At 68.7% G+C, this 56,328-nt stretch carries 52 protein-coding genes and 1 other RNA gene (1 of these 53 only partly in view); 30 read left to right on the top strand and 23 right to left on the bottom strand.

The genetic code is table 11. The features are described from left to right. The 12 genes from C447_RS04745 to C447_RS04690 all read left to right on the top strand — a co-directional run. A protein-coding gene (locus C447_RS04745; protein WP_007691434.1) for an argininosuccinate synthase crosses the window boundary here: on the top strand, positions 1 to 989 show its 3' portion. Its footprint begins 289 nt before the window's first position; only the last 989 of its 1,278 coding nucleotides appear in the window; the start codon falls outside the window, past its left edge; its stop codon occupies positions 987 to 989. Position 990: 1 nt separating this feature from the next. Further along, positions 991 to 2,448: an argininosuccinate lyase gene (gene argH, locus C447_RS04740; RefSeq protein WP_007691432.1), complete on the top strand. Its 1,458-nt coding sequence runs from the start codon at positions 991 to 993 to the stop codon at positions 2,446 to 2,448. A gap of 157 nt (positions 2,449 to 2,605) precedes the next feature. Then, entirely contained in the window at positions 2,606 to 2,770 is a 165-nt protein-coding gene (gene lysW / locus C447_RS04735; protein WP_007691430.1) for a lysine biosynthesis protein LysW, read from the top strand. A 1-nt stretch (position 2,771) separates the two neighbouring features. After that, positions 2,772 to 3,644, top strand: a complete 873-nt coding sequence (lysX, locus tag C447_RS04730; protein WP_007691428.1) for a lysine biosynthesis protein LysX — start codon at positions 2,772 to 2,774, stop codon at positions 3,642 to 3,644. Positions 3,645 to 3,663: 19 nt separating this feature from the next. Next, on the top strand, positions 3,664 to 4,701 hold the full coding sequence (gene argC, locus C447_RS04725; protein ID WP_007691426.1) for an N-acetyl-gamma-glutamyl-phosphate reductase: 1,038 nt from the start codon (positions 3,664 to 3,666) through the stop codon (positions 4,699 to 4,701). Beyond that, a complete protein-coding gene (locus tag C447_RS04720) occupies positions 4,698 to 5,534 on the top strand; it encodes an acetylglutamate/acetylaminoadipate kinase (protein WP_007691425.1) in 837 nt (278 codons plus the stop codon). The genes argC and C447_RS04720 overlap by 4 nt, the downstream gene beginning before the upstream one ends. Continuing rightward, positions 5,531 to 6,667, top strand: a complete 1,137-nt coding sequence (locus C447_RS04715; RefSeq protein ID WP_007691423.1) for an aspartate aminotransferase family protein — start codon at positions 5,531 to 5,533, stop codon at positions 6,665 to 6,667. The genes C447_RS04720 and C447_RS04715 overlap by 4 nt, the downstream gene beginning before the upstream one ends. Further along, positions 6,664 to 7,731, top strand: a complete 1,068-nt coding sequence (locus C447_RS04710; RefSeq protein WP_007691421.1) for a [LysW]-lysine hydrolase — start codon at positions 6,664 to 6,666, stop codon at positions 7,729 to 7,731. The genes C447_RS04715 and C447_RS04710 overlap by 4 nt, the downstream gene beginning before the upstream one ends. After that, on the top strand, positions 7,728 to 8,654 hold the full coding sequence (argF, locus tag C447_RS04705; protein ID WP_007691419.1) for an ornithine carbamoyltransferase: 927 nt from the start codon (positions 7,728 to 7,730) through the stop codon (positions 8,652 to 8,654). Before C447_RS04710 ends, argF begins: the two co-directional genes overlap by 4 nt. A gap of 63 nt (positions 8,655 to 8,717) precedes the next feature. Continuing rightward, complete coding sequence (thrC, locus tag C447_RS04700) at positions 8,718 to 9,971, top strand: threonine synthase (RefSeq protein WP_007691417.1); 1,254 nt, start codon at positions 8,718 to 8,720, stop codon at positions 9,969 to 9,971. A gap of 133 nt (positions 9,972 to 10,104) precedes the next feature. Continuing rightward, complete coding sequence (locus C447_RS04695) at positions 10,105 to 10,614, top strand: TspO/MBR family protein (protein WP_007691416.1); 510 nt, start codon at positions 10,105 to 10,107, stop codon at positions 10,612 to 10,614. An 84-nt stretch (positions 10,615 to 10,698) separates the two neighbouring features. After that, entirely contained in the window at positions 10,699 to 12,129 is a 1,431-nt protein-coding gene (locus tag C447_RS04690; protein ID WP_007691414.1) for a S8 family peptidase, read from the top strand. Positions 12,130 to 12,210: 81 nt separating this feature from the next. On the opposite strand, the gene C447_RS04685 is transcribed toward C447_RS04690, so the two are convergent. The 3 genes from C447_RS04685 to serA are packed head-to-tail and all read right to left on the bottom strand — an operon-like array spanning position 12,211 to position 15,669. Further along, positions 12,211 to 12,465, bottom strand: a complete 255-nt coding sequence (locus C447_RS04685; protein ID WP_007691411.1) for a DUF7513 family protein — start codon at positions 12,463 to 12,465, stop codon at positions 12,211 to 12,213. Next, on the bottom strand, positions 12,462 to 14,036 hold the full coding sequence (locus tag C447_RS04680; RefSeq protein WP_007691409.1) for a Na+/H+ antiporter NhaC family protein: 1,575 nt from the start codon (positions 14,034 to 14,036) through the stop codon (positions 12,462 to 12,464). The genes C447_RS04685 and C447_RS04680 overlap by 4 nt, the downstream gene beginning before the upstream one ends. Before the next feature lie 46 nt (positions 14,037 to 14,082). Next, positions 14,083 to 15,669 carry a phosphoglycerate dehydrogenase gene (serA, locus tag C447_RS04675; RefSeq protein WP_007691407.1) on the bottom strand — a complete coding sequence of 529 codons (1,587 nt, stop codon included), beginning with the start codon at positions 15,667 to 15,669 and terminating at the stop codon, positions 14,083 to 14,085. Between the two features lie 130 nt (positions 15,670 to 15,799). On the opposite strand from serA, the gene C447_RS04670 reads away from it, so the two are divergent. Further along, the gene (locus C447_RS04670) at positions 15,800 to 17,806 is read left to right on the top strand and encodes a hypothetical protein (RefSeq protein ID WP_007691405.1); all 2,007 of its coding nucleotides are present in this window, start codon (positions 15,800 to 15,802) and stop codon (positions 17,804 to 17,806) included. Positions 17,807 to 17,865: 59 nt separating this feature from the next. Further along, positions 17,866 to 18,501 carry a phosphoserine phosphatase SerB gene (gene serB / locus C447_RS04665; protein WP_007691404.1) on the top strand — a complete coding sequence of 212 codons (636 nt, stop codon included), beginning with the start codon at positions 17,866 to 17,868 and terminating at the stop codon, positions 18,499 to 18,501. Between the two features lie 99 nt (positions 18,502 to 18,600). On the opposite strand, the gene metX is transcribed toward serB, so the two are convergent. Beyond that, entirely contained in the window at positions 18,601 to 19,833 is a 1,233-nt protein-coding gene (metX, locus tag C447_RS04660) for a homoserine O-acetyltransferase MetX (protein ID WP_007691402.1), read from the bottom strand. Beyond that, positions 19,830 to 21,113 carry an O-acetylhomoserine aminocarboxypropyltransferase/cysteine synthase family protein gene (locus C447_RS04655; RefSeq protein WP_007691400.1) on the bottom strand — a complete coding sequence of 428 codons (1,284 nt, stop codon included), beginning with the start codon at positions 21,111 to 21,113 and terminating at the stop codon, positions 19,830 to 19,832. The genes metX and C447_RS04655 overlap by 4 nt, the downstream gene beginning before the upstream one ends. Before the next feature lie 724 nt (positions 21,114 to 21,837). On the opposite strand from C447_RS04655, the gene C447_RS04650 reads away from it, so the two are divergent. Then, positions 21,838 to 22,299, top strand: coding sequence for a hypothetical protein (locus C447_RS04650; RefSeq protein WP_007691399.1), 462 nt, complete (start codon positions 21,838 to 21,840; stop codon positions 22,297 to 22,299). A 6-nt stretch (positions 22,300 to 22,305) separates the two neighbouring features. Here C447_RS04650 and C447_RS04645 read toward each other — a convergent pair whose 3' ends face one another. Next, positions 22,306 to 23,475, bottom strand: a complete 1,170-nt coding sequence (locus C447_RS04645) for a pyridoxal-phosphate-dependent aminotransferase family protein (RefSeq protein ID WP_007691397.1) — start codon at positions 23,473 to 23,475, stop codon at positions 22,306 to 22,308. Positions 23,476 to 23,628: 153 nt separating this feature from the next. Between C447_RS04645 and ligA the strand changes: the two genes are divergently transcribed. After that, positions 23,629 to 25,776, top strand: a complete 2,148-nt coding sequence (gene ligA, locus C447_RS04640; protein WP_007691395.1) for an NAD-dependent DNA ligase LigA — start codon at positions 23,629 to 23,631, stop codon at positions 25,774 to 25,776. A 9-nt stretch (positions 25,777 to 25,785) separates the two neighbouring features. On the opposite strand, the gene C447_RS04635 is transcribed toward ligA, so the two are convergent. Beyond that, complete coding sequence (locus tag C447_RS04635) at positions 25,786 to 26,631, bottom strand: ABC transporter permease subunit (protein WP_007691393.1); 846 nt, start codon at positions 26,629 to 26,631, stop codon at positions 25,786 to 25,788. Then, positions 26,628 to 27,608: an ABC transporter ATP-binding protein gene (locus C447_RS04630; RefSeq protein WP_010612662.1), complete on the bottom strand. Its 981-nt coding sequence runs from the start codon at positions 27,606 to 27,608 to the stop codon at positions 26,628 to 26,630. The genes C447_RS04635 and C447_RS04630 overlap by 4 nt, the downstream gene beginning before the upstream one ends. Positions 27,609 to 27,887: 279 nt before the next feature. Between C447_RS04630 and C447_RS04625 the strand changes: the two genes are divergently transcribed. From C447_RS04625 to C447_RS04610, 4 genes are all read left to right on the top strand, one after another. Beyond that, entirely contained in the window at positions 27,888 to 28,283 is a 396-nt protein-coding gene (locus C447_RS04625) for a hypothetical protein (RefSeq protein WP_007691387.1), read from the top strand. A gap of 208 nt (positions 28,284 to 28,491) precedes the next feature. After that, positions 28,492 to 29,679, top strand: a complete 1,188-nt coding sequence (locus tag C447_RS04620; RefSeq protein WP_007691385.1) for a helix-turn-helix transcriptional regulator — start codon at positions 28,492 to 28,494, stop codon at positions 29,677 to 29,679. A 27-nt stretch (positions 29,680 to 29,706) separates the two neighbouring features. Next, the gene (locus tag C447_RS04615; RefSeq protein ID WP_007691383.1) at positions 29,707 to 31,458 is read left to right on the top strand and encodes an excinuclease ABC subunit C; all 1,752 of its coding nucleotides are present in this window, start codon (positions 29,707 to 29,709) and stop codon (positions 31,456 to 31,458) included. A gap of 61 nt (positions 31,459 to 31,519) precedes the next feature. Further along, the gene (locus C447_RS04610) at positions 31,520 to 31,984 is read left to right on the top strand and encodes a hypothetical protein (RefSeq protein ID WP_007691381.1); all 465 of its coding nucleotides are present in this window, start codon (positions 31,520 to 31,522) and stop codon (positions 31,982 to 31,984) included. 365 nt (positions 31,985 to 32,349) lie between these two features. On the opposite strand, the gene uvrB is transcribed toward C447_RS04610, so the two are convergent. Next, the gene (gene uvrB, locus C447_RS04605; RefSeq protein WP_007691379.1) at positions 32,350 to 34,419 is read right to left on the bottom strand and encodes an excinuclease ABC subunit UvrB; all 2,070 of its coding nucleotides are present in this window, start codon (positions 34,417 to 34,419) and stop codon (positions 32,350 to 32,352) included. Between the two features lie 398 nt (positions 34,420 to 34,817). Here uvrB and glmM point away from each other — a divergent pair, with 398 nt between their 5' ends. After that, on the top strand, positions 34,818 to 36,182 hold the full coding sequence (glmM, locus tag C447_RS04600) for a phosphoglucosamine mutase (RefSeq protein ID WP_007691377.1): 1,365 nt from the start codon (positions 34,818 to 34,820) through the stop codon (positions 36,180 to 36,182). Between the two features lies 1 nt (position 36,183). Here the strand turns inward: glmM and C447_RS04595 are convergent, their stop codons facing one another. Continuing rightward, positions 36,184 to 37,311: a DUF7118 family protein gene (locus tag C447_RS04595; protein WP_007691375.1), complete on the bottom strand. Its 1,128-nt coding sequence runs from the start codon at positions 37,309 to 37,311 to the stop codon at positions 36,184 to 36,186. Next, entirely contained in the window at positions 37,304 to 37,687 is a 384-nt protein-coding gene (gene hisI / locus C447_RS04590) for a phosphoribosyl-AMP cyclohydrolase (RefSeq protein WP_007691373.1), read from the bottom strand. Before hisI ends, C447_RS04595 begins: the two co-directional genes overlap by 8 nt. Positions 37,688 to 37,866: 179 nt before the next feature. Between hisI and C447_RS04585 the strand changes: the two genes are divergently transcribed. The 4 genes from C447_RS04585 (at position 37,867) to C447_RS04570 (ending at position 40,816) form a co-directional block, all read left to right on the top strand. Then, the gene (locus tag C447_RS04585) at positions 37,867 to 39,087 is read left to right on the top strand and encodes an inorganic phosphate transporter (RefSeq protein WP_044956123.1); all 1,221 of its coding nucleotides are present in this window, start codon (positions 37,867 to 37,869) and stop codon (positions 39,085 to 39,087) included. Between the two features lie 113 nt (positions 39,088 to 39,200). Next, positions 39,201 to 39,380 (top strand): hypothetical protein, encoded by a 180-nt coding sequence (locus C447_RS04580; RefSeq protein ID WP_007691368.1) that lies wholly within the window; start codon positions 39,201 to 39,203, stop codon positions 39,378 to 39,380. 60 nt (positions 39,381 to 39,440) lie between these two features. Further along, positions 39,441 to 40,115: a uracil phosphoribosyltransferase gene (gene upp, locus C447_RS04575; protein WP_007691367.1), complete on the top strand. Its 675-nt coding sequence runs from the start codon at positions 39,441 to 39,443 to the stop codon at positions 40,113 to 40,115. A gap of 362 nt (positions 40,116 to 40,477) precedes the next feature. Beyond that, entirely contained in the window at positions 40,478 to 40,816 is a 339-nt protein-coding gene (locus C447_RS04570) for a DsrE family protein (protein WP_007691366.1), read from the top strand. Between the two features lies 1 nt (position 40,817). Here C447_RS04570 and C447_RS04565 read toward each other — a convergent pair whose 3' ends face one another. After that, the gene (locus tag C447_RS04565) at positions 40,818 to 41,738 is read right to left on the bottom strand and encodes a TSUP family transporter (protein ID WP_007691365.1); all 921 of its coding nucleotides are present in this window, start codon (positions 41,736 to 41,738) and stop codon (positions 40,818 to 40,820) included. Positions 41,739 to 41,980: 242 nt separating this feature from the next. Next, an RNA gene (gene rnpB / locus C447_RS04765) (RNase P RNA component) lies at positions 41,981 to 42,392 on the bottom strand. Positions 42,393 to 42,500: 108 nt separating this feature from the next. Between rnpB and C447_RS04560 the strand changes: the two genes are divergently transcribed. After that, entirely contained in the window at positions 42,501 to 42,782 is a 282-nt protein-coding gene (locus C447_RS04560) for a hypothetical protein (RefSeq protein ID WP_007691363.1), read from the top strand. A 40-nt stretch (positions 42,783 to 42,822) separates the two neighbouring features. Here the strand turns inward: C447_RS04560 and C447_RS04555 are convergent, their stop codons facing one another. The 3 genes from C447_RS04555 to C447_RS04545 all read right to left on the bottom strand — a co-directional run bounded on the left by C447_RS04555 (position 42,823) and on the right by C447_RS04545 (position 46,261). Further along, a complete protein-coding gene (locus C447_RS04555) occupies positions 42,823 to 43,452 on the bottom strand; it encodes a Yip1 family protein (RefSeq protein ID WP_007691361.1) in 630 nt (209 codons plus the stop codon). Between the two features lie 80 nt (positions 43,453 to 43,532). Beyond that, complete coding sequence (locus tag C447_RS04550) at positions 43,533 to 44,684, bottom strand: nicotinate phosphoribosyltransferase (protein WP_007691359.1); 1,152 nt, start codon at positions 44,682 to 44,684, stop codon at positions 43,533 to 43,535. Between the two features lie 35 nt (positions 44,685 to 44,719). After that, the gene (locus C447_RS04545; RefSeq protein ID WP_007691357.1) at positions 44,720 to 46,261 is read right to left on the bottom strand and encodes an Hvo_1808 family surface protein; all 1,542 of its coding nucleotides are present in this window, start codon (positions 46,259 to 46,261) and stop codon (positions 44,720 to 44,722) included. 109 nt (positions 46,262 to 46,370) lie between these two features. Between C447_RS04545 and C447_RS04540 the strand changes: the two genes are divergently transcribed. Beyond that, positions 46,371 to 46,940: a cysteine hydrolase family protein gene (locus C447_RS04540; protein WP_007691349.1), complete on the top strand. Its 570-nt coding sequence runs from the start codon at positions 46,371 to 46,373 to the stop codon at positions 46,938 to 46,940. Between the two features lie 39 nt (positions 46,941 to 46,979). Here C447_RS04540 and C447_RS04535 read toward each other — a convergent pair whose 3' ends face one another. Then, positions 46,980 to 47,441 carry a PaaI family thioesterase gene (locus tag C447_RS04535; protein ID WP_007691348.1) on the bottom strand — a complete coding sequence of 154 codons (462 nt, stop codon included), beginning with the start codon at positions 47,439 to 47,441 and terminating at the stop codon, positions 46,980 to 46,982. A gap of 83 nt (positions 47,442 to 47,524) precedes the next feature. On the opposite strand from C447_RS04535, the gene C447_RS04530 reads away from it, so the two are divergent. Beyond that, the gene (locus C447_RS04530) at positions 47,525 to 47,956 is read left to right on the top strand and encodes a DUF4385 family protein (protein ID WP_007691347.1); all 432 of its coding nucleotides are present in this window, start codon (positions 47,525 to 47,527) and stop codon (positions 47,954 to 47,956) included. Positions 47,957 to 48,237: 281 nt separating this feature from the next. On the opposite strand, the gene C447_RS04525 is transcribed toward C447_RS04530, so the two are convergent. Then, entirely contained in the window at positions 48,238 to 49,104 is an 867-nt protein-coding gene (locus tag C447_RS04525; protein WP_007691346.1) for a hypothetical protein, read from the bottom strand. A 51-nt stretch (positions 49,105 to 49,155) separates the two neighbouring features. Between C447_RS04525 and C447_RS04520 the strand changes: the two genes are divergently transcribed. Then, the gene (locus C447_RS04520) at positions 49,156 to 49,827 is read left to right on the top strand and encodes a lipoate--protein ligase family protein (protein WP_007691345.1); all 672 of its coding nucleotides are present in this window, start codon (positions 49,156 to 49,158) and stop codon (positions 49,825 to 49,827) included. A 24-nt stretch (positions 49,828 to 49,851) separates the two neighbouring features. After that, complete coding sequence (locus C447_RS04515; RefSeq protein WP_007691343.1) at positions 49,852 to 51,138, top strand: dihydroorotase; 1,287 nt, start codon at positions 49,852 to 49,854, stop codon at positions 51,136 to 51,138. Between the two features lie 127 nt (positions 51,139 to 51,265). On the opposite strand, the gene C447_RS04510 is transcribed toward C447_RS04515, so the two are convergent. The 5 genes from C447_RS04510 to C447_RS18735 form a co-directional block, all read right to left on the bottom strand. Then, positions 51,266 to 51,610, bottom strand: a complete 345-nt coding sequence (locus C447_RS04510) for a DUF7268 family protein (RefSeq protein WP_007691342.1) — start codon at positions 51,608 to 51,610, stop codon at positions 51,266 to 51,268. A gap of 3 nt (positions 51,611 to 51,613) precedes the next feature. After that, the gene (locus C447_RS04505; RefSeq protein ID WP_007691341.1) at positions 51,614 to 52,588 is read right to left on the bottom strand and encodes an ABC transporter permease; all 975 of its coding nucleotides are present in this window, start codon (positions 52,586 to 52,588) and stop codon (positions 51,614 to 51,616) included. Between the two features lie 28 nt (positions 52,589 to 52,616). Continuing rightward, positions 52,617 to 53,669, bottom strand: a complete 1,053-nt coding sequence (locus tag C447_RS04500; RefSeq protein ID WP_007691340.1) for an ABC transporter permease — start codon at positions 53,667 to 53,669, stop codon at positions 52,617 to 52,619. A 39-nt stretch (positions 53,670 to 53,708) separates the two neighbouring features. Beyond that, positions 53,709 to 55,442, bottom strand: coding sequence for an ABC transporter substrate-binding protein (locus C447_RS04495; RefSeq protein WP_007691339.1), 1,734 nt, complete (start codon positions 55,440 to 55,442; stop codon positions 53,709 to 53,711). Between the two features lie 73 nt (positions 55,443 to 55,515). Next, positions 55,516 to 56,328: oligopeptide/dipeptide ABC transporter ATP-binding protein (locus C447_RS18735; RefSeq protein WP_007691338.1), on the bottom strand; the 813-nt coding region annotated here is incomplete at its 5' end.

The following is a 56,328-nucleotide window of genomic DNA, read 5'->3' as shown; positions in this document are numbered from 1 at the left end:
CGGCGCTCGCGAGACCGGTTATCGCCGAGGCCATCCTCGACGTGGCGCTCGAAAACGACTGTTCCGCGCTCGCGCACGGCTGTACCGGCAAGGGCAACGACCAGTTGCGCTTCGAGGCCGTCTGGCGCGACTCCGAGCTCGACGTGATCGCGCCGGTCCGCGAGCTCGGCCTCACCCGCGAGGTCGAACAGGAGTACGCCGACGAACGCGACCTGCCCGTGGAGGGCGGCAACGCGGGCGCGTGGAGCATCGACACCAACCTCTGGAGCCGCTCGGTCGAGGGCTCGGAGCTCGAGGAGCCGAACTACGTCCCGCCCGAGGACATCTACGACTGGACCCAGTCCCCCAGCGGCGAGACCGAACTCCTCGAACTCGAGTTCGAGGACGGCTACCCGGTCGCGCTCGACGGCGAGGCGATGGACCCGATCGAACTCATCGAGGAACTCAACGAGGTCGCCGGGAGCCACGGGGTCGGCAGGACCGACCTGATGGAAGACCGCATGCTCGGGCTCAAAGTCAGGGAGAACTACGAACACCCCGCCGCGACAGTCCTGTTGAACGCCCACGAGGCGCTCGAATCGCTCGTGCTCACGAAGGAGGAACGGAGCTTCAAGAAGGGGATCGACCACGAGTGGGCCGAGAAGGCCTACGAGGGCCTGCTCGCCGCGCCGCTGGTCGACGCCCTCGACGGCTTCATCGACTCGACCCAGGAACGCGTCACCGGGTCGGTGACGATGAAACTCGACGGCGGCCAGGCGCGGGCGGTTGGCCGCGAGAGCGAGTACGGGGTCTACTCCGCCGCCGCGGCCTCGTTCAACACCGCCGACGTGGGCGGCGGGATCGAACAGGCCGATGCGACCGGCGTCGCGAAGTACCACGGCTTCCAGTCCCGGCTCGCGAGTCGCGTGATGGAGTCCGCCGAATCCGCGAAACCCCTCGCCGACGGCGGGAACGAGAGCGACGGGACCGACGAGAGCGGGGAGAACTGAGATGACCGAGGGGAGCGACGTCGTCCGGGGCGAGCGGTTCAGCGGCGGCCCCGCCCGCGGCTTCCTCTCCTCGATGGACGCGGACGAGCGGATCTTCGAAGCCGACCTCGCGGTCGACCGCGCGCACGTCGTGATGCTCGCCGAACGGGGTATCGTTGAGGAGTCGAGCGCGGGGTCGGTCCTCGACGGCCTCGCCGCGGTCGAGGAAGCGGGATACGACCGGCTCTCGGGCGAGGACGTCCACGCCGCCATCGAGTCGGCGGTCATCGACCGGGTCGGCCCCGACGGCGGTCGGATGCACACCGCGCGGAGTAGAAATGATGAAGTGGCGACCTGTCTCAGATACCGGTTCCGCGAGGACCTCTTGGACACCATCGACGCGACCCTCGCGCTCCGGGCGGCGCTCCTCGAAAGCGCGCGCGAGCACGTGGACACACTGATGCCCGGCTACACTCACCGTCAGCCCGCCCAACCGACGACGGTGGGTCACTTCCTCGCCTCCTACGAGGAGGCGTTCGCGCGGGATACCGAGAGGCTGGTGGCGGCCTACGACCGGACGAACCGCTCGCCGCTCGGCGCGGCGGCCTTCGCTGGGACCCCGTTCGACGTCGACCGCGAGCGCACGGCCGAACTGTTGGGCTTCGATGGGCTCGTCGAGAACTCGATGGACGCGGTCTCGACGCGGGACTTCCTGGTCGAGGGCGCGAGCGCGCTCGCCTCCCTCTCGGTCTCGCTCTCGGGGCTCGCGACCGACCTCGTGGAGTTCGCCTCGGACGGCTACCTCGACGTCGACGACGACTACGCCTCGACCTCCTCGATCATGCCCCAGAAGAAGAACCCCGACTCGCTCGAACTCGTTCGGGCGGCTGCGGGCGACGCGACCGCGGGCCTCAACGGGCTGTTGACGACGCTCAAGGGACTGCCGCGAGCGTACAACCGCGACCTCCAGACCGCGACGCCTCACGCCTGGGCCGCCGTCGACGCCGTCGTTCCCGCGACCGAGGTGGCCGCCGGCGCGGTGGCGACCGCGACGTGGGAGGAGGAAGCGCTCGCCGACGCCGCGAGCGGGGGGTTCTCGACCGCGACCGGGGTCGCGGACCTGCTCGCGATGGCGGGGCTCCCGTTCAGAACCGCCCACGAGATACTCGCCCGGGCGGCCCACGAGATCGAGGACGGCGCGGCCGTCGAGTACGCGACGGTCGCGGCGGCGGCCGAGGAGGTGCTCGACGACTCCCTCGACAGCTACGTCGAGCGCGAGTCGGTCGAGCGCGCGCTCGATCCCGAGGCCAGCGTGGCGAGCCGCGACTCGTTCGGCGGTCCAGCGCCCGCGTCGGTCGAAGCCGCGCTCGACCGGCGCGAGGCGACGTTCGAGGACGACGAGGGCGCGCTCGCCGACCGGCGGGCGCGGCTCGATAGCGCCGCCGACGCGTTGGATACGGAGGTGGCTCGATATGGCTGAGCGACCGCCCCCGCGAGGGGGAACATTCATCTCGTCGTCACCGACGAACCGCGCGAACTGACCGCTCTTTCGACACGGAGCGACGGCCACGATTTCCTGTAAACTATCGTACAAGTTCGAAGCGTTTAAGCCGATAGACGGGCGAGAGGAGGGTACAATGGCAACCTGTCCGGAATGCGGCGGCGACGTGACGTTGTACGACGACGCCGAAGTCGGCGAGATCCTCGACTGTGGGACCTGCGGGAGCGAGCTCGAAGTGGTCGAGACCGACCCTGCAACGCTCGAAACCGCCCCCGAGCTCGAAGAGGACTGGGGGGAGTGACGTGAACATCGGCGTGCTCTACTCGCGCATCCGGCGCGACGAGAAGCTCCTGCTCTCGGAGCTCAGGGAGCGCGGCCACGAGGTCACGAAGGTCGACGTCCGGAAGCTCCGCTTCGACCTCAACGAACCGCCGGCGGCCTTCGAGGGCGTGGACCTGGTGGTCGACCGGTGTCTCGCGACCAGCCGGAGCACGTACGCGACGCGGTTCCTCGACGCCTACGGCATCCCCGTGGTCAACAGCGCCGCGACCGCCGAGGTCTGCGCCGACAAGGTGAAGAACAGCCTCGCGCTCGCGGGTGCGGGCGTGCCGACGCCCCGCACCGAGGTCGCGTTCACGAAGGACGCGGCGCTCGAAACCATCGAGGCGTTCGGCTATCCCTGTGTCCTCAAACCCGTCATCGGATCGTGGGGCCGACTGATGGCGAAGATCGACTCGCGCGACGCCGCCGAGGCGATCCTCGAACACAAGGCCACGCTGGGTCACTACGAGCACAAGGTGTTCTACATTCAGGAGTTCGTCGAGAAACCCGGTCGCGACATCCGGGTGCTGAGCACCGACGGCGAACCCGTCGCCGCGGAGGCGCGTTCCTCCGACCACTGGCTCACCAACGCCTCGAAAGGGGCCGACGCCACGGCGTTCGAACTCGACGACGAGGCCCGCGACCTCGTGGCCCGCGCGAGCGACGCCGTCGGCGGCGGCCTGCTCGGCGTGGACCTGATGGAGACCGGCGATTCGTATACGGTGCACGAAGTGAATCACACGGTGGAGTTCAAGGCGCTCACCGAGGCCACCGACGTCGACGTGCCCGCCCGCGTGGTCGACTGGCTCGAAACCAAGGTCGAGGCCGATTCCGCGACGGTGACCACGCCGTGACCCTCGTGAGGGAAGACGAATGACGAAGACCGCGTCGGTGGTCGGCGCGAGCGGGTTCACCGGCGGCGAACTCCTTCGCCTCATCGACTCACACCCCGAGTTCGAACTCGAAGCGGCCACCAGCCGCGAGTACACCAACAAGACCCTCGGATCCGTCCACCCGAACCTCCGGGGGATCGAACAGCGCTTCAGCGACCCCACGGAACTCGCGAGCGTCGACGTCCTGTTCGCCGCGACGCCACACGGCGTGTCGATGGAGCAGATCGACGCGTTTCGGGAGGTCGCCGACACGGTGGTGGACCTGAGCGCGGACTTTCGACTGGACAGCGAGGACCAGTACGAGGAGTGGTACGACGGGCACAGTCGGCCGGAACTCCTCGACGAGTCGGTCTACGCGCTCCCCGAGCGCCACCGCGACGAGCTCCCCGGTGCATCCCTCATCGCGGCGGGCGGCTGCAACGCCACCGCGACGGTCCTCGGGTTGGGACCGCTGTTCGACGCGGGGATCCTCGAAGGCGACGAGCAGATCGTGGTCGACGTCAAAGTGGGGTCGTCGGAGGGCGGCGCGGGCGGCGGCGACGCCTCCTCGCACCCCGAGCGCTCGGGCGTCGTGCGACCCTACGCGCCGACCGGCCATCGCCACGAGGCCGAGATCGTCCAGGAGTTCGGGTGTAGCGTGGCGTTCACCGCCCACGCGGTCGACATGGTTCGCGGGGCCTCGGCGACGTGTCACGTCTTCCCCGACGAACCCGTGTCGACGGGCGACCTCTGGAGCGCGTTTCGGGAGAGCTACGACGACGAACCGTTCGTCCGACTCGTGGCCGGCGGTTCGGGCGTGTATCGCTATCCCGAGCCCAAGGCGGTCGCGGGGACCAATCACGCCGAGGTCGGCTTCGAGCTCGACCCGAGTAACAAGCGAATCGTGGTGTTTTCGGCCATCGACAACATGATGAAAGGCTCCGCGGGACAGGCGATACAGGCGGCGAACGTCGCGTTCGGTTACGACGAAACGGCTGGACTCGACTTTCAGGGTCTCCACCCCGTGGGGACGCCATGACGGTCGTCCTCAAGATCGGCGGCGCGCGTGCCGTGAACCCGGCGGGTGCGGTCGCCGACGTCGCGGAGCTCGTCGCCGAGGGCGAGCGGGTCGTCGTGGTCCACGGCGGTTCGACCGCGGTCGACGACACCCTCGACCAGCTCGACGAGGAGCCCGAGTACGTCGAGAGCCCCTCGGGCGTCGTCGGGCGGTTCACCGACGAGCGCACGATGGAGGTCTTCGAGATGGTCCTCCCTGGGAAACTCAACACCGACCTCACGGCGTCGTTGCGGGAGGCGGGCGTGGACGCGCTTGGGCTCTCCGGGGTCGACGGCGGGCTGCTCACCGGCCCCCGGAAGTCCGCGGTTCGAGTGGTCGAGGACGGCAAGAAGAAGATCCGGCGGGGCGAGCACTCCGGGAAGATCGAGTCGGTGAACGCCGACCTGCTCGACACGCTGCTCGACGGCGGTTACACCCCCGTGGTGACGGTGCCGATGCTGGCCGACGACGGTACTCCTGTGAACGCCGACGCGGACCGGGCGGCCGCGGCGGTCGCGGGCGCGCTCGGCGCGGAGCTCGTGGTGCTCACCGACGTCCCCGGCGTGCTCGCCGACCCCGAGGACTCGTCGACCCTCATCGAGCGCGCGGAGACGCCCGCCGAACTCGAAACCATCGAGAGCGCGGCGGAGGGGTTCATGGGCAAGAAGGTGATGGCGGCGAAAGAGGCGCTCTCCGGGGGCGCGAGCGAGGTCGTCGTGGCGGACGCGAACGCCGACTCGCCCGTGCTCGCGGCGCTCGACGGCGGCGGGACGCACGTCCTCCCCGCGGCGCTCGAAACGGAGGCGACGGCATGAGTAACTTCATCCACTCCGAGAAACCGATCCGGATCGAGCGCGGTGAGGGTGCCTATCTCTACGATACGGACGGAACGGAGTACCTCGACTGTGGCGCGAGCTACGCGTGTACCCCACTCGGCCACGATCATCCTGCGGTGAACGAAGCGGTCCACGACCAGGTCGACCGGCTGACGTTCGTCCAGGCCTCCTACCCCGTCGACGCGCGCGACCGGGCGTTCGACGCGCTCGCCGCCGCGGCACCCGAGGGGCTCGAAAACGTCTGGCTCTGTAACTCCGGGACCGAGGCGAACGAGGCGGCGCTGAAGTTCGCCCGGAGCGCCACGGGGCGATCGAAGATCGTCGCGACGATGCAGGGCTTTCACGGTCGGACGATGGGCGCGCTCGCGACGACCTGGAACAACGACTACCGTGACCCGTTCGAGCCCCTGATCGGGGACGTGGAGTTCGTGCCCTACGGGGATAGCGAGGCGCTCGCGGAGGCGGTCGACGACGAGACCGCGGCGGTGATCGTCGAACCCATCCAGGGCGAGGGCGGGATCAACGTTCCCACTGACGGCTACCTCGCGGCAGCGCGCGAGTGCACCGAGGACGCGGGTGCAGCGCTGGTCTTCGACGAGGTGCAGACGGGGATGGGCCGGACGGGAACCCTCTGGGCCTCCCAGCAGGCCGGTGTCGTCCCGGACGTCCTCACGACCGCGAAGGGGCTGGCGAACGGCCTCCCCGCGGGGACGGCGCTCTGTGCCGACTGGATCGCCGACGACCACGGCCCGCACAACGCGACCTTCAGCGGTGGGCCGGTCGTGAGCGCCGCGGTCGACGCCACCGTCTCGACGCTGGTCGAGGAGGAAGTCCCGAGCAACGCCGGTGCGGTCGGCGAGTACCTTCGAGCGGGGCTCGACGCCGCGATCGGCGACGACGTGCGGGAGATCCGGGGCGAGGGGCTGATGATCGGCATCGAGGTCAAACGTGGCGCGAACCGCGCGCTCCGCGACCTCGCGCTCGATTCGAACCTCCTCGCGCTCCCCGCCGGGCGCTCGGTCGTCAGGCTCCTCCCGCCGCTGGTCCTCGACGAGGACGACGCCGACGAGGTCGTCGACGCGCTCTCGAACGTGCTCGGGGGCGAGTCGTGAGCGAGGCCGTCGCGGGCGTCTCGGACGAGCAGGCCCGGGGACTCCTCGTCGACCTCGTGGGGACGCCCTCGCCGTCGGGCGAGGAGCGGGCCTGTGCCGACCTGCTGGTTTCGTTCTTCGAGACCCACGGTCGCGAGGCGTGGCTCGACGAGGTCGGCAACGTCCGTGCGCCCGCCGACGACTCGCTGTTGTTGACCTCCCACGTCGATACGGTACCGGGTGATATTCCGGTCCGGGTCGAGGAGACCGACGGGGTCGAGACCCTCTGGGGCCGGGGGAGCGTCGACGCGACCGGTCCGCTCGCCGCGATGGCGGTCGCGGCCGTCGAGACCGGCGTGAGTTTCGCCGGCGTGGTCGGCGAGGAGACCGACTCGCGCGGCGCACGCCACCTCGTCGAGACCCGCGACCCGCCCGGTGCGGTCGTCAACGGCGAACCATCGGGCTGGGACGGCATCACCCTCGGCTATCGGGGGCTGCTCGCCGGCACCTACGTCGCCACCAGCGAGTCGGGCCACACCTCCCGACCCGGCAACAACGCGATCGAGGACGCGATCGAGTGGTGGAACCGGGTCGGCGAGGCCGTGGCGGCCGACGGCGACGAGTGGACCCCGGTGTTCGAGCGCGTGACGACCAAACCGACGGCGATCCAGGGCGGGATCTCGGACGACGGCCTCTCGGTCGAGGCCACCATGGAGGTCCAGTTCCGGGTGCCGCCGAGTCTGACGACCGACGAGGTCCGCGAGGCCGCCGACGGCGAGCTCGACGGCGGCACCGTCCGGTGGCACGACGAGGTGGTGCCCGTGATGACGAACCCACGGAGTTCGCTCGCGAGCGCCTTCCGCGGAGCGATCCGGAAGGCCGGTGGCGACCCCCGGCTCCTCCGAAAAACGGGGACGAGCGACATGAACGTCTATCAGACCTGGGAGTGCCCGATGGTGACCTACGGGCCAGGGAACTCGGACCTCGACCACGCGCCCGACGAACACCTCTCGCTCGTCGAGTACGACGACAGCATCGACGTCCTCGAAGCCGTCGCCGAGCGGGTCGCGGGGGACGACGGATGAGCCTCGAAACGGGTGGCGTTCGCCACTTCACCGACATCGACGACCTCTCCTCAACTGACCTCGAAACCGTGCTCGACGTCGCGAGCGGGTTCAAATCGCAGGTCAAGCGTGGCGAACCACATCCCGTCCTCGAACGCCAAACTCTTGGAATGGTCTTCGAGAAACCGTCGACCAGAACGCGGGTCTCCTTCGAGACCGGGATGACCCAGCTCGGCGGCCACGCGGTCTTCCTCGGGCCGGACGACATCGGGCTCGGCGGGCGCGAACCCCTGAAGGACATCGCTCGCACCCTCTCGGGCTACGTCGACTGCGTGATGGTGCGGCTGTTCGACCACGCGGACCTGGAGGAACTCGCCACCCACGCAGGCGTTCCGGTCGTGAACGGCCTCACCGACGACGCCCACCCCTGCCAGACCCTCGCGGACCTGCTGACGATCCGCGAGACGGTCGGGTTCGATGCACAAGTGGCCTGGGTCGGCGACGGCAACAACGTCGCCCAGTCGTTCGCCCTGGGCTGTGCGCTCGCCGGGGTCGACCTCACGGTGGCCACCCCGCCCGAGTACGGCGTCAGTGAGGAGGTCCGCGACCGTGCAGCGGAACTCGGACGCGCGCCGACGGTGACCGACGATCCCGAACAAGCGGTCGCGGACGCCGACGTGGTCTGTACCGACGTCTGGGTCAGCATGGGCGAGGAGGGGAGTCGAAACGAGAAGCTCGCCGCGTTCGAGGATGGCGGGTTTCAGGTCGACGACGACCTCCTCGCGGGAAGCGACGCGCGTCTCATGCACTGCCTGCCCGCCCACCGCGGCGAGGAGGTCACGAGCGCGGTGCTCGAAAGCGACCGCGAGCTCGTCTGGCAACAGGCCGAGAACCGCCTCCACGCCCAGAAGGGGCTGCTCGTCTTCCTGCTCGACGCGGTCTGAACGGCACGACGAGCGGTTGCGACAACCGGCCCACTTTTCCTCGCGGCGCGTCTCTCGCGACCAATGACGGAGCTCTCGCTCGGTTCGTCGCCCCCGGAAGCCGCCGCGGACGGCGTCTGGCTCGCGTGCATCGAGTGCGGCCGAACCCTCGCGCCGTTCGACGAACCCACCTACCGCTGCCCCGACTGCGACGGGCTGCTCGAAGCCCGCTACGAGGAGTATCCGACCTTCGAGGACTTCTCGGGCCGCGGGGTCTGGCGCTACGCCGCCGCGCTGCCGTTCGAGTCGGGCGTCTCGCTCCCCGAGGGCGACACCCCGCTCCACGAGGTGCCGCGGCTCGAAGCCGACGTGGGGGTCCGGAGCCTCCGGGTCAAACACGAAGGGATGAACCCCACGGGGAGCTTCAAGGACCGGGGAATGACCGTCGGGGTCCGAGTGGCCCAGGAACTCGGCGTCGACCGCCTGGCGTGTGCCTCCACCGGGAACACCAGCGCGGCGCTCGCGGCCTACGGCGGCCGTGCGGGGGTCGAGACCCTCGTCCTGCTTCCGGCGGGGAAGGTCGCGGCGGGGAAGGTCGCCCAGGCCGCCCTCCACGGCGCGCGGATCCTGGAGGTCGACGGCAACTTCGACGCCTGCCTCGACGTCGTGGCCGAACTCGCGAACATGGGTGAAGCCTACCTCCTGAACTCGCTGAACCCCTTCCGCCTCGAAGGGCAGAAGACGATCGGCTTCGAGATCCTGGAGTCGTTCCTCGCGGAGTACGACCGCTATCCCGACCGGATCGTGCTGCCCGTGGGCAACGCCGGCAACACCGCCGCACTCTACAAGGCCTTCCGCGAGCTCGTCGAAGCCGGCGCGCTCGACGAGGCGGAAGTGCCGATGCTGACGGGGGTCCAGGCCGAGGGGGCCGCGCCGATGGTCGAAGCGATCGAAGAAGGACTCGACGACACCCGGCGCTGGGAGGACGTCGAGACCCGCGCGACGGCGATCCGGATCGGGAACCCGGTCAACGCGCGGAAGGCGCTCCCCGGGATCCGCGGGACCGGCGGGACGGCGGTCGCGGTCGCGGACGAGGCGATCGTCGACGCCCAGCGCACGCTCGCCGAGGAGGGTGTCGGCGTCGAACCCGCCTCGGCGGCGAGCATCGCGGGCCTCCGGAAACTCCGGGAATCTGGGACGGTCGACGACGACGAGGACGTGGTCTGTCTCACGACCGGCCACCTCCTGAAGGACCCCGACGCGGCGGCCGCCGCCGGCCGGGACCCGGAACCGGTGCCGAACGACACCGAGGCGATCCTCGGCCACCTCGCCGAGTAGGCGCTCCGAGGTCGGACCGGTCGCGGACGCGTCACCGACCGCGAGGCGGACGACCCGGATCCCGTCGCCGCTGCCGGTCGAACGCGGGGGATGACGGCGATACTGCTAACCGGTAGCCGCGCCGAGAGGACGTATGTCCATCACTCGGGATTCCCGGTCCGCGCTTCCGGACCGCCGCCCGCTCCTCACGGTCGCCGCCGCGGTCGCGGTCTGTGTCGTTCTCGGCGCGGCTGCCGGGCTGGTGACGAGCCCCCAGATAGCGACGTGGTACACCACCGTCGACAAGCCCGGTTTCACCCCCCCGAACTGGGTGTTCGGTCCGGTCTGGACGGCGCTCTACGCGCTCCAGGGCGTCGCGGCGTGGCTGGTCTGGCGGGCGGGGTTCGACCGCCGCGGGGTCCGACTGGGTCTCGCCGCCTTCGCGGTCCAGTTCGTGCTCAACCTCGCGTGGTCGCCCGCCTTCTTCGGGCTCGAATCGCCGGCGCTGGGGCTCGTGGTCATCGTACCGCTCTGGGTCGCGATCGTCGCCACCGTCGTGCTCTTTCGTCGAATCGACCGCCGTGCGGCGGCGTTGCTGGTGCCGTATCTCGCGTGGGTCTCGTTCGCCACCGCGCTGAACTACGCGATCTGGACGCTCAACTGAGGCGACGGGGTCGTGCCGCGTACCCATACATTCAATTCCTGAAGACGAATATTTAATACTGACTCGGCGGGATCAACGGCCGCCATGGGACGATACGACAGACGGCGGTTCCTCCAGTTGACCGGGACGGCGGTCGGGGTGGCGACGCTCGGCGTCGGCACCGCGACCGCGAGCCCCGCCGACTCGCGCTTCTTCATCAACCTCCGCGACGTCGACCGGTCGGCGGTCCCCGACGACGTCGAGGTCGTCCACGACCTCTCGCAGGCGGACGTGCTGGTCGCGCGCGGCGACCAGGACCGGGTGGCGGGCACGACGGTCGCCGACCGGGTCATCGACCGGGGCGACGACCGCGTCGGGGCCGTCGAGTCACGGGAGGGGCCGACAACCGACGGCAAGGGGTCGAGCCACAACCACGACGGCGCGCCCTCGAACAGCGAGTTCCAGTGGGACAAGCGCGAACAGGACGTCAGCAACGACCTGACCGACAAACCGGGCGGCGGGAAGTCGATCCACGACGTCTCGACCGGCGCGGGCACCCGCATCGCCGTCGTCGACTCGGGGGTCTACGACGCCCACCCCGACCTCGCGGACGTCGTCAACGACGAGCTCTCGGAGAACGTCTCGGAGGACCCCTACGACTGGCGACCCAACGGGGCCGGCGACCACGGGACCCACGTCGCGGGCATCATCGCCGCGACGAACAGTAACGACGGTCCCGACGGCGGCGTGCTCGGGACCGCCCCGGACACCGAGATCGTCTCCTATCGGATGTTCTCCGGCCAGGAGGGCAAACAGGGCGACGGCTACGCCGGCTGGGTGAAGGCCGCCGAGGCGGGCTGTGACGCCATCAACTACAGCGTCGGCTTCCCCGCGCCGTACGTCTACGTCGACGAGTATCCCTATCTCACCGAAGAACTCCGTATCGCCGAGCAGGTGGCCGAGTACGTCCGCTCACGGGGAACGGTCATCGTCAACTCCGCCGGAAACGACGGGCTCGACATGACATCCGAGAACACCCTCAGCATCCCGACGGAGGCCGAGGGCGTCTTCGGCGTCGCCGCGACCGGCCCGATCGGCTGCGGCTGGGGCGGCAAACACAGCGACAACGAGGCGAAGTGGCTCACCGGCAACCGGCTGGAGGACCCGACGGACTCCCCGGCGTTCTACACCAACTACGGGAGCGCCGTCGACGTGAGCGCCGCGGGCGGCGACGCGGACCAGGAGGCGCTCGACAGCATTCCTGAAGCCCAACGGGACCTCGTCTATTCGACGATCTACGAGACGGACGACGCCGGCAGCACTGTGGCGGCCTATGGCTGGAAGGCGGGCACCTCGATGGCAGCCCCGCAGGTCGCGGGTGCGGTCGCGCTCGTGCGCTCGCTCCGCCCCGACGCGAGCGTCGAGGAGGTCGAATCGCTCATCCAGAAGACCGCGAGCGACGCGCCCGGCGGCGAGCCCTACCACGGGGCGGGACATCTCGACCTCGAACGCCTCCTCAAGCGCGTCGGAAAGTAGTCGGCAGATCGAGCCGGATTCGGTGTGAACGACCCTTTTTCGCCCCGATTTCAGCAGCGCGGTCCCGGAGAGGGGCGTCGTTCAGTCCTCGTCGGCGAGAACCGTCGCCCGACCGGTGTGGTCCGATTCGTCGAACTCCTCGATCCGGAGTTGGACCTGGGTATCCACGAGTTCCGGTGCGGCGTCGGTCAGCGTGAGCACGGTGTCGCCGATCCGTGCCACGCCCGAACCGTTCTCGTAGCCCGTGACGAACGCGGTGATCTCCTCGCCGGGTTCGAAGCTGGGGGTCGTGGTTCGAAACGACCAGCCCGCCGTGAACGCGTCGAAGCGGCTCATACCCGCGCCACCTCCTCTGACTCACGGTCGGAGACGTATTCGAGGCCGAAGCCCGAGAGGGCCGCGATCACGAAGACGAAAAAGAGGAACCAGCCGTGGAAGACGAACGGCCAGACCTGGGCGGGGTTGACGAGCATCGCCTGGGTGAACCAGTCGTACTGGTCGGGCAGGCCGAGCATCGCGGTGTAGCCCGCGAGCACGCCGCCGCCCCACGGGAAGATGTAGCCGAGCGCCGAGGAGTTGGCGTCGAGGATGTTCGCCCGGCGATACCCGTTGATGTTGAACCGCTCGCCGATACGGGCGATGTAGGGCGCGATCGCGATCTCGGCGGCGGTGTTGATGGTGATCATCGAGTTGATGGCCGCGGTGCCGAGCACCATCGTGGTCTCGGCGCGACGGACGCTCGTGGCCACCCGCGTCAGGAGCCAATCCTGCATCGCCGCGAAGCCGCCGCCGCGAACCAGGATCTGCGCGCCGGCGACGATCAGCAGGGTGAGCACGATCAGCGGGAAGAAGCCCGTCGCCCCGGTGAAGAGGCTGCCGCCGACCGCGGAGCTGCCGGGGTCGACGAGTTCGACGACCGGCAGCCCCGAGAGCGACTGGGCAGCGCCCGAGGTCCGGGGAGCCTGAAAGACCAGGATGTCGCTGATCGAGGAGAGCCCGAAGACGAGGTTGAAGACGACCGAGGCGATGATCCCCCACGAGATCGCCTCCACGATGTGTCGGCCGGCCACCGCGGTGGCGATGACGACCCCGATAGCGACGAGATGCACGAGCCCCAGGGGGTCGCTGTTCTGGACGAAGAGGGACTGGGCGTTCTGCCCGACGTCGAACGGGCTCCCCATCGTGCTCCCCGCCACGACGTAGCCGGCGAACGCGAACACGGCCGCGATGATGGCGTACTTGAACCGCGAGGCGACCACGCCACCGATGTCGGCGTCCTGTGTCACCGCGCTCACGATCGTGGTGTCGCTCACGGGCGCGAGGTTGTCGCCGAAGACCGCCCCCGAGAGGATCGCGCCGAACATCAGGATGGGGTTCGCCCCGAGGAGGACGCCCGCCGGGAAGAAGAGCGTGGTGAACGCGATCGCGGTACCGTAGCCGGAGCCGATGCCGGTCGCGAGCAGCGCCGCGAGGATGAAGGTGGCCGCCGGGAACAGCGCCGCGCCGACCGAGAGCGCGTTCGCCGCCCAGACGAGGCCGCCGACGAACTGGCCGGCTTGCAGCGTGTCGGCGAACATCCCGGCCCAGAGCCACGCCACGATCGCGGTCGCCGCCACGGGCTGGGTCATCCCCTCGAAGATGGTGTTCGCATACCCCTTCCAGTCGCCCTTGACGAAGAACATCCCGACGATCAGCGCGACCAGCATCCCGACCACCAGCCCCGAGGTCGCGCTGACCTGGAGAACGCCGCTCTGGACCACTGCCCAGACCACGAAGATCGCGAGCGGGAGCCCGCTCAGCCACCGTCCGCCGTAGAACTCGATCCGCGGGCCCTCGCTCGCGTCGCCGAGGCCCTCGCCGTACTCGTCGTTCGATCCCTCCGATCCGCCGGTTCTATCGCTACTCATTGATAGTTCGTCAAGTGGTGTTCGGAGGGAGCTGAAATAACTATCGCTACTCGGTACCGTTGAGCGCGATGTATCGGGTTCCGATGATCCGCTCGTCGGCTTCGAGTCGCTCGCGGAGGTCCTCGGGCACGGCGTGGTCGAGGTTGTAGACCGTGAGCGCCTCGCCGCCGATGGTGCCGCGGGCGTTGAACATCCCCGCGATGTTGATGTCCGAATCGCCCAATACGGTGCCGATGAATCCGATCACGCCGGGCGCGTCCTTGTTGCGCGCGACCAGCATGTGGCCCGCGGGGATGGCGTCGACGCGGAAGCCGTCGATCCGGACGATCCGCGGGTCCTCGCCAGCGAACAGCGTCCCACAGACCCCGACCTCTTGGTCCCCGTTCTTCACCGTGACCGTCACGAGGCTCTGGAAGTCCTCGGACTGGCGGGTCTTCGACTCGGTGACGTCGATGCCGCGCTCGTCGGCTATCTGTGGGGCGTTGACCGCGTTGACCTGCCATTCGAGGGGTTCGAAGACGCCTTCGAGCGCGCTCGCGGTCACGAGGTCGAGCTCCTCCTCGGCGATCTCGCCGGCGTAGCGTATCTCGATGCCCTCGACCCGGCCGTCGAGGAGCTGGGTGGCGATCTTCCCCGCCGTCGAGGCGATGTCGAGGTAGGGGCGGACCCGCGGGAACGCGCTCGCGTCCATCGAGGGTGCGTTGAGCGCGTTCATCACCGGTTCGTTCCGGAAGGCCGAGAGCACCTGGTCGGCGATGTCGGTGGCGACGTTCTCCTGGGCGGCGTGGGTGCTCGCGCCGAGGTGGGGCGTCACGACCACGTCGTCCACGTCGAGCAGCGGGCTGTCGGGCGAGAGGGGTTCGTCCGCGAAGACGTCGATCGCCGCCCCCCGGAGGGTACCCGCCTCGACGGCAGCGGCCAGCGCGTCCTCGTCGACGACGCCGCCGCGGGCGCAGTTGACGAGGAAGCCGCCGTCCATCCGGTCGAGTTCGTCGCTGCTGATCAGGTCCTCCGTCTCGGGGGTGAGCGGGGTGTGGAGGGTCAGCACGTCGGCCTGCGCGAGACACTCGTCGAGTTCGACGAGTTCGGCACCCAGCCGGCCGGCGCGCTCCTCCGAGATGTAGGGGTCGTAGGCCACCAGGTTCATCCCGAGGCCGTCGAGCTTCTTCGCGACCTCCTGGCCGACCCGGCCGAAGCCGACGATGCCGAGGGTCGCGCCGTTGAGCTCGGTTCCCAAATAATCGCTCTTTGCCCACTCACCTTGCTTGAGCCGGCCGTGGGCCTGGGGGATCGATCGCGCGGCGGCGAACGTCATCGCGACGGTGTGCTCGGCAGCGGCGCGAACGTTGCCCTCGGGTGCGTTGGCGACGATCACGCCGTGTTCGGTGGCGGCGTCGATGTCGATGTTGTCGACCCCGATACCGGCCCGCCCGACGATCGTGAGCTCCGGTGCGGCCTCGAACACCTCGCGACCGACCTCGGTGCCCGACCGGACGACCAGCGCACCGGCGTCGGCGACCGCCGACCGGAGGTCGTCACCCTCGACATCGTAGGCGGTTTCGACGTCATGGCCCGCCTCGCGGAGCCGGTCGAGGCCCGGCTCGGCGATGGGGTCCGTGACGAGTACGTTCATGTCCCGAACCATCGACGCGGCGGGCATAACCCTTTCTTCACGTGCACGATTCGCCGCCTCGGTACTCGGCCGATAGAGCCACAGCGCACCACCCGAGGGCTTATTCGGACGGTGAGCGGACGTACGGGGAATGGATCGACGGGGGTTCCTCGGCACGACCGCGGCGGCCGGCGCGCTCTCGCTCGCGGGCTGTGCGGGCGTGACCGATCTGGGTCGCCGCCCGGGTGCGAACCGGGGCCGTGGAGCCGCCGACCGAACCACGACCGAGGCCGGTTCGAACGGGGGAGCCGACACCGACCCCGCGGACTTCGTCTGGGCCGAGCAGGCACTCTGGCGCGACGAACGGGTGCGCGAGAACCTCTTCGCCTTCGCGGGTCGCCACGACCTCGCGGTGGTCATCGCCAAAGCCGACGCCGGGATCGCCGACATCCCGGCCCTCGAAGCCGCGTTCACCGTCGCCGAAAGCCACGGCGTCGAGGCGTGGATCAACGTCGGCGTGCTCAAATCGCTCGACGCGACGGCGTTCGTCGCGGACGCCGGGGCCCGCCGTCGCCACCTCGACGGGCTCGCGGCGGTCGTCGCGAGCTACGCCGAATCCTTCCCGACGGGTCGGGTCGTGCTCTGGCAGGAGGCCCCCGTCGGCGGTCGGTGGGTCGAGAGCGGGGACTGGAACGACCAGGCGGTGTCGAACCTCGAACGCTTCGGGCCGCGGATCTTCGCCGCCCAGCGCGAGCGGGTGGCCGAGGTCGCCCCCGAGGTCGATATCGGGGTCTTCGTCCACTTCCCGTACCTCGTCGACGGCAAACAACCGAAGACGTTCGCGGGGCTCGCCGACGGGCTCCGGGCGCGCGGCGCGCTCCCCGATTTCACCTTCACCGACTTCTACCGGGGCTGGTACGCGAAGGACGTTGGTCCCGAACCGGCGAGCCGGGCCGTCGAGAGCCTCGTGACCAACGCCCGAACGGCGACCGACGGCCGGCCGGTGACGTTCCTCGGCCAGGCCCACACCATCGACCCGCGCTACACCCCCAGCAAACAGGACGTCTGGATGGACCTCCGGGCGGCGCTCGGTGCGGGAGCCGAAGGGGTCGGCTGGTACGCCCGGACCGCCTACACCCCGACCGAACGCGGGTTCGACCCGTTGCTCCCCAACCACGGACCGGCGGCGCGCGACGGTCCCCACGCCAGCACCCTCACCTTCGCCCGCGACCGCTACCAGTACGCCTACGCCGCGCTCCGCTCGAAACGACGGCACGAGGGAACCGGCTCGGGGGACGACCCCGTCGACCTCTGGCTCGTCGGCCGGGGCTTCTCCTTCTACGACCACCGGCTCTCGGTCCGAACTCGTGACGACGGATGGACGTTTCTCGGGGATTTCGACGGCTACCTCGACGGCAACTACCCCTACGGGCGCGACGGCCGATCCGTCTCGATCTTCCGGGGCCTCCCGCGCGAGCGCTTCGCCCCGGACGGCCGGCTCGAATGCCGGGTAAAAACCCGGCCTCGAAGCGACGGTGCGCATCTCTCGGCGGCCCTCGCGATGCCGACGAACGTCGCGTGCTTTCTCACCGAGGGAGCGGCCGCCGCGGCCGACGACCGCGACCTCGAACCGTTCAGTGCCGGCCACGCGACCGTCGACGAACCGCTGACGGCCGGTGGCTCGACGTCGGTCGCGCTCGACCTCACGGCCCCCGACCAGCCGATGGAGATGCTGGCCTTCCCGAACCACCGCACCCAGCGAAGGCGACTCCGCAGGCTCGAATCACATGCCGAGTTCGTCCCGGCGAAGGCCTTCGACCTCTGGATACGCACGGAGGGAGCGAACGACGCCATCGATCCGAACGCACTCTCGCTCGTCGGGAACTCGGGGGCTCGGAAGCTCGGCGAGGCCAGCACGACCGTCTCGACGGCCCCCGAGGGGTCGGTGTTCTACGGTCTCTCACGCGAAGGCCTCGGTCACGAAGACGGCTCGCCGTCGCTCGAACTCGCCGGCGACGCGCGCGACCGCGTGGCGAGCGCGTACGCGATGCCGTACGCCGGTCTCGTGGCCTTCAGACCTGCAGGGACGGCGATGAGGGTGCTCGACGCCGACCCCGCGGCCGCCCGAACGTACGCCATCGCGTTCGTCGGGGAGTAGCTCCCGAACCGCCGCGCCCGACTCCAGTAGGTTGAACCCGCTCGACCCGAAGGGTGGGTATGAACCTCGTCGCGTTCGATTTCGACGGGACGCTCTCGAACTCGGAGATGACGGTCCTGCTCGGCGAACAGTGTGGCGTCGCCGACGAGATGGCGGCCATCACCGAACGCGCGATGAACGACGAGATCGAGTACGCCGAGAGCCTCCGTGAGCGTGTCGCGCTGCTCGAAGGCCTCCCGGTCGAGGCCGTCGAGGCCGCCTTCGACGAGGTCCGACTCAACCCCGGCGCAGCCGACCTCATCAACGTGCTCAACGACGCCGGCGTCGTCACGGCGGTCCTCACGGGTGGCTTCGGTCGCGGCGTCGAACACGTCCTCGCCCGGAACGAGACCCCGGTCGACACCATCGTGGCGAACCAACTCGAGTTCGACGGCCATCGGCTCACCGGCGAGGTCAGCGGCCCGCTGGTCGAGGGGACGAAGGACGACGCGCTCCGGACGGTGGCCGGAAACGCGGGAGTCGAGGTCGAGGACACGGTCGCCGTCGGCGACGGCGCGAACGACCTCCCGATGCTCCGCGCCGCGGGCCTCGCGGTTGGCTACGAACCGAAACCCGCCGTCGAACCCCACTGTGACGTCGTGGTCGAGTCGATGGCCGACCTCCGCGAGGTGCTCGAAGCGCGGGACGTTCTCTGAACGGAACTCGGCTCGATAGCTCGCCGCTCCGTCGGTGGTTCGATATCCGACAAGGAACCCTCCGTAGTGTCGGGGCGAAGCCCTTCGTCCGGTCGGGTTTCAGTCGCCGAACAGGCTGGCGTGGACCGGCGCGAACGCGGGCCCCGTCTCGGCCTCGGTGTCGGTGACGGCGCGGCCGGCGACCCCCGAATCGAGGAAGTCCCGGAGCGGCGGGCCGACGTTCTCGGGTTCGACGAGGAAGGCGTCGTGGCCGTGGTCGGAGTCGACGACGTGGTGGGCGACGTCGACGCCCGCCGTCCGGAAGGCCTCGGCGAGCGACTCGGACTGCTCGGTGGTGAAGTGCCAATCGCCCGTGAAGCTCATCACGAGCACCTCGCCCTCGAAGTTCGCGAGCGCGTCGGTCTCGGAGGCACAGCCCGCCGCGAGGTCGTAGTTGTCCATCGCGCGGGTGAGGTAGAGGTAGCTGTTGGCGTCGAAGCGCTCGACGAACTTCCTGGCCTGGTAGTCGAGATACGACTCGACGTCCCGGTAGGGGAAGAAGCCGGCGGCGGGGTCGACGGGGAAGTCGTCGCGAGCCGCGCCCCGGCCCGCGGCGCGCCGACCGAACTTCCGCTCCATCGAGTCCTTCGAGAGGTACATCACGTGACCGATCTGGCGGGCGAGCGCGAGGCCGTCGTCGGGCTCTTTCCCACCGTAGTAGTCGCCGCCGTTCCAGTCGTCGTCGGTCGTGATCGCCCGGCGTGCGACGCCGTCGAGCGCCACGCACTGGGGGTCGAGCCGCGCGGCCGCCGCGACGGGCACCACCCGGTCGACCATCTCGGGATAGCGTTTGGCCCAGTCGAGCGCGTTCATCCCGCCGACCGACCCGCCGACCACCGCCTTCAGGCGGTCGACCCCCAGGTGGTCGAGCAGCCGGCGCTGGGCACGCGTCCAGTCCGCGACGGTAACCGCGGGGAAGTCGGTTCCATACGGTTCGCCCGTCTCGGGGTCCGTCGAGGCCGGCCCCGAGGAACCATAACAGGAGCCGGGGACGTTCACACAGACCACGAACCGCTCGGTGGTGTCGATGGCCTTGCCAGCGCCGACGACGTCGTCCCACCACGCACGGGCCTGGTCCATGCCGCCGCGCAGCGCTTCCGACGGTCCGTTCGATCCGTCCGTCGCGCTCCGCCCCGCTCGCGCGACGTGCTGGCTGCCGGTGAGGGCGTGACAGACCAGGACGGCGTTGTCGCCGGTGAACTCGCCGTAGGACTCGTAGGCGAGTTCGAGCTCCGGGATGGACTCGCCGCACTCGAAGCGGAAGGCCCCGAGCGAAACCGTCTCGCGCGTCATTCTATCGCCCCTTCGAGGTCGGCGATGATATCTTCGGCGTTTTCGATCCCGACCGAGAGCCGCACGAGGTCGGGGGTCACGCCGGAAGCGCGCTGGTCCGCCGCCGAGAGCTGGGCGTGGGTCGTGCTCGCGGGGTGGATCACGAGGGTCTTCGCGTCGCCGACGTTCGCGAGGAAGCTCGCGAGGTCGACGTCCTCACAGAGGCTCTTGCCGGCCTCGTAGCCCCCGGCGAGGCCGAAGGCGACCATGCCGCCGAACCCGCCGTCGAGGTACTCCCGGGCGCTGTCGTGGGTCTCGTGGCTTTCGAGACCGGGATAGGCGACCCACTCGACCGCGTCGTGCGAGTCGAGGAACGCAGCGACCCGGTGGGCGTTCCCGGAGTGGCGCTCCATTCGGAGGTCGAGGGTTTCGAGCCCCTGCAGGGTGAGCCACGCGTCGAAGGGCGACTGGCCGTCGCCGAGGCTCCGGACCGCGCGCTGGCGGGCGGCGGCGGTGAACGCGCGCTCGCCGAAGCTCTCGGCGAAGTTGCGACCGTGGAAGGCGGGGTTCTCGCCGCCGATCTCGGGGTACTTCTCGGGATACTCGGCCCACGGGAACGAGCCGCCGTCGACCAGCGCACCGCCGATCGTCGTCCCGGAGCCGTGGAGCCACTTCGTGGTGGACTCCCAGACGAGGTCCGCGCCGCGTTCGAGCGGTCGGCAGAGCGCGGGCGTCGCGAACGTGTTGTCGACCAGGAGGGGGACCCCGTTGTCGTGGGCCACCTCGGCGATGGCGTCGAGGTCGGGCGTCACCAGCGAGGGGTTGCCGATCGTTTCGCAGTGGACGTAGGCGGTGTCCTCGTCGATGGCCTCGTCGTAGGCGGCGGGGTCGAGGGTGTCGACGAATCGGGCCTCGATACCTCGCCTGCGGGCGGTGTGTGAGAGGTACGCGTGAGTGCCCCCATAAATCGACGCGGCGCTCACGACGTTGTCGCCCACCCCGCAGAGCACGAGGGTCGCGGCGTCGAGCGCCGCCATCCCCGAGGCGGTACAGAGCGCTCCCACCCCGCCTTCGAGGTCGGCGAGGCGGCGTTCGAGGGTCCGGATCGTTGGGTTCGAGATACGCGAGTAGATGTCGCCCTCGGCCTCGAGCGCGTAGAGGTCGGCGGCGTGGTCGGCGTCCGAGAAGGTATACGAGGTGGTCTGATACAGCGGCGGCGCGCGGGAACCCGTGGCCGCGTCCGTGTCCTGCCCCGCGTGGACACAGCGCGTCCCGAAGCCCCGGCCTTCGGCGTCACTCATGTGTACGGTGCATATGTCGCCAGCCATCTATAACCACGAGTTACGGCAAGTCTCGCCGCCCACTTTTTCGAGGAGCTTGAGCGAGCCGGAGGCGAGCGAACGGTGACGAGGAAAACCTGTCTTCGTGAGTAGCGAGGGAGCGGAGCTCCCTCGGACCGTTCGCGCGGCTTCACCGCGCGAAGACGAAGGCGAACGAACGGCTCGGAAGACGCTGCGCGTCTTCCGGTGGACTAAAAACTGCCGCTCACTCGCGTGGTTCGAGAGAGCGAACTCTCTCGTCATCACGAAACGGCTTTGCCGTTTCGAACGACTTCGCGCTCGTTCGCGGTACAATCCCCACGCTTCCGCTACCGCCCCGCCGCGCAACCGCTACACACTACCGCCTCTCCAGCTGACCGTGCTCGTCATCTGCCCTCTCGCGGGAACTTCGTCTTCTCCGGGTGCGATCGCTGATTTCTCTGGAAACCACCCCGCGACAGCCACATACTTCCCCAGCCGACTGCGCTTCTCGCTCGTTCGCTTTCAGCTCACTCACTGCGATGCTCATCCCTCGCACAATGTTCACGACCGGCCCTCACTTCCGTTCGGACCGCTCGCGAGCGCGCGCCACCGCGGTCGAAATCGCCTCCGGATGGCCCGTGGTGGCCTCAGAACCCCAGACGCTCCCGTCGCCGTTTGCGTGTGCCAGCACGTCGCCTATCCGCGGGGAGTCCCAAAGAGTGGTATGAGCGACGACACAGCCGAGAAAGCGATCGAGCGGGGACTCGACGCCTACTTCGCGGGCGACACCGTGGCCGACCTGCTCGAAAGCATCGACATCGACGCGCTGGTGGAGGGCGCGCCGCTCGACGAGAGCGTCGAGTACGAACGGCTCGGGAAGGCCCTCGGCGCGATACTCGGTCGGGCGGCCGCCCGCGGCGTCAGCAACACCAGCCTCTTCGGCCGGATCGTCCGCGAGTCCGTCGGCAGCGAGGTCGGCGGCCGGGTCGGCGAGGTCGCGGTCTCGGCGTTCGTCGAGTACACCAACCCACAGGAACTCGTCGAGGACCTCCAGGGTGCGGTCGACCCCGAACGGCTCGACGAGTTCGCGGCGAACCCCGACGACGTCGACCCCACCGACGACGTCGGCCCAACCGACGAGTCCGACTGGACGACGATCGATGTCGAACACGCCGACGAAGAATAGCGACGACTACAGTTCGTCCCGCGCGGCGTCGAGTCCCGCCTCGATGTCGGCGTCGAAACCCACGTCCGAGAGCGCCTCACCCACGGTTCGGACCCCGCGGAGCACCTGGTCGTCGGCGTGGTGACCCATGTTGCTCACTCGGAATATCTCGCCGCCCAGGTGGCCCTGCCCGCCGCTGATCGAGACGTCGCGCTCCGAGACGGCCCCGAAGAACTCCTCGGGCGCTTCCCGGACGGACTCGGGGAGCGAGATCGACGTGACGGTGTTCGAGTAGTCGCTCGCCCCGTCGAGGTCGGGGAACTTCTCGAGTCCCATCGCCGTGAAGCCCTCGCGGAAGGCCGCCGCCTGGGCGCGGTGGCGGGCGATCCGGGCCTCCATCCCCTCCGATTCGATCTCCTCGACCGCCACCGCGAGCGCCCGGAAGAGCGGGACGGCGCTCGTGAACGGTGTCTGGTCGTCCTCGGCCTTCGAGAGGTGGCGCGGCAGGTCGGCGTAGAACGGCCCGCGCTCGCCGTCGAGGTGGTCCTCGATCCCCTCCGAGACGTAGACCGCGCTGAGGCCGGGCGGGGCCGCGAGCGCTTTCTGCGCGTCGGTGACCGCGATATCGACGTTCCACTCGTCGGGTCGGAAGACGTCGCCGCCGACCGAGGTCACGCCGTCGACCACGAACCGGGCGTCGTTTTCGGTGGCGACCTCCCCGACCGCTTCGACGGGGTTCAGGATTCCAGTACTCGTCTCGTTGTGGACCATCGTCACCAGCGCGGTGTCGTCGGTGACGGCCTCCTCGACCGCGTCGAGGTCGAAACAGCCCCCCCACTCGGCCTCGATCCGGGTGGTGTCGGCGTAGCGCTCGGCGATCCGGGCGAAGCGCCGCCCGAACTTGCCGTTGACGAGCGCCACGACCTCGTCCTCGGGGTCGACGAGGTTCGAGACCGCCGCCTCCATCCCGAGGCTCGCGGTGCCGTTGAGGATCAAACCAGTCCCCGTCACGTCGCTCGCGCTGCCGTCGGGTGTCGAGTGTTCGAAGACGTACTCGACACCCGACTGGGCGCGGACGTAGACGTCCTCGAAGTCGGCCGAGCGGTGTGAGACCATCGGCGCGTCCATCGACTCCCGGACTGCCTCGGTGACGGGTACCGGGCCGGGATTCAAGAGCAGAAACTCGTCGTCGCTCATGCCCGGGCATCGGTTCGGGGCTCACATAAGCCCCGTCGTTGTCGTCTCATCTTGCCGGGCTCCCGCCACCCGAACGTTCGATACCGCGATGGACCGCCATCGCGACCGACCCGAGACGAACCGCCTAAGCGGACCCCAGGAGTAGCCGCGGTAATGACCGCCGACGCCGCAGACGGGACCGAGAACCCCTACCTCCGCGACCCGTCCACGGAGTTCGAGGACGTCGACAGCCTCGACGAGGAGCGCGCCCGCGAGCAGGTCGAACGGCTCCGCGAGGCGATCCGCCATCACGACTACCAGTATTACGCCGAGAACGACCCGGCGATACCGGACCGGACCTACGACACGCTGTTCTCCCGGCTGCAGGATCTGGAGGACGCTTTCGACCTCACCGACCCCGACAGCCCCACCCAACGCGTCGGGGGCGAGCCGCTCGACGAACTCGAAACCGTCGAGCACGTCGCGCCGATGCGCTCGATCGATTCGAGCGGCGAGGCCGTGGACGTCCGGGCGTTCGACGAGCGGGTACGGCGCGGCCTCGGCGGCGAAGGTGGAGCCGAGAGCGACACCGAGGGCCAGCAGTCGCTGACGGATTTCGAGGGCGACGGCGGGATCGAGGTCGAGTACGTCTGCGAGCCGAAGTTCGACGGGCTGTCGGTCGAGGTGGTCTACGAGAACGGACGGTACGAACGCGCCGCGACCCGCGGCGACGGCTACGAGGGCGACGACGTCACCCAGAACGTGCGCACCATCCGGGCGGTCCCACAGCGGCTACGGGGCGAGTATCCCGACTACCTCGTGGTGCGCGGCGAGGTCTACATGCCGCGCGACGCCTTCGCCGACTACAACCGCGAGCGCGTCGAGCGCGACGAGGAGCCGTTCGCGAACCCCCGGAACGCGGCCGCGGGCACCCTCCGACAGCTCGATCCATCCATTACGGCCGAACGGCCGCTCGCCTGCTTCGTCTTCGGGGTCCTCGATTCCTCTCACGAGTTCGAGACCCACGAGACCCAGTACGAGCGCCTCCGGGAGTGGGGGCTGCCGCTCAACGACCGGATCGAGGTCGTCTCGGACATCGAGGACGCCATCGCGTACCGCGACCGGCTCGGCGAGGACCGCGAGGACCTGAACTACGAGATCGACGGCACCGTCTTCAAGGTCGACGACCTCGCGGCCTGCGAACGGCTGGGGTCGACCTCACGGGCACCCCGCTGGGCCTACGGCTACAAGTTCCCCGCCCGGACCGAGGTGACGACGGTCACGGACATCACGGTCCAGGTCGGGCGGACGGGCCGCGTGACGCCGGTCGCGCTGCTCGACCCCGTCGAGGTCGGCGGCGTCGAGGTCTCGCGCGCCACGCTCCACAACCCCGGCGAACTCGAAGCGCTCGGCGCGAACGTGGGGGACCGGGTGCGACTCAAACGCGCGGGCGACGTCATCCCCTACGTGGTCGAGGTGGTCGAGGACGGCGGCGAGGGCACCTTCGCGTTCCCGGACCGATGCCCCCAGTGTGAGAGCGCGATCGAACGCGACGGCCCGCTCGCGTTCTGTACGGGCGGGATATCCTGTCCCGCCCAGCTTCAGCGCGCGATCGAACACTACGCCAGCCGCGGCGGGCTCGACATCGAGGGCCTCGGCGAGGAGCGGATCGAACAGCTCCTCGACGTCGGGCTCGTCGAGTCGATACCCGACCTCTACGACCTCAGAACCGCCGATCTGGCTGCGCTCGACGGCTGGGGCGAGAAGAGCGCCGAGAACCTCCGTGCCGAGCTCGACGCCTCGAAGACGCCCCCGCTCTCGGTGTTCATCACCGCACTCGGCGTGCCGGCGGTGGGTTCGACGACCGCGACGGCGCTCGCCCGGACGTTCGGCGACCTCGACAGCGTGATGGACGCGAGCGAGGACGACCTGCAGGAGGTCCCCGATATCGGGCCACGGGTCGCGAACGAGATCCACGAGTTCTTCGGGAGCGAACGCAACCGGGAGACGATCGCGGGGCTTCGCGAGCGCGGTGTCGAGCCCGAAACGGAGGAGACCGAATCCGGCGGCGACGAACTCGGCGGGTTGACCTTCGTGTTCACCGGGGCGCTCTCGGATTCGACGCGCGAGGAGGCCGAAGGGCTCGTCGAGCGCCACGGTGCGAACAGCACGGGAAGCGTCTCCGGCAACACCGATTATCTCGTGGTCGGCGACGAGCCGGGACAGACCAAACGCGACGACGCGGCGGCGGAGGACGTCCCGGAACTCACCGAGTCCGAGTTCGTCGACCTCCTCGACGAGTACGGTATCGAACCGGTCTGAGTCCGTGGCTTAGAGGTCCGTGCCGTTGAACCGGAGGTAGCCGAGGGCCACCGGAACGACGATCCACGCCGCGAGGATCACGAACCCGACCCAGTTCTGGAGGTAGATCGGCGGGCTGTCGAGGGCGGCAGCGATGCCGTTGAGTGAGGGTATCACCGCCGCCGCGGCGGAGTTGAACGCGGTCTGGGGGTTGAGCAACGAGAAGAACAGCTGCCAGTTCGGGGTCTGGGCGAGGCTCGGGAGCGAGAAGCCGTTGATCACGTAGCGCACGATAACCGGGACGAATCCCCAGACGAACTGAAACAGGAGGTAGAGACCGCCCGCTCCGAGAAGGGCCCACGTCGTCGAACGCACGCCCGCCGAGAACCCGGTCGCGATCGCGATGAAGACGACCCCGAGGACCACCGCGAGGACGGTGTAGGTCAGGAACGTCCCGACCGCGAACGACGAGTAAACCGCCACACCTACGACTGCGGCCACCACGAACCCGATGAGCGTCGAGACGGCCACCACCGCGGAGCGCCCGACGAGTTTACCGATTACCACGTCCCGGCGGGTGTGTGGCAGCCCCAACAGGAGTTTGAGGCTCCCGGAGTCGCGCTCGCCCACGATCGATTTGTAGCCCACCACGAGCCCGATCAGCGGGATCAAGAGCGTGGTGGACCCGCCCATGGCGGTCAACAGCACGTTCGTCGTCGCGGTGTCGACGGTCGGTCCGACCAGCAGGCCGAGGAGCGAGGGGAGCGCGAGGGTGAACCCGCCCGCGAACAGCACGAACAACACCGTGAGCCCGATCAGCCACCGCGACCGGATCGCGTCCTGGAACTCCTTCTTCGCGACGGTGAGCGAACTCACTGTCGGACCTCCGTCCCGTCGGGGGCGGTGGATCGTCGCGAGTTCGGCCCCCCGTCCTCGGTGTAGGCGACGAAGAGGTCTTCGAGCGAGGCGTCCTCGGTGGTGAAGTCCTCGACCGTCGCACCGCTATCCTCGATCGTCCCGAGGACCTGCGTCTTCGCCGTGTCCTCACACGAGACCGTGATCGTGGTCCCCTCGGCACGGGCATCGGAGACCGCCGACAGCGACTGCACCTCGTCGAGCACGCCGTCGGGGACCCGGTCGACCTCGACGACGAGCGTCGCGTCGGTGTCGGTGGCCTCGCGGAGCCCCTCGATCGAGTCCTCGGCGACGAGTTCGCCGTTCCGGAGGATCCCCACCCGGTCGCAGACCGAATCGACCTGGCCGAGGATGTGGCTCGAGAAGAACACCGTCGCACCGCGGTCGCGCTCGGCCTCGATGATCTCGCGCATCTCGCGTGCGCCCGTCGGGTCGAGCCCCGTCGAGGGCTCGTCGAGGATCAGGAGGTCGGGCTCGCCAACCAGCGCCATTCCGAGCACGAGGCGCTGGGTCATCCCCTTCGAGTAGCCGCCCGCCTTGCGGTCGATGGCGTCCGGGATGCCGACGCGTTCGGCGACCGCTTCGGGGCGTTCGTCGCCGTTCTTCGAGTCGATCGCGAACTCGAGGTGCTGGCGACCCGTGAGGCGGTTGTAGGTCTGGAACCCGTCGGGCAGCACGCCGATGCGCTCCTTGACCGCGAGGGTTTCTTCCTGGGCGTCGTGACCCAGTACGCGCGCGGTGCCCGCCGTCGGGCGCGTGAAATCCAGTAAAACGTCGATCGTGGTCGACTTCCCCGCGCCGTTCGGCCCGAGGAAGCCGTAGATCTCGCCCTCACGAACCCGGAGGTCGAGGTCCGAGAGCGCCTCGACCGACCCGCCACCGCGGCCCAGCCCGCCGCCGTAGCGCTTCGTCACTCCATCGAGTTCGATGGCCGTCATGTGCGTTCGATTTCCGTCGGTCGCTATGAACTTTTTCATCGTCCCGTCGGAACCGATAGCCGACGCCGCCGACCGGCACGACACCGGGCCCTCGGGGCGACCACGAACGAGGGGGCATCACAGGGACGACCTTCGTCGGTCATACGTCAGACGGTTTCGGGACTGTTTCACGGAAACCGACGTAAAACGCGGCTTCGGGCGTCGTAACAGTCCGCAACAGTGCGGAACGGATGGGACTATTTATATGATACCCGGTTATGAGTGAAGAACGCAGAAAGCATGATACACAAAATGATCGACGCGCTGAAATCGAACCCAAAGCGCGTGTTGGCTGTTGGTCTCGTTGCGACAATGCTCGTCTTCGCCGGCTGTTCTGGCGGCGGTGGCGGCGGCGGTGAGAACGGTACTGAGGCAGCGGGCACGAGCGGTGGCGAGGAGACCGAGATGGCCACCGGTATGGAAGAGACCGAGATGGGCACTGGCATGGAAGAGACCGAGATGGGCACTGGCATGGAGGAGACTGAAATGGGTACCGGCATGGAGGAGACCGAGATGATGGAAGACACCTCCATGGAGACCGGTATGGAAGAGACCGAAATGGGCACCGAGATGGGTACCAGCATGGAAGACACTTCCATGATGATGAACGGTACCAACACGACGATGGCGGCCTAACGTAGGTCCCCAACCCTCTCGAACAACCAATCGCGCGGCAATCGGTCGCGTATCGCGACCGTTTCTTTCGTTCTCGACCCCTGAGCCGGAGGCTTCGCGCTCACGGTGCGCGACGCGACCGGCGCTTACGCCCCGGTCGACGCTGGTGTGGAGCCGCGTATCCGCCACCGACAGCGTAATACCGGATGGGTGTCGAACGTAAGCGAGGATGAGCGAGCGCGCGCGCGTCGTGGCGGGGCTGCTCTGTGCGGTGGTGCTCGTGAGCGCCGTCATTGCCGTCGTCCCCGTCGGTGCGCAGCCGGCGCGCACCGGGGTCGAGGACGTGACGATAACCGGCGGCGGCGTCATCGACACCCCCGAGACCCCCAACGGGTCGACGTATCTCTGGGTCGACGAATCCATCAACGCGAGCGTGACGGTCGCGGACCGTTCGGCCGGCACCGGGAACGGCAACTACGGGGTCTGCCTCCAGTCACAACGACCGGGTAGGCCGAACCGGGCGCTCGTCGACGAGTGCGAGTCGCTGGCGCTTTCGAGCGGCACGAACGACACCGTCGACTTCGCCAACGTCACCTGGCCGGCCAACGTCACGGGCCGGCAGACCCTCGTCGTCGAGGTCAGGAACCGGTCGATCCGGAGCAACACGACGGTGCTCGACCGCGAGCGGATCCCGGTGACCGTTCTCCGACGCGGCGGTGACTTCGACCGCGACGGGCTCACGAACACCCGGGAGGTCGAGGCTGGCTACAACGTCTCGAACCGCGACATGGACGCCGACACCCTCCTCGACGGCGAGGAGGTGAACAAGTACGGCTCGGACCCACAGAACCCCGACAGCGACGGCGACGGGATCCGCGACGGAGTCGAGATCCAGCGCGGGACCGACCCGACCCGTGCCGACAGCGACGGTGACGGGCTGAGCGACAGCACCGAACGGACCCTCGGGACGAACCCGACGAGCGACCTCACGCCGCTCTGGCTCGCCGTCGCCGCGCTCGTCGTCATCGGGCTGGTCGTCGGGGGGGTCGTACTGCTCCGGCGCGGCTGGCGGGAGGTGTTCGCGCGGTGGCGGGCCACGGACGAGGACACCGACCCCAACCCGCCGCCCGAGACGACCGAGGAGCCGTCGCCGGAGCCCGAGGCATCCCCCGAGCCGCCGGAGCCGCTGACCGACGCCGACCGCGTGCTGGCGTTGCTCCGGAGCCACGGCGGGCGGATGAAACAGACCCGGATCGTCGAGGAGACCGAGTGGTCGAAGGCGAAGGTCAGCCGACTCCTCTCGACGATGAACGACGACGGGAGCATCCAGAAGCTCTCGATCGGACGCGAGAACATCATCAGCCTCGACGGCCACGGCCCCGAAGCCGCCCGGCGCGAGGAGAACGCGTCAGACTGAAGCGCCCCGCACGCCTGTTTTCGACCGATGGATATCGAGAGCGTCCGCGAGCGCGCCGGCGACCTCCCGCGCGAACCGGGCGTCTACCAGTTCCGCGAGAACGGAACCACCCTCTACGTCGGGAAGGCCGTCGACCTCGCGAGCCGGGTCCGGTCGTACGCCGACCCGCGGAGCCACCGGATCGCGAAAATGGTCGGACGTGCCGACGAGGTCGAGGTCGCGGTCACCGACACCGAGACCCAGGCGCTCTTACTGGAAGCCAACCTCATCAAGCGCCACGGGCCGCGCTACAACGTCCGGCTGAAGGACGACAAATCCTATCCCCTCGTCCAGCTCACCGACCACGAGTTCCCCCGGATCGAGATCACCCGGGACCCCGACCCCGGCGCGACCGCCTTCGGCCCCTACACCGAGCGCGGCCGGGTCGAGGTGGTGGTGAAGGCGCTGCGGGAGACCTACGGGCTGCGGGGCTGTTCGGAGTACAAGTTCGCGGGTCGTGACCGCCCGTGTCTCGACCACGACATCGGGCTGTGTACCGCGCCGTGTACCGGCGAGATCGGCGAGGAAGCGTATCTCGCGGACGTCGAGACCGTGACCCAGTTCTTCGAGGGGAGCACGGGCGTGCTCGCCGACCCGCTCCGGCGCGGGATGGAGGAAGCCACGGAGACGAGGAACTTCGAGCGCGCCGCGAACCTCCGGGACAAACTCGAAGTGGTCGAGTCGTTCCACGAGGGGGCCGGCGAGGCGGTGGCCTCCCAGTCGCCGGAGCAGGAGGTCGACGTCCTGGGTGTCGTCGTGGAGGGCGAGCGCGCCACCGTCGCGCGGCTCCACAGCGAACGCGGCCAGCTCGTCGAGCGCGACCAGCACACCCTCTCCGTGCCCGACGACGACGAGGAGGGCGTCGGAAGCGTGCTCGCGGCGTTCGTCGTCCAGTACTACGCCGAGCGGGCGCTCCCGGACGCGTTGCTCCTCCCCGAACCGTTCGTCGACGACGAACTCGACGCGTGGCTCGACACCGAGGGGGTCTCGGTGAGAGTCCCGGGCGCGGGACGGGAGGCCACCCTCGTCGAGCTGGCGCTGAAGAACGCCCGACGGGGACGTGGCCAGCCCGACGGCACCGCGGCGCTCGCCGACGCGCTCGGTATCGAGCGCGCGAACCGGATCGAGGGCTTCGACGTGAGCCACGCCCACGGTCGGGCGGTGGTGGGCAGCGACGTCACCTTCGTGAACGGGAGCCCCGAGAAGTCCGACTACCGCCGGAAGAAGCTCGACGACGAGAACGACGACTACGCCAACATGCGGAGCCTCGTCGCGTGGCGGGCGCGCCGAGCGGTCGAACGTGCCAGCGGGCACGCGGAGGACGACCGCCCGAACCCCGACCTACTCCTGATCGACGGCGGCGAGGGGCAGTTGAACGCCGCTCGCGACGCGCTCGACGAGGTGGGCTGGAACGTCCCCGTCATCGCGCTCGCGAAGGCCGAAGAGCGGGTCATCACGCCGGACCGGAGCTTCTCGTGGCCGTCCGACGCGCCCGAGCGCCGCCTGCTCCAGCGGGTCCGTGACGAGTCCCACCGGTTCGCGGTCCAGTACCACCAGAGCCTCCGCGACGAGGTGAAGACGGTGCTCGACGACGTTCCCGGGGTCGGGCCACAGACCCGGCGACGCCTCCTCCGGCGGTTCGGGAGCGTCGACGGCGTGCGCGGGGCCTCGCCGGACGAACTCCAGACCGTATCAGGCGTCGGCGCGAAGACCGCCGAGACGATCCGCGGACGGCTGTAGCACGTCCGGATGTTCTCCCGACAGCCGAGGGTATAACCCGCTGGGCGGCGAGGTCGAACCGATGAGCGACGAATCCGATGGCGGGTCCGACGGGGAATCCGAGGGCGTGATGACCGACGGCGAGGAGCCGTTCGACGGCGACCACACCCGTATCGCGGTGGACTTCGATAAGACCCTGACCGCAGGTGAGGAGGGCTACATCACCGAGGAGGCCGAGGACCCCAACGAGGAGATGGTCGAGTGGGTCAACTACCAGTACCGGAAGGGCAACACCATCATCATCTGGACCGCCCGACCGTGGGAGGCCGCCCAGGAGACCGTCGCGCGACTCACCGAGTGGGGCATCGACTGGCACGGCATCCGGATGGAGAAGGGTCACGCCGACGTCTACGTCGACGACAAGGGCACCACGCCGAGCGACGAGCTCCTCGATTCGGGCTTCGACGGCGACGGCGAGGTCGGCCCCGGTGAGGGGAAGGTCGACAAGGACAAGAGCGGGAACCCCGACGGAGCGGGGAATACGTGACCCGTACGTGAAGAGAAGCGGTAGAAGATCGATGTGAACCGACGGGAAGATCGGGTCATGCCAGCTGGTGGCGCGCCGTAGAGGCCCGGACACACGATTTTGATTCTGTTCAGTGTCTTCGCCGTGGGCGGTGCGCTCGGGATCATCTATCGGATACTGAGACGGAACACGCTACGGGAGATGCGATTCCACTGGTATCGAGCATGGCCGTTCTGGGTGGGTTCGTCGCCACGGTCGAGCGATCCCTTTCGCTCGGGACGTTCTTAGTCGTGCTCGCGGTGAGTTCGGCGCTGTGGTCTCCGTGGGTCTCGAATAACGTGAACGGAGCGGACGGCGAGTGAGAGCCCAGATACCCGATCCGACGGTCAGAACTCGGCTTCCGGGGGAATGCCCTCTTCCGGCGGCACACCGTCCTCGCCCGCGAGGTCGAACTCCACCCGGAGTTTCCGGATCCGATCGCGGATGTCGGCGGCGAGCTCGAACTCGAGGTTGCCGGCGGCCTCGTCCATCCGGTCTTCGAGGTCGGTGACGAGTTCGCGGGCCTCGTCCGTCGAGTCGGGTTCGAGGTCCGTCGTGCGGGCGGTGTCGGTCTCCGAGCCCGGGAGGTTGGTCTCGCTGACCTCCTTCTCGATGGTTCGGGGCTCGAAACCGTGTTCCTCGTTGAACTCGGTCTGGATCTCGCGGCGGCGCTGGGTCTCGTCGATCGCCGAGCGCATCGAGTCGGTGACGTCGTCGGCGTAGAGGACGACCTCGCCGTTGACGTTCCGTGCGGCGCGACCCATCGTCTGGACGAGGGTGGTCTCGGAGCGTAGGAAGCCCTCCTGGTCGGCGTCGAGGATCGCGACGAGGGAGACCTCGGGGATGTCGAGGCCCTCCCGGAGGAGGTTGATCCCGACGAGCACGTCGAACTCGCCGAGGCGGAGTCCGCGGACGAGTTCGTGGCGTTCGAGGGTGTCCGTCTCGTCGTGCATGTACTCGACGGCGACGCCGGCCTCCTCGAGGTACTCGGTGAGGTCCTCGGCCATCCGTTTGGTGAGGGTCGTCACCAGCACGCGCTCGTCCCGTGCGGTGCGGTCGTTGATGCGTTCGAGGAGGTCGTCGATCTGTCCCTCGACCGACGAGATGGAGACCTCGGGGTCGACGAGGTGGGTCGGGCGGACGATCTGTTCGACGATCTGCTCGGAGTGCTCGTGTTCGTAGTCGCTCGGCGTCGCGCTGACGAAGAGGGTTTGACCCGTGCGTTCGGCGAACTCGGGATAGCGGAGCGGGCGGTTGTCGTAGGCAGTCGGGAGTCGGAAGCCGTTCCCGACCAGCGAGTCCTTGCGGGACTTGTCGCCGCCGAACTGGCCGCGGATCTGGGGCACCGTCTGGTGGGACTCGTCGATGACCGTGAGAAAGTCGTCGGGGAAGTAATCGAGGAGCGTGGCGGGCGCGTCGCCTGGTTCGCGGTCCGAGAGGTGGACGGAGTAGTTCTCGATGCCGGAGCAGTAGCCCGTCTCGCGGAGCATCTCGAGGTCGAAGGTGGTGCGTTCCTCGATGCGCTGGGCCGCCACGAGGTCGTTGTTGCGCTCGAAGTACGAGACGCGTTCCTCCATCAGGCCCTCGATCTCGTTGATCGCGGTGTCGAGGGTGTTCTCGGGGATCGAGTAGTGTTCCGCGGGGTGGATCAACACGGCGGGTTCGTCGCTCTTGACCTCCCCCTCCAAGGGATCGAGCTTCGAGAGGCGGTCGATCTCGTCGCCCCAGAACTCGACGCGGACGGCAAAGCGGCCGTACATCGGGAAGATCTCGACGGTGTCGCCGCGCACGCGGAAGGTCCCCTGGGTGAAGTCGACGTCGTTGCGCTCGTAGTTCAGGTCAACGAGGCGTTTCAGGAGGTCGTCGCGGTCGATGGTGTCCCCGACGTCGAGTTCGAGGCTCATGTCGATGTAGTTCCGCGGGTCACCGAGGCCGTAGATGGCCGAAACCGAGGCGACCACGATGACGTCGTCGCGGGTCAGGAGCGAGCGCGTCGCGGAGTGGCGGAGGCGGTCGATCTCGTCGTTGATCGAGGCGTCCTTGTCGATGTAGGTGTCGCTGGCCTCGACGTAGGCTTCGGGCTGGTAGTAGTCGTAGTAGGAGACGAAGTACTCGACGGCGTTGTCGGGGAAGAGGTTTCGAAACTCGTCGTAGAGCTGTGCGGCGAGGGTCTTGTTGTGGGCGATGACGAGGGTGGGTTTCTGGATCTCCTCGATGACCCACGAGACGGTGTTCGTCTTGCCCGAGCCCGTGACCCCGAGGAGGGTCTGGGCGTCCATGCCGTCGAGGAATCCATCGGCGAGCTTCTCGATGGCTTCGGGCTGGTCGCCCGCGGGGTCGAAGGGGGCCTCGACGCGGAACGGGCGGTCCGCGCCGGGACGGTCCGGCTGGAGCGGGCCCGACTGGGTATCACTCATTGTGTGTGGAAGGGGTTGGAGGCACTTGACGCGCTCGCCCGGTGCAATTCGTGGCTCGGAATCCAGCGGCGGGAGTGCGGTCGCCGCACCCGGTAGCGGTGTGGGTGGCGGCGGTGCGGCAGCCGCGGAGCGGTCCGCGGTTGGCGGTCGCGGAGCGGTTTGTGGTGGCAGTACTGGTTGTGGAGCCTGGTGGATGAAGGGCGAACGAACCCCGAAGGGGTGAGCGAGGGCTTCTGCGGAAGCGGTCGCGGAGGTGTCCGCGCGAGCGGAGCGAGCGCGGTTTGCGAGCGGGAGTTTTTGATCCACCTTTTTGCAAGCGGGGGTCGCCGGAGGCGACCCCCCGCAGTAAAAAGGTGGGGCGGAAGGAATTTGGTGGTCGGCTTCACACCCCCACTCGAATGAGACTGTTCGGGTCGAGCGGGATTCGAGGGACCGCGAACGAGGAGGTGACGCCGGAGTTCAGCCTTCGAGTCGCGATGGCGGTCGGCACGGTCGTCGGCGGGGGACGGGTGGCGCTCGGTCGGGACACACGCGCGAGCGGGCCGATGCTCGCGGACGCGGTCGCGAGCGGGCTGGTGAGCGTCGGCTGTGACGTCGACCGGTTGGGCGCGTTGCCCACCCCCGCCGTCCAGTGTTACGCCGAGGCGGAGGGGGTGCCGGCGGTGGTGATCACCGCCTCGCACAACCCGCCGACGGACAACGGGATCAAGCTCGTCGGCCCCGACGGGGTCGAGTTCCCGATCGAGCGCCTCGAACGCGTCGAGGACGTACTGGCGGCCGAGGAGTTCGACCGCGCCCCGTGGAACGAGACCGGCGACTCGCGACAGGTCGAGGGCGCGCGGCGGCGCTACGTCGACTCGGTCGTGGATGCCGTGGCACGCGAGCGGATCGCGGCGGCGGACCTGACGGTGGCGCTCGACCCCGGCCACGGGGCGGGCGCGCTCACGAGCCCGGGGATCTTCCGCGAACTCGGCTGTCGGGTCGTCACCGTCAACGCCCAGCCCGACGGGTCGTTTCCGGGTCGGGACCCCGAACCGGTCCCCGACAGCCTCGGGGACCTGAAACGGCTGGTACGCGCCACGGACGCCGACGTCGGGGTCGCCCACGACGGCGACGCCGACCGTGCGGTGTTCGTCGACGAACACGGCGCGGCCATCACCGGCGACGCGAGCCTCGCGGCGCTCGCGGCGGGTGCGCTCAGCCCCGGCGACAGGACCGTCTCGGCGGTGACGGTCTCCCAGCGGCTCGTGGACGTCGCCGACCGCGTCGATGCCGGCCTCGAACTCACGCCCGTCGGGAGCACCCGGATCGTCTCGCGGATCCGCGACCTCCAGCACCAGGGCGTCTCGGTTCCCGTCGCGGGCGAGGGCAACGGCGGCGTGCTGTTCCCGGAGTACCGGCTGGCGCGCGACGGCGCGTACACCGCCGCACGGTTCCTCGAACTCGTCGCCGAGCGCCCCGCGAGCGCGGTGATCGCCGACGTCGGCGGCTACCACAACCGTCGGACCGCGGTCGAGTACGACGGCGACGCGGAGCGCGAGACCCTGCTCGACGCGGCGGCGACGTACGCCGACGCGAGCCCGGGCGAGCTCGACGCCACCGACGGCTACCGGCTGAACTTCGGGGACGCGTGGGTGCTGGTTCGCGAGAGCGGGACCGAACCGAAGATACGGATCTACGCCGAGGCGCGCGAGAACGACCGGGCCGAACACCTCGCGACGGACGTCCGGGAGGCGCTCGAAACCGCGACGACGAAGTGTTGAATCAGGGGCCGGGATGCGCCGCGAGCGCCTCGTCGAGCCGGTCGCGTTCGGCGCGGGCGGCCTCCAGGTCGCTTTCGACCGTGCCCTCGGCGAGTCGGGTTCGTTCGGCCTGCGTGAGGCTCTCGCGTGCGACGGCGGCGCGTCGAAGCCGGTCGTAGCGGTCCGTTTCGGTGGTCTCACGGAGCGAGCGGAGCCGTGCGACCGTCGATTCCGGCCCGAACCGACCCACGACGGCGACCAGTTCGCGGAGCCGGTAGCGGAGCACCCCGGCGGTCGGCGGCGGCCACGACACCGTGAGCGGCTCGGCGTCGAGGCCGTCGAGATAGCTCCGGTTGACGACGACGTGGCGTCTGAACTCGTCCGGGTTCTCGACGTAGTGGTCGAGCTTCGAGGCCGAGTAGTCAGCGTACTCGACGAGGGTGGCGAGCGGTTCGGCCCCGACGGGGCTCGATTCGACGTAGCGCCGGAGGTCGGTCGGGGGCGGCTGGAACGACACCAGCGGGTAGTGACGGGTCGTGCCGACGAATTCGAGTAGCTGGCGGGCGCTCGCTTCGTGTCGAAACGCGTCGAAGGCCTCGCGAACGCGCTCGTTGTAGGCCTCGATCGGCTCGCGGAGGTCGCTGGTCGGCGCGTCGAGGTCGACCGCGGCGAGGTCGGAGAGCCGTTCGAGGTCCGCGACCTTACGTTCGACCTCCTCGCGTCGGTTCGCCACCCGCCGTCGCGCCTCGCGGTAGCGCTCGCGTTCGGCGTCGCGGTCGTCGAGCACGCCCACGAGCTCCTCGACCGGCGCGAGCGCGTCACGGGCGGCGGCGAAGTCGCTCGTCGAGAGCCGTCGCTTGTCGAAACGTTCGTTCGCGGTCTCGAACGCCCCGCGGCGCGGGAGGTCGTCGTCGAGACCGTCGACGAGCGAGTCGAACGACTCCCGGAACTCGATGAACCCCTCGAAGTCGCCGGTCCCCGTGGCGCGGTCCTCGTACTTGTCGAGCAACGTCGTCGCGCGGTCGTAGGCGTCGGCGACCGCCCGGAGGTCGGCCTCGCCGTGGTCGGCGACCCGTTCGACGGCCGCGTCGTACGCCTCGTGGGCGGTCGCTAGGGTCGCCGTCGGGTCGCGGTGGGTCGTCTCACTCATAGACGGCGTCGGGGTCGAAGACGCGTTCGCCGACCACCTCACCGTCGAGCGTGCGATAGAAGCAGCTCTCGAAGCCGGTGTGGCACGCCCCGCCCGCCTGGTCCACGAGGTAGAGCACGGCGTCGCCGTCGCAATCGACGCGAACCTCCTCGATACGCTGGACGTGGCCGCTCGACTGACCCTTCTGCCAGAGCTCGTCGCGCGAACGCGAGTAGTAGTGACCCAGCCCCGTCTCGCGGGTGCGCTCGATCGCGTCCGCGGAGGCGTGGGCCACCATCAGGACCTCGCGTGTCTCGGCGTCCTGAGCGACCACCGTGAGGAGCCCGTCGGGGCCGAACTCGAGGTCGGGCGTGGCGACCGAATCCGTTCGGCTCATGGTCCTATCTTCGGTCTCGCGCTCATAGGCTTTTTGCGTTCGTGGACACCGTTCAGCCGACCGACAAGGGTTTTCGCTCTCGGGTGTACCGAGTAGTACATGATATTTCGACGACCGGTCGTCGGTGCGAAACGTGACCCGCCGGGCGATACGGGACGCGCACGGCGCGGGAGCCCGGGATGACCGTCGGCATAGTATTACAGAGTTCGACGTCGCTGGTCGTGGTCGGGGTGGCGGTGCTCGCGAGCTTCGGGATGGCGTGGGCGCTCGGCGCGTCCTCGAACTCGCCGCCGTTCGCGCCGGCGGTGGGGGCGAACGCGCTCCCGACGATGCGCGCGGCCTTCTTCATCGGCGTGTTCGCGGCGCTCGGCGCGGTCGCCCAGGGTGGCAGCATCTCGCAAACGGTCGGCCAGGACCTCATCGACGGCGTCTCGATCACGCCGCTCGCGGCCGCCGCGGCGCTGTTGACGGCGGCGGCGTTCATCGCGGTCGGGGTGAGGACGGGCTATCCGATCCCGGCGGCGTTCGCCACCACCGGCGCGGTCGTCGGGGCGGGGCTGAGCCTCGGCGGTGCCCCGGCGTTCGACACCTACACGCGGCTGGCGTCGTTCTGGATCGCGGTGCCGTTCGTCTCGGCTACGATCGCCTACGGCACCGCGACCCTCCTCCGACGGGACGACATCCCCGAGGAGGTCGGCGTCCCGGCGCTCGCGGGCCTCGTCGGGGCGATCCTCGCCAACGTCCGGCTGGCGGTCTTCCCGGGTCCCGAAGGCCAGGGCACCCTCGCGGGGTTCGTCTCGCGGCGTGTGGGGAGCGGCCCGGAGCTCGTCGGGGGCTACGACGTCGTCAGCGTGGTCGTGAGCCTCGTGTTCGGCGCGGTCGTCTTCCTCGCCCTCCGTCGTCGAATGCAGGCCTCCGTCGACGCCGGCATCCGGGGCTTTCTGATCGGTCTCGGGGCGGTCGTGGCGTTCTCGAGCGGCGGGAGCCAGGTCGGGCTCGCGACGGGTCCGATCGAACCGCTGTTCGACTCGATGGGGACGCCCGCGGTCCTGCTGCTCGGCCTCGGTGCGGTCGGCATCCTGCTCGGGGCGTGGATGGGGTCGCCGCGACTGCTCCAAGCGGTCGCCCGAGAGTACTCACAGCTCGGCGTCCGGCGATCGATCGCCGCGCTGATCCCGGGGTTCATCATCGCCCAGGTCGCCATCGCGCTCGGGATCCCGATCTCGTTCAACAACATCATCATCTCGAGCGTGATCGGGAGCGGCCTCGCGGCGGGGTCGGCGGGCACCTCGATGCGGAAGATCGGCTTCACCGTCGTCGCGTGGCTCGTCTCGCTCGTCGGGGCCGGCGTCGTCGGCTTCGGTCTCTATTGGCTGTTGGCGCTCGTCACCGGGGCATGAGACGGAACTGCAGCCGATTTTCGAGGACGGGCAGGATCGGTCCGGACGTCCGTGTCGCCGAGTATCGACAGGAGCGGAACAGAGCTAAGTCCGCGGGGTCACGAACCCGAACGATGGCCACCGACGGCGACATTCGAGTACTCATCGCGATCGACCTCGTGCTCTCGGCGGTCTTTTCGACCCTCGTAGTCCGGGGGCTCTCGCTCGTCGGCAGCCTCGCCTTCTCGTGGCTCACCGTCGGTTTCGCCACCCTCCTGCTCGCGCTCGTGACCTACCTCGCGGTGCTCCGGTAACCCATCCCGAAGGCGCGCCGGACGGGTGAACTTATACGCGCTCGGATGGCGCATCAATTCATGCCCATCGTCGAACGCGACTCCGCCTCGCTCATCACGCACGCGCTCGCGCGCGACACGCTCTCGCGCCTCCGAAGCGTCGAAACCGAACAGGTCGCCTTTCGGAAGGGGCTCGTGAAACTCGGTCGTATCTGTGGCTACGAGGTCATCGACGGCGCGATGGAGACCGAGTACGTCTCGATCACCACGCCGCTGGAGGAGACCACCGGCGAGCGGGTGAAAGGGCTCGACGACGTCGTGATCATCAACGTCCTCCGGGCGGCGACGCCGTTCGTCGAGGGCCTGCTGAAGGCGTTCCCGCGGGCGAAACAGGGCGTCATCAGTGCTGGCCGCGACGAAAGTGCAGGAATGAACGACGAGGGCGAGTTCCCGATCACCATCGACTACACCAAGCTCCCCGAGATCACCGAGAAGGACACCGTGATCGTCGCCGACCCGATGCTCGCCACCGGTTCGACGATGTGTACGGTGCTCGACCACGTCCTCTCCGACGCCGACCCCGAGCGCCTCATCGTGCTCTCGGCGGTCAGCGCGCCGCCCGGCCTCCTCCGAGTGGGGGAAGCCTACCCCGAGGCCGACCTCCTGACGGTGAGCATCGACGACCACCTCGACGAGAACGGCTTCATCGTACCCGGGCTGGGCGACGCCGGCGACCGCGCGTTCCGCACGAAGTAGTCGGTCTCGACGCACGCCGAACCCCTTGGTTTCGTCTGGAGAAACGGGCCGAAGAGCGACTGGTTCGTGCGTTCTCGACGACCCGTGTCAGCCGTTTCCACGGAGGATTCGGGGAAGAATTCGACCGACGGCGCGGGGGTTGCGAGACGTGAGTACTGTGGTGTGCAGGCCGTGTGGCCGGGTGCGGGGCAGGCAAGTGCCCGGGTTTCTAGGTGCGGGGTAGGCGGGTGCTGTGGGTGCGGTCGCAGTCGTGTCGTCCGTCCCTATCAGCAGGTCCGTCCCTGTCATCGGGTCCGTCCGTCACCGGATCCGTCCCTCGCAGCATCGAACGGTTTGAACCGATAGCGGTCGTCGTCCCCGTCGTGAACGTCGTCTTCCATCACTCGAACGACGATCCCGAGCTCCACGCACGCGTCACGAACAACGTCGCGAACCTCCTCGACGACTCCACGGTCGAAACGGACGCGGTCGCACTGGTCGCCAACAGCGGCGGGCTCCGGTTGCTCGTCGCGGACTCGTCACAGCGCGAGGCGGTCGAAACCCTCCAAGAACGAGGCGTCGTCTTCAAGCAGTGTCGGAACACCTTCGCCGGGACCGAGGTCGGGGAGGACGACCTCATCGACGGCGTCGAGGTGGTCCCATCGGGCGTTGGCGAACTCGCTCGCCTTCAGGAAGCCGGTTACGCTTATCTCCGGCCCTGAATCAGAGGAAGAGCGCCGGTACCGTCTTCCGGAGGATGTTGAGCGCGATCACCACGAGCAGCGCGACCACGAACCAGTTGAACTTGGTCTCGTCGACCTCCAGCCGTCGGAGGTAGGTGCCGAGGAGGAGGCCGACGATGGTGACGACCGCGATCGCACAGCCGAGCCAGAGCCGGTAGGGCGTCATGAGCCCGTCGGCCACCATCACGAGGATCCGGACCGTGAAGATCGCCCCGAGCACCATCGAAAGCCCGCCGATGTAGCGTTCGGTGTCGCGCTCGAAGGTGTGGTAGTACGCCGGCAGGAGCGGCCCGAGGTTCGAGACCGCGAGCAGAAAGCCCTCCAGCGCGCCGGCGGTCCCGAGCCCGACCGGGTGGTGGGCCTCCTCGACCGTGAGGAACCCGCCGAAGATCTCGAAGAGCGCGTAGCCGAGGATGACCAGCGCGATGACGAACGGCACGATCGGGCCGGCGCTGTAGGTGCTGAGGGCGACCACGCCGACGACCGCGCCGGCGACCGCGAGCGCCATCAGCACCCACTCCTCGCGGACGAAGTCGAGGCCGGTGTCGGTCTCACCCACCTGGAAGACGTTGATCATCCACGGCGGGATCGCGAGCACCACCACGGCGAGCGTCGGGTCGACCACGCTCGCGAAGATCGGGGTCGCGACCAGCGCGTAACCGAACCCGAGCATCCCCTTGATCGCACCCGCGAGGACCGCGACGCCGAGAAAGAGCACGAGGAGTACGGGCGAGACGTCCGCCTGGATGCCCTGGGTGACGTTCTCGATCCCGGGGAAGAACACGACCGCACCCGCGAGCACGGCGAGGGTCGCTACTGTCATCGTGACCTCGCGGTACCGCAACGCGGTGAGGTTCTTCAGGAACTGTTCGACGTCGACTGTTGATCCGGTGGTAGCCATTTGGTGAATCACTCAGGTGAACCGGCGACCGCGGCCGGCGTGCCGCGCTGGTGTCCGATAGGCCCCGGACACGGATAATGCGGGTGTCGTCGGTGAGCCCTGCAGCTATGCGTTTCGTCGGCGGTCGGCGGTATCCGACGGATGGCGGCGACTGGGGGCTCGAAACGGTCGTTCTCCCGAGAGCGCGCGTCGCAAAACGGGACAAAGATCGCCGGTTCGTGGCCGTCACTCGCGACGTGAGTGGCTGAGAGGAGTACGCCCCCTTCTGTTCGTCCCGGCATTCGGCTATGCGTCCGCGCCCCTGCCGGGCTACCGTGCGGCGCGTGCCGCGTGGCGCGGACTTGCACCGGCGAGGATTCGCCGTTCCATCCGTTCTCCACCGTCGGCGGCGTCGGTCGCCGCACGATCCTCGGTTGGTCAACTCCCCGTTGCTTTCTCGGCGGCTGCCTTCTGCGCGGGGTTCGCGAGCAGGAGGGATGTCCCTCCCGCACCTCATCGGTCGGGTGGAGGGGTCTCGTTGCTGTTCCAGAGCCGACGGTCTCCCGCCCCGGGGTCGCCCCGGTCGCCCGCCCGGCGGTGGGGGGACGTTCCTCGCGTGCGGGCCGGCGCGACGAGTCCGCGCCGGCCCGCCGCGGTGGCCGAGCTCTCTCTGCCAGTTGGTGGTTCTCGGCGGGCGAGTAAAACCGTTCGGACGTCGGCCGCCGGCCCCGAGGGACCAGAGCGGACAATTAATTGATAACAGAACGCTCCGAACCGGGCGCGGTGGGCGATAAAGGAACTGACCTCGTGCTGGTGACTCTCCGAATACTCGGTGGGTTCCTCGCCGTGCTGGCGATGGTCGTCGGCAACGGCGGACAGCGCATGACGATAGCCGTCGCCGGGGTCGTCGTGCTCGTCGCTTCGGTACTCGGATTCGCCGGGGTGCGCCGGATTTCGAGGTCCCGTATCAACTGGCTCGTCGTGCTGCTCCTCCTTGTCGTTCTAATCGTGGACGGAATCCTCCATCCAGCCGTTCCGCCGGTTGGGATACCAGCCGGGAGATAGAGCCACAGTCATCCATCTAGAATCCTATGAGGTCGGAATCTCAGAACACGTTCGTCATGGAAACCACCGCACTGCCGACGCTCAAGAACAGTGCCACCGCGACCGGAATTCCGACGACCACAACCGCCCGGCGCAACGGGAGATGATGGGTTCGCCGGACCCCGAACAGCCAGATGACCGCCTGCCAGAGCGTGAACACGAGTCCGAAAGCGTTCAGCAGGAGCATCGAGTGGCCTGAGGTGCTCGCTCTGACCCCGCTAAGGAAGGCGAAGGTCGCGACACCGTTGCCGCCGCCGTAGGCGAGGTATCGCATGACGGGATCGAGAAGACCCACGAAGACGACCGGGACGAAACCCCACGCCGTGACCTTGAACGTGGTGTCGAGCGAGCCGTTTCCACCAAGTACGGACGAGAGGAGGTGGAACGTGCCAGTGTAGAGGCCACATTGGAGGAGTAGCCATCCGAACGAGATCGGTGCATTCAGCAGGATACTGAGGACGACGAAGGGACCAGTACCCATTCCACTGCCCGGTATGGAGATCAACAGCACCAGCGTCGAGAAGACCGACGCGAGCCCCGCAAGGATCAGAACCAGAAGCGGCTGCAGCAGCGTGAGCTCGTCGCGCTCCCGGAAGAAGCGGTCGGGGTCGAAAAACACGTTCCGGACCATGGAACGGGCACGCGGATCCGCTTCTTATGGATTGCTATCGATTCCGAAAGAAACCGTGTCGGTGGAGCGACCGTGAACAGTTAGTCCGTCCCGAATCCCACGCGCTCGGCGTCCTCTCTCGCTCGTTCGGCCGCCGCGTCGAGGTCGAACTCCCGGACGACCTCGCCGTCGCGGACCAGCGGTTCCAACAGCGGCTCGCCCTCGGCGTCGTGGTCGGCGAGCGCGACGTGGTGGCCGCCGTCGGGCGTCCGATAGACCTGCTTTCTCCCCGAGAGCTTCCCGCGTTTCGAGACGGGTTCGCCGTCGATCTCGACGATATCGAGCGCGAAATCGACGGGGTCGGCGTTCGAGACGTAACTCCCGACGCCGAACCCGTCCGCGACGTCCCGGAGGTCGCGGAGCGTCTCGGGGTCGAGACCGCCGCTGGCGAAGAGGCCGACGTCCTCGCGGCCCCGGACGTCGAGCGCCCAGCGCACCTCGCGCAGGATGTGTCGGAAGTCCCCGCGGCGCGAGCCCGTGGTGTCGATCCGGACGCTGTCGAGGTCCTCGCCGAGCGCGTCGGCCGCCCGGAGGGTCTCGTCGACCTCGTCGGTGTAGGTGTCACACAGCGCGATCCGGGGGACGGACTCGGGTGCGGCCTCGTCGAAGGCGACCCACGCGTCCTCCTGGTTCCCCTTCCCGAAACAGATCACGAGCGCGTGGGGCATCGTGCCGCTGGCCTCGCGCTCCAGGATGTCGCCCGCCGCCACGTGCGAGAAGCCGTCGAAGCCCGCCACGAGGGCGCTCCGCTCGACGACCGCCGCGATCGAGGGGTGAACGTGGCGCGCGCCGAAGCTCAACAGCGAGGAGTCGGGGGCCGCCAGCCGCGCCCGAAGCGCGCTCGTCGCCATTCCGGAGGGGTGCGAGAGAAACCCCAAGAGCGAGGTTTCGAGCCGAGCGAACTCGAGGTACGGCCCCTCGACCCGAAGCACCGGTCCGCCGTCGAACAGTTGGCCCTCACGGAGGGCGTCGACGTCGATGGCCAGGTCCGAGAGGAGGCGGGCGGCGTCCTCGATGCCGGCGAAGACCTCGAACTCGCCGGTCGGAAACTGGTCGGCGGTGACTTCGGCGACCACCGTCGGGTTCTCGCCGACGTGGTCGAGCGTCTCGACGGTCCGTTCGAAGTAGGCGTCGGTGGCGCGGCCCTCGCGGATGGCGGCGGGCGGGACGATGTCGAACTCGGCGTCGGACATGCACGAACTCCTCGGGGGAGGTGGAAAAGCGTTCGTTACCCGGCGGCGTGGACGTCGTTCAGGTCCCCGGTCTCGGGCGCGTTGACGATGGTGACGGTGTCTCCGTCCCGCGTGACCCGGAAGGCGTCGCTGTAGGGGCTGTCGTCACGGACCACCCAGACGTCCCCGCTTCCCGATTCCGGTTCGCCGCCCCAGTGTGAGAGGAGGTCGTGGTAGCCGTCGACGAACTCGCGGGCCTCGGCGGGCGAATCCCACGCGAGCGTCCAGACGTAGCCCGTCTCGTTACCCTTCCGATAGACCGCCATCCGGTCGCCATCCCAGCCGTTGGTGTAGTTGAACCCGTAGTTGAACGGGTCGCTGGTGTTGACGCTCCCGGCTTCGAGGTTGAGGAACGTCCCCGGCGCGACGACCGAGGAGTCGTTGTAGTCGTCGTAGAGCGTCGCGCCGAAGGTCGCCGCGAGCGCCGACTGACCGAGCACGGCGTAGTCGGGCCGGCCCGGCGGACGCACCCGCTCCCAGCCGTTGGAGGTGCTGTTCGTGACCGTGAGGTTGGTGGGAGGGTCGGTGCCGTACTTCGCGGGGTGGATCACCTGCTCGGCGCTCGCCGGGAGGTCGTCGTAGGCCGCGTTCACGCGTTCCCAGCCGCCGTGCGAACGGAGGTAGCTCACGAACGCGGGCCCGTCGGCGTACGGGAAGTACGAGAGGATGTAGACCCCCAGGTCGAGGCTACTGGTGCTGTCGCCGCCCCCGCTGGTGGCGGTGCCGGCGCTCCCGGCCGCGGCCTGGGTACACTGCCACTCGGCCTCACAGGCCGCGTCGTACTGGTCCTCGATGTAGTTGGCGTCGCCCTCGATCAGCCCGTTCCGGGCGTTGTAGGCGTCCCGGGTCGCGGGGTTCGACGACGAGAGGTTGAACTGCTGGTCTTGGAGCGCGTGGGTCAGCTCGTGGGCCAGCGTCGAGGGGTCGATGTCGGGGGTGGCCGTCGGCGAGACCACGACGATCGAGTCGTTCGCCGGGCTGTAGTAGCCGAGGACGTTCTGGCCGCGGTTCGACTGCTGGACCGCGAGCGAGTTGCGGTCCTCGCCGACCAGGAACAGCCCCTCGAACTTCGCGTTGTCGAACGTCCGGAAGGCCGCCGAACGACCACCGCCATCGCCGGTCGACCGGCTGTAGTCGGCACGGGAGATGACCTCCACCGGCACCGACTGCGTGAATTCGAGCCCTCTGATCCGCTCGACCCGCGCCATCGTGACGTTGACGAGCGCGGCGCGCTCGCTCGCGTTGTAGCCGTCGTCGGTCGTGACCGCTATCGATTCGTTGTACCAGTAGCCACCCTCCCACCCGAGCGCGTCGTTCGCGGGGTCCGGGGGGATCGTGCCCGCACTGGCTGCGCCCGTGTTGCCGTTAGGACCGCCCGTGTTCCCCTCGGCCGCTCCGCCCGTCGTTCCGTCCCCCTCCGTCATCCCGCTCGAACCCGAGGTGGGAGCGGAGGCGTTGGGACCGCTACCGAGGAACGGGACGCTGCAGCCGGCGAGAACCACCAGCGCGACCACGGGGAGAACGGCGACGGCTCGCATACGATAGCGATGTGACCGGCGGGCAAAAAACGTCCGACTGCGGCGACCGACGGGGAGCACCCCTCACCGGCGCGAAAAGACCTTTGCCCGCATCGTGGGTAGTGGAACCATGGAGTTCGACCCCGACCGGACCGCCGTCGTCGTCGTGGATATGCAAAACGGGTTCTGTCACCCGGACGGGAGCCTCTCCGCCCCCGCCAGCGAGGACGTGATCGATCCGATCGCCGACCTCGTCGCGGATGCCCGGGCGGCGGGTGCGAAGACGGTGTTCACGCGCGACGTCCATCCGCCGGAGCAGTTCGCGGGGAACCACTACTACGACGAGTTCGAGCGCTGGGGCGAGCACGTCGTCGAGGGGTCGTGGGAAGCCGAAGTCGTCGACGAACTCGATGGCGAAGCCGACCACGTCGTCGAGAAACACACCTACGACGCCTTCCACGACACCGAACTGGAGGGGTGGCTACGAGCGCGCGGGGTCGACGACCTAGTGATCTGTGGGACGCTCGCGAACGTCTGCGTGCTCCACACCGCGGGCAGCGCCGGACTGCGGGATTTCAGACCCGTTCTCGTTTCGGACGCCATCGGGGCCATCGAGGACGCCCACCACGAGTACGCGCTGGACCACGCCGACTGGCTGTTCGGGGAAGTCACGGAACGCGCCGACGTCGAGTTCGTCTGACCGACGGGGCGTCGCGTCGATGACCACTGGGTTTGCGGTCTACGACCGGAACAGCCGGTAGGCACCCTGGCCCGTCGCCACGGGTTTGGACTCGCCATCGGGGGCCTCGCTCTCGACGGTGACGGTGGAGACGCCGACGCTCGACCCGGCTCTGACGACCGCCGCGGTCGCGGTGAGGTCGCCGCCGGCGGGCCGGAGGTAGTTGACGTTGAGGTTGATGGTCGCCACGCCGCCGTTGAGCGGGTCGTCGAGGTGGGGTCGGAGCGCGATCCCGCCCGCGGTGTCGATGAGGGTCGCGGCGATGCCGCCGTGGACCTGGGCCGGGTCGTCGCCGTCGCCCGGCCGTGAGTTCGAGAGCTTCTCGTCGAAGGGGACCGACAGCACGAGCGTGTCGTGGGTCATCGACTCCACGGTCGTCCCGAGCCACGAGAGGTAGCCGTGGTCGTCGATGAACCGCTGGAGGAGCTCCGTCATCCCGTCGGGAACGTCGGCGTCGCTCATGTCCACTCGTCGCCGGCGAGCGGTTTGTAGCCACCGATGACCGCAAGCGACACCGTGAGGCGTGGCCGGTACCAAGCGTGGGTATGACCGACGGCCCCGAATACGATACCGACTTTCGCGAACACCCCGAGGAGTACGAGGTCGGCCGCGGCGAGGAGGGCGTGTTCAAGGTCGAACCCTACAAGAGCGAACTCCTCGACCTGTGGGGCTATGCCGACCGCGAAACCGCCGACGAGGCCGGGACGGCCATCGACGCGAAGTATCGGGAGTACCGCGAGGACAGTGATTTTCCGGGGATGGACATGGCGCGGAAATATTTGCAGATGGGGTACACCCGAGCGATGCGCTACGCGCGGTATCCGGGTGGGCAGAAATATGAAGACGGGACGGAGCGCGATCCCGAGAAGTGGGTCGACCACGACAAACGCGAGGCCGCGCTGGTCTACGAGGTCTGGTGGGAGCGAGTGGCGAACGACGAGGTGTATCAGCGAGCGAAAGCCGAGCATCGAGAGTGAGGGTGAGCCGGTGCATTCGATTGGCACGCGGTGAACAGCACGATTGACGGCAATTGAACCGCACTCACCCGACACAAGTGAGAACCGCAAACCGCCCCGCCCCGCGACAGCCACGAACCTCCCCAACCGACTGCGCTCCTCGCTCGTTTCACTCGCTCCGGTGCTCATCCCTCGCACAATGTCCGCGGTCGTGGGTTCACCTCCGTTCACCCACGACCGCGAGCGCGCGCCACAGCATCCGAACCGCCTCCGCACCACAAACGGAACGCACCGCAGTGGTGTCACCCAAGCCGGATCGGGTCGTCCGTGGGCCGGAGGTCGACCTCGATACGGTCGCCGACGGCGAACGCGTGGCCGGGACAGACGAGTTTCGCGCCAAAGGCGGGGTCGCGAGCACAGCACAGCGAGAGCCCGGTGATCGGCTCGTCGTTGGTGAGGATTTCGAGCGGGTCCCACGTCACGTTTCGGCCCTCGGTGGTTCCGACTCGCTGGCCGAACAACGAAACCGGTCCGTCGCGTTCCCCGAGCGCGCCGCCGCCCGCGTAGTGGACGAGCCCGCCGTCGAGCACCCGTCCCTCGTCGCTCGCGATGCCGACGAACCGCTCGCCCGGCGCGGGGTGGGCGGGCGCGTCGAGGACCGCGTAGGTCTCGCCCGTCTCGACCACCCGAGCCGAGCCGTCCCAGTCGAGCGCCTCGACCTCGATTTCGGGTTCGAGCGCCAGCGACCCGCTCGCGCGGTAGGGGTTCTCGCCGGGGTCCCGGAGTTCGAGGTGGACGTGGTTGTCGACCCACGGCGCGAAGAAGCCCGCGCGGACGAGGCTCCCGAGCGGGTCGCCGACCTCGATCGTGTCCCCGGGGTCGACCCCCGGCTCGACGTGGAGGATCCGGGCGACGTGCGCGCCGGTGTCGACCAGGATCAGATGGTCGTGGTCGGGCGCGTAGGGTTTCGGCGGTGCGCGCACGGTCCGGGTTTCGAGCACCTCGCCCGCGACGGGTGACGGTGCGGACGAGGACCCCTCGGCGGGACCGAGCCCCGTATTGGGATAGAGGTCGACCGCGTGCCCGCGGTCGTGGGCGGTGTACGGCGAGTTGTAGAGCGAGAAGCGCGCGTACTGCGAGAGGACCTCGGCTGGAAGGGGCACCGCCATCGACGACGGGAGGACCCGCGGGCGTTTAGCCCTCCCGCCCCTGGAGGAACCATGCGAGTCGTCGAGGGGCGGGCCGAGGACATCGACGCCGACAGGGCCCGAACCCGGGAGCTGTTCGAGCGCACCGAGCGGACCGGCGAGCCGGCGGTCCGAGTCTGGACACCCCACCGTCAGGTCGCGTTCGGCCGGCGCGACACACGAGAGGACGGCTACGAGGACGCGAAACGCGCCGCCGCGGACCACGACTTCCCGGTCGTCGAGCGCTCCGTCGGCGGCCGGGCGGTGGCCTACACCGGGACCACGGTGGCCTTCGCACGCGCCGAACCCGTCGATGGGGGGATCACCGAACGCTACGACCGCGCGACGGCCGACCTCCGGGTCGCCTTCGAGCGCCTCGGGGTCGACGCCCGCCCCGGCGAACCACCCGACTCGTTCTGTCCGGGATCGCACTCGCTCCAGGCGAACGGAAAGGTCGCGGGCCTCGCCCAGCGCGTCACCGGCGAGGCCGCGCTCGTCGCGGGTATCGTCCTCACCCGCGACGCGAAGGAGGTAGCGGCGGTGCTCGAACCGGTCTACGCCGCGCTCGACGTCCCGTTCGACCCGGAATCGGTGGGCAGCGTCGAGCGGGCGGGCGGGGAGAGCGACCCCGAAATCGTCACACGGGCAGTCGAAGCGGCGCTCGCCGAGGGCGACGACGAAGCGGCCGACGACCGGGAGGCTTAGGCCCGCGGACGCGGTGGCTGCGGTATGCTCATCACGAACGCGCGGCTCGCCGACGGCCGCCGGTGCGACGTCCGCGTCGACGGCGAGCGGATCGCCGCCGTCGAGGGCGGGCTCGACACGCACGCCGACGAGCGCGTCCTCGATGCCGACGGCGACCTCCTCCTCCCGGGGATGATCGACACCCACGTCCACTTTCGGGAGCCGGGATATCCCGAAAAGGAGACCTGGGCTACGGGAAGCCGGTCGGCGGCGGCGGGCGGGGTCACCACGGTCGTCGACCAGCCGAACACGGAGCCGCCGACGGTCACGGGGAACGCCTTCGATTCGAAGGCCGAGCGCGCGGCCGACTCGCTCGTGGACTTCGGGCTCAACGCCGGTGTCACGGCCGACTGGAAGCCCGACGAACTGTTTGCCCGGCCGGTGTTCGCGCTCGGCGAGGTGTTCCTCGCGGATTCGACGGGCGAGATGGGTATCGACGCCGACCTCTTCGCGACGGCCGTCCGCGAGGCCGCCGACCACGACGTTCCCGTGACCGTTCACGCCGAGGACGCGACCGTGTTCGACGGGAGTGCGAAGGAGCGCGACGACGCCGACGCCTGGAGCGCCTACCGAACGGCCGAGGCCGAGGCCATCGCCGTCGAGCGCGCGTGTGCCGTCGGTCGGGAGGTCGGGTCGGGAGTACACATCGCCCACACCAGCACGCCCGAGGGCGTCGATGCCGCGAACGAGGCCGGGATGACCTGCGAGGTCACGCCCCACCACCTCCTGCTCTCGCGCGACGACCTCGACGACCTGGGGACCTTCGGCCGGATGAATCCCCCACTGCGGAGCGAGGAGCGCCGGGCCGCGGTCTACGACCGCGTTCGGGATGGAACGGTCGACGTGATCGCGACCGACCACGCGCCCCACACCCGCGCCGAGAAGGACGCGGGCATCTGGGACGCCCCGAGCGGCGTGCCAGGCGTCGAGACCGCGCTGGCGCTCCTACTGGAGGAAGCGCGGCAGGGACGGCTGGACTACGAACGCGTCCGCGACCTCACGGCCACGAACCCCGCCGCCGTCTTCGACCTCCCGCGGAAGGGACGGGTCGAGGCGGGCCGGGACGCCGACCTCGTGCTGGTCGACCCCGGCTCGCCGCGCGAGATCCGTGGCGAGGAACTTCGCTCGAAGGCCGGCTGGACCCCGTTCGAGGGCTGGAACGGCGTCTTCCCGAGATGGACGATGGTTCGGGGGGAGATGGTCTACGAACGGGACGAGGACGGGGAGCGGTTCGGCGAGGCGGGCGGCGAGAACGTTCGTCTCAGTCGGTGAGAGCCGAGACGAGTAATACCAGACCGACGGCGACCGATACCACACCGGCCCCGAGGAGGATCGGATGGCTCATCGATCGAGGGAGGAACGTCCACCGGATAACGGTTCGTCGGGGCGGCCATCCCGCTCACCCGATGGCGACCGTCGTCACGACGACGCCGACCATCACGCCCACACCGAACCCCGAGACCCGTGTCATCGCACGCCGGGAGTCGGCCTCGGTCCAGTCGGTGTCGGCGTCGAGGTACGCCTGAAGCGATTCGACCCCGCGACCCGCGAGCACCGACCCCGACCAGCCGAGCACGCCGAAACCGAGCACGAGCGCGCCGACCGCGAACGTCTGTGTGCTGGCGAAGTCGAGGGGTCTGACGACCGTGAGCCCGAGCACGGCGAGGCCGCCGGCGACGACGCCGGCCGCCGCGGCGGTACCGAAAAGGCGGGTTCGAACGAGGAGCCAGTCCTGGTGGCTCATCCCTCAGTCGATGGCCTCGCGCATCCGGGGGTCGAGCGCGTCGCGCATCCCGTCACCCAGCAGGTTGAACCCGAGCACCGTGAGCGCGAGCAGGAGCCCGGGGAAGAACGACCACCACCACTGGCCGGTGAGCAATCCCTGGTCCACGCCGTTCGAGAGCATCAGGCCCCACGAGGGCGTGCCGGTGGCCGCGCCGAACCCGAGGAAGGAGAGCGCGGCGAGGTCGATGATCGCCAGCCCGAAGTTGAGGGTGCTCTGGACGGTGATGGGCGCGAGACAGTTCGGCAGGATGTGCCGGACGATGATCCGGGGGCTCGTCGCGCCGAGCGACTCGGTGCCGTCGACGTACTCGTCTTCGAGCACCGCAAGCGCCGCCCCGCGGATCACGCGGGCGAACCGCGGGGTGTAGACGAGCGTGAGCGCCGCGACCGCCCGCCAGAGCCCGAGGTCGTCGGGGAAGATCGCCACCAGCGCGAGCGCGAGCAGGAGCGACGGAAACGCGAGCAGGACGTCCATCGTCCGCATCACGACGTTGTCGGTGACGTCGCCGAAGTAGGCCGCGACGATCCCGAGTCCCACGCCGGCGACCGTCGAGATCCCAACCGTGATCGTGCCGTAGAGCATGGCGTACCACGCGCCGTAGAGCACGCGCGGGAAGATGTCGCGAGCCTGGCCGTCGGTGCCGAACGGGTAGTCCAGGAAACCGACGGGCTGGAGGGTCGCACTCGGGTTTCCGAAGATCTGGACCCACCAGCCGGGTGCCTGACGCGGCGGGTTCTGCCCGAACTGGGTGAGCGAGATGGCTTCGAGGTCGACGAACAGCTTGGCGTAGAGCGCGACCGCAACCATCACGACGATGATCGTGAGCCCCGCGAGCGCCAGCCGGTTCGAGAGGAGGTCCGAGAGGAACGGCGACGCCCGAAGGCGGTCGAAGAGCCCCCGCGACCGGGTGGCACCCATCTCGGATTCGGTGCTCATCGCGTCCCCCCCGTTTCGGTCGCTGCGGTCATTGCTGGATCCTCGGGTCGAGCACGGAGTAGGTGATGTCGACGCCGAGGTTCACGAGCGTGAAGAGGAACGCGAACACCAGCACCGTCCCCTGCACCACGGGATAGTCGCCGACCTCGATCGCCTGCACCAGGAGGGTGCCGATGCCGCCGATCCCGAACACCGTCTCGGTGAGCACCGCGCCGCCGAGCAGCGAGCCGAACTGGATCCCGATCACGGTGATCACGGGGATCAACGCGTTCCGGAGCCCGTGTTTCATGATCGTGATCTTCGCGCCCTGGCCCTTCGCGCGGGCGGTTCGCATGTAGTCCTGCCTGATGACTTCGAGCATCGACGACCGCATCATCCGCGAGATCAGCGCCATCGAGTAGATCCCGATCGTGAGCGCCGGCAGGATCATGTGGTTCACCGCCGAGAAGAACGGCGCGAAGTTCGCGGGGTCGAAGCCGCTCACGACCGTTTGCTGGACGCCCTGCACGAAGGTATCCACGGTGATCAACCCCGTGATGGGCTCGATCGAGAAGGCCTGGGAGTCGATCCGGCCGCTGGTGGGGAGCCAGCCGAGCACCTGCGAGAACACCAGGATGACGAGCGGGCCGCTCCAGAAGATCGGGATGCTGATCCCGGAGAGCGCGCCCACCCGCGTGAGGTGGTCGGTGATGGTGTCCTGGTTGACCGCGCTGACGATCCCGAGCGGGATCCCGAGCAGGATACCGATGAGCTGGCCGTAGAAGGCGAGCTCGATCGTCACCGGGAGCTTGTTGGCGAGGATCGTCGTCACCGGCGTGTTGCGCTGGATGGTGTACGACTGGCCGAGGTCGAACTGGGCGACGTCGGCGAGGAAGCGGCCGTACTGCACCCAGATCGGGTCGTTGAGCCCGAGCTGCTGTTCGACCTGATTGACGAACGCCTGCGAGGCGCGCTGGCCCGCGATCACCCGCGCGGGGTTGCCCGGCGAGAGCTGGAGGATGGCGAAGACCACCGTTGCCACCCCGAACAACACCGGGACGAGCAACAACAGACGCTTGACGACGAAGCGCACCGAAACCATCAGGCGGCCACCCCGTAGAGCGCGTGTTCACCGCGTGGCTCACCCATCGAGCGTGACGAGGTTGAGGTAGGGCCCGCTGATCGCGGCGGGGGTGTAGTTGCTCACGCGGTTCGAGACCCCGCGAAGCTCCTTCGCGTAGTCGAGGTAGACCCACGGTGCCTCGTCGTGGGCGATCTGGCTGGCCTGTTTGTACTTCTTCTTCCGGGTGGCCGTGTCGTAGGTGGACTGAGCGTCGCCAACGAGCGTCATGTACTGCCGGTTGGCCCAGCCCGAGACGTTGGAGGTGTTGTAGCCCTCGGTGTCGAAGCTCACCCAGTCTTGACCCTGCGTGAGCTTGTCCTCCTCGACCTGCGGGTCCAGGAGGACGTACATGAAGTTGTCCGGGTCGGCGTTGTCGGTGTACCACCCGAGGAAACACGCGTCGTGCTTGCCCTCCTGGGTGTAGGTCAAGAACGGGTCGAACGACATCTGGTTGACCGAGACCTCGATCCCGACCTCCGAGAGGTTCGATTTCACCGTCTGGGCCGTCGGCAGCGGCGAGGGGTTGTAGCCCCGTGGGTTCTTGAACGTCGAGAGCTCGAAGCTGAAGCCGTCGCCGTAGCCCGCCTCCTCCAGCAGCGACTGGGCTTTCTCGGTGTCGTACGCGTAGGGGTCGATGCTCCCGTTGTGCCCCATCACGTTCGGCGGCAGCGGCTGGGAGGCCTGGTTCGCGAAGCCCGAGTAGATGTTCTCGACGATCGCCTTGGTGTTGATCGCGTAGCTGATCGCCTGGCGGACCTTCTTGTCCTGGAACGGCTTCACGCTCGCCATGTTGAACGCCATGTAACCGACGTTGATACCGTCGATCTGGCGGAGTTCGGCCGCGTCGGCCGACTGGAGCTGCTGGGAGGACTGGGCTCCCAACCCGTCGACGATGTCGACCTCGCCTTCGGCCAGCGACTGCGCACGCGTCGAGTTCTGACCGATGGTCTCGAAGACCACGCCGTCGACGTTCGGGCCCTCACCCCAGTACTGCTCGTGGGGCGACAGCCGGATGACCTCGTTCGCGTCGTCGAGGTTCTCGAGGCTGAACGGTCCCGTCCCGACCGGCTTCGTCGAGAGGTCGCGCTCGGACTCGATGGCCTTCTTCGAGTGCACCGACGCCGCGAACATCGCGAGGTTCCGGAGAAACGGCGCGTACTTCTGGGTGAGTTCGATCGTGAGCTTGTTCTTGCCCTTCGTCGAGATGTCGTCGATCCAGTTGCCGAGCGTGAACGGCCCGTAGCCCGAGACGTAGTCGTCGCCCGGGTAGTACTGATAGCTCGAATCCGTAAAGCGCCGGTAGGTCGCAACGAAGTCGTCGGCAGTGAATTTCTCGCCGTTGTCGAAGACCGCGTCCGTGCGGAGCGTGAGGGTCGCGGTCGTTCCGTCGAGGCTCCAGTCGGTCGCGAGCCCGTTGGTGAGCGTCGACTTCCCCGGTTTGAAGTTGATCAGGGTGTCGTAGATCTGTTCGGTGACCTTCGCGACCTCGCCGCTGGTGGAGTTCTGCGGGTCGAGCGTCGCGGAGTGGCTCCCGCGAGCGTAGGCGAGGGTGTTGGAACCGCTCCCGCCACCGCCGCCACCGCTGTTGTTTCCACCGCCACCGCCGCTCCCGTTCCCGCCGCTCCCGTTTCCACCGGAGCCGTTGCCGCCGGACCCGCCGCCACCCATACAGCCCGCGACCGCCGCTGCGGCCGCCGCGCTTCCGGCGATCTTGAGGAAGGAGCGTCTATCCCGTTCGCTATCGTCTGGCATACGCCTACTGATGACAGGGGGCTAATAAGGATACCGGTAAATGTTGCGTGTCGTCGAGGTCCGGTCTGGGGGTTCAGTCGTCGTGGAGGTGACACGCCGCGGGGTGGGCGCTATCGCCGAGGGTCGGCCGTTCGCGCTCGCAGACGCTCTCGAAACGCTCGCGGAGGAGGGCGCCCGCCCCCTCGAAGTCGTCGTCGGCCACGCGCTCGAAGGACGCTTCGACGACCGACCGCGAGTCGGGGTCGAGCCCGTCCGCGTGGTCGAACAGCTCGTCCCAGAGCGCCCGCGTCGGCACGCCGCCATCGGTCGCGACCTCCCCGCTCGCCGCCGCCTCCGCCCGGACGTCGGCGACCGATATCGACTCGTCCGCGACGCGCTGGCGGTAGTCCATCACCTCGCGGTAGGTCTCCTGGGCGATATCGAGGTCGTCGGGCGGGATCACGGACGGACACCGGGTGTGGAACCGACAGCCCGAGGGCGGGGTGATCGGGCTCGGGACGTCGCCTTCGAGCACCGTCCGGTCGGTATCGGTCGTCGGGTCTGGTTCGGGGATCGACGAGAGCAGCGCTCTGGTGTAGGGGTGCTTCGGGTCGTCGAAGAGGTCGGCCGTCTCGGCCACCTCGACGACCTCGCCGAGGTACATCACCGCGATCCGGTCGCAGATGTGCCGGACGACCGAGAGGTCGTGGGCGATGAAGAGGAAGGTGAGGCCGAACTCCTCCTGGAGGTCCTCGAGGAGGTTCAGGATCTGGGCCTGCACGCTCACGTCGAGCGCGCTCACCGGCTCGTCACAGACGATGAACTCGGGGTCGACCGCGAGCGCCCGCGCGATCCCGACCCGCTGGCGCTGGCCACCCGAGAACTGGTGGGGGTATCGGTAGTAGTG

The sequence above is a fragment of the Halococcus hamelinensis 100A6 genome, assembly GCF_000336675.1.
Lineage (GTDB): Archaea > Halobacteriota > Halobacteria > Halobacteriales > Halococcaceae > Halococcus > Halococcus hamelinensis.
This window is presented reverse-complemented; position numbering and strand designations above follow the sequence as displayed.

Excerpts from the sequence above, each read along its gene's own strand:
- argF (WP_007691419.1), top strand. The coding sequence starts at position 7,728 with ATGAGCCTCGAAACGGGTGGCGTTCGCCACTTCACCGACATCGACGAC.
- uvrB (WP_007691379.1), bottom strand. The coding sequence starts at position 34,419 with ATGAGTGATACCCAGTCGGGCCCGCTCCAGCCGGACCGTCCCGGCGCG.
- C447_RS04525 (WP_007691346.1), bottom strand. The coding sequence starts at position 49,104 with ATGGCGGTGCCCCTTCCAGCCGAGGTCCTCTCGCAGTACGCGCGCTTC.
- C447_RS04695 (WP_007691416.1), top strand. The coding sequence starts at position 10,105 with ATGTCCATCACTCGGGATTCCCGGTCCGCGCTTCCGGACCGCCGCCCG.
- C447_RS04550 (WP_007691359.1), bottom strand. The coding sequence starts at position 44,684 with ATGTCCGACGCCGAGTTCGACATCGTCCCGCCCGCCGCCATCCGCGAG.
- C447_RS04530 (WP_007691347.1), top strand. The coding sequence starts at position 47,525 with ATGACCGACGGCCCCGAATACGATACCGACTTTCGCGAACACCCCGAG.
- glmM (WP_007691377.1), top strand. The coding sequence starts at position 34,818 with ATGAGACTGTTCGGGTCGAGCGGGATTCGAGGGACCGCGAACGAGGAG.
- C447_RS04520 (WP_007691345.1), top strand. The coding sequence starts at position 49,156 with ATGCGAGTCGTCGAGGGGCGGGCCGAGGACATCGACGCCGACAGGGCC.
- C447_RS04595 (WP_007691375.1), bottom strand. The coding sequence starts at position 37,311 with ATGAGTGAGACGACCCACCGCGACCCGACGGCGACCCTAGCGACCGCC.
- C447_RS04540 (WP_007691349.1), top strand. The coding sequence starts at position 46,371 with ATGGAGTTCGACCCCGACCGGACCGCCGTCGTCGTCGTGGATATGCAA.
- metX (WP_007691402.1), bottom strand. The coding sequence starts at position 19,833 with ATGACGCGCGAGACGGTTTCGCTCGGGGCCTTCCGCTTCGAGTGCGGC.
- C447_RS04680 (WP_007691409.1), bottom strand. The coding sequence starts at position 14,036 with ATGAGTAGCGATAGAACCGGCGGATCGGAGGGATCGAACGACGAGTAC.
- lysW (WP_007691430.1), top strand. The coding sequence starts at position 2,606 with ATGGCAACCTGTCCGGAATGCGGCGGCGACGTGACGTTGTACGACGAC.
- C447_RS04580 (WP_007691368.1), top strand. The coding sequence starts at position 39,201 with ATGGCCACCGACGGCGACATTCGAGTACTCATCGCGATCGACCTCGTG.
- ligA (WP_007691395.1), top strand. The coding sequence starts at position 23,629 with ATGACCGCCGACGCCGCAGACGGGACCGAGAACCCCTACCTCCGCGAC.
- argH (WP_007691432.1), top strand. The coding sequence starts at position 991 with ATGACCGAGGGGAGCGACGTCGTCCGGGGCGAGCGGTTCAGCGGCGGC.
- C447_RS04585 (WP_044956123.1), top strand. The coding sequence starts at position 37,867 with ATGACCGTCGGCATAGTATTACAGAGTTCGACGTCGCTGGTCGTGGTC.
- upp (WP_007691367.1), top strand. The coding sequence starts at position 39,441 with ATGCCCATCGTCGAACGCGACTCCGCCTCGCTCATCACGCACGCGCTC.
- C447_RS04715 (WP_007691423.1), top strand. The coding sequence starts at position 5,531 with ATGAGTAACTTCATCCACTCCGAGAAACCGATCCGGATCGAGCGCGGT.
- C447_RS04690 (WP_007691414.1), top strand. The coding sequence starts at position 10,699 with ATGGGACGATACGACAGACGGCGGTTCCTCCAGTTGACCGGGACGGCG.
- serA (WP_007691407.1), bottom strand. The coding sequence starts at position 15,669 with ATGAACGTACTCGTCACGGACCCCATCGCCGAGCCGGGCCTCGACCGG.
- C447_RS04650 (WP_007691399.1), top strand. The coding sequence starts at position 21,838 with ATGAGCGACGACACAGCCGAGAAAGCGATCGAGCGGGGACTCGACGCC.
- C447_RS04545 (WP_007691357.1), bottom strand. The coding sequence starts at position 46,261 with ATGCGAGCCGTCGCCGTTCTCCCCGTGGTCGCGCTGGTGGTTCTCGCC.
- hisI (WP_007691373.1), bottom strand. The coding sequence starts at position 37,687 with ATGAGCCGAACGGATTCGGTCGCCACGCCCGACCTCGAGTTCGGCCCC.
- C447_RS04555 (WP_007691361.1), bottom strand. The coding sequence starts at position 43,452 with ATGGTCCGGAACGTGTTTTTCGACCCCGACCGCTTCTTCCGGGAGCGC.
- C447_RS04720 (WP_007691425.1), top strand. The coding sequence starts at position 4,698 with ATGACGGTCGTCCTCAAGATCGGCGGCGCGCGTGCCGTGAACCCGGCG.
- C447_RS04630 (WP_010612662.1), bottom strand. The coding sequence starts at position 27,608 with ATGACGGCCATCGAACTCGATGGAGTGACGAAGCGCTACGGCGGCGGG.
- C447_RS04500 (WP_007691340.1), bottom strand. The coding sequence starts at position 53,669 with ATGGTTTCGGTGCGCTTCGTCGTCAAGCGTCTGTTGTTGCTCGTCCCG.
- C447_RS04655 (WP_007691400.1), bottom strand. The coding sequence starts at position 21,113 with ATGAGTGACGCCGAAGGCCGGGGCTTCGGGACGCGCTGTGTCCACGCG.
- C447_RS04670 (WP_007691405.1), top strand. The coding sequence starts at position 15,800 with ATGGATCGACGGGGGTTCCTCGGCACGACCGCGGCGGCCGGCGCGCTC.
- C447_RS04505 (WP_007691341.1), bottom strand. The coding sequence starts at position 52,588 with ATGAGCACCGAATCCGAGATGGGTGCCACCCGGTCGCGGGGGCTCTTC.
- C447_RS04535 (WP_007691348.1), bottom strand. The coding sequence starts at position 47,441 with ATGAGCGACGCCGACGTTCCCGACGGGATGACGGAGCTCCTCCAGCGG.
- C447_RS04565 (WP_007691365.1), bottom strand. The coding sequence starts at position 41,738 with ATGGCTACCACCGGATCAACAGTCGACGTCGAACAGTTCCTGAAGAAC.
- C447_RS04495 (WP_007691339.1), bottom strand. The coding sequence starts at position 55,442 with ATGCCAGACGATAGCGAACGGGATAGACGCTCCTTCCTCAAGATCGCC.
- argC (WP_007691426.1), top strand. The coding sequence starts at position 3,664 with ATGACGAAGACCGCGTCGGTGGTCGGCGCGAGCGGGTTCACCGGCGGC.
- C447_RS04645 (WP_007691397.1), bottom strand. The coding sequence starts at position 23,475 with ATGAGCGACGACGAGTTTCTGCTCTTGAATCCCGGCCCGGTACCCGTC.
- C447_RS04610 (WP_007691381.1), top strand. The coding sequence starts at position 31,520 with ATGAGCGACGAATCCGATGGCGGGTCCGACGGGGAATCCGAGGGCGTG.
- C447_RS04620 (WP_007691385.1), top strand. The coding sequence starts at position 28,492 with ATGAGCGAGCGCGCGCGCGTCGTGGCGGGGCTGCTCTGTGCGGTGGTG.
- serB (WP_007691404.1), top strand. The coding sequence starts at position 17,866 with ATGAACCTCGTCGCGTTCGATTTCGACGGGACGCTCTCGAACTCGGAG.
- C447_RS04685 (WP_007691411.1), bottom strand. The coding sequence starts at position 12,465 with ATGAGCCGCTTCGACGCGTTCACGGCGGGCTGGTCGTTTCGAACCACG.
- C447_RS04625 (WP_007691387.1), top strand. The coding sequence starts at position 27,888 with ATGATACACAAAATGATCGACGCGCTGAAATCGAACCCAAAGCGCGTG.
- C447_RS04615 (WP_007691383.1), top strand. The coding sequence starts at position 29,707 with ATGGATATCGAGAGCGTCCGCGAGCGCGCCGGCGACCTCCCGCGCGAA.
- C447_RS04515 (WP_007691343.1), top strand. The coding sequence starts at position 49,852 with ATGCTCATCACGAACGCGCGGCTCGCCGACGGCCGCCGGTGCGACGTC.
- thrC (WP_007691417.1), top strand. The coding sequence starts at position 8,718 with ATGACGGAGCTCTCGCTCGGTTCGTCGCCCCCGGAAGCCGCCGCGGAC.
- C447_RS04510 (WP_007691342.1), bottom strand. The coding sequence starts at position 51,610 with ATGAGCCACCAGGACTGGCTCCTCGTTCGAACCCGCCTTTTCGGTACC.